The sequence below is a fragment of the Vibrio mimicus CAIM 602 genome (genome assembly GCF_000338875.1).
In the GTDB taxonomy this organism is placed as follows: Bacteria; Pseudomonadota; Gammaproteobacteria; order Enterobacterales; family Vibrionaceae; genus Vibrio; species Vibrio mimicus.
In genome coordinates, this window is record NZ_AOMO01000016.1 from 57,672 (window position 1) to 115,342 (window position 57,671).

A 57,671-nucleotide genomic window follows, 5' to 3' on the forward strand; every position below is an offset into this window, starting at 1 on the left:
CGCTCTGATTTCTCAAGAAAATCGAGGAACACTTTCACACTTGGGAACTGTTCTGCTTCTTGAGCAATTTCTGCTTTCGCCGCTTCTAGCGTCAGGCCATTGCGGTACAGCGATTTGTAAGCACGGCGAATCGCATGGATTTCTGCCTTTTCAAAGCCGCGACGCTTTAAGCCTTCGACGTTGATACCGAAAGGTGCACAGTGGTTACCTTGCGCCATCACGTAAGGTGGCACATCTTGTACTACGATAGAACCGCCACCCAGCATACAGTGGTCGCCAATATGGCAGAACTGATGAATCGCTGACATGCCGCCGATAATCGCTTGATTGCCCACTTTTACGTGACCCGCCAAAGTGGCGTTATTGGCAAAAATACAGCGATCGCCAATCACACAGTCATGCGCAACGTGTGCGTTGATCATAAACAGGTTATCGCTACCAACCTGAGTGATGCCTTTGTCTTGTACCGTACCACGGTGCATAGTCACGCTTTCACGGATAGTATTGCGATCGCCAATGATCAATTGGGTATCTTCACCTGCGTATTTGAGGTCCTGACACGCTTCACCAATCGAAGCAAACTGGAAAATACGATTGAAACAACCAATTTTGGTTGGACCTTTTACTACGACATGAGACATAAGCTCGGTGCCTTCACCGATCTCAACCTTGCTGTCGACATAGCAAAAAGGACCAATTTTTACGTTAGCGCCAATAATGGCACCTTCTTCCACTACAGAAGTTGGGTGAATTTGTGCTGATTCGTGAATCATCTTAAAACTCTCGACGTGCGCATTTAAGTTGAGCAGAGCAAACGACATCGCCATCGACTTTGGCAACACCATTAAACAGTGCAATACCGCGACGCTCTTTTAGAAACTCAACTTCAATCATCAGTTGATCGCCTGGGGTAACTGGCTTACGGAACTTCGCTTCATCAATACTTGCAAAATAGTACAGTTCATTTTCTTTTGGCGCACCAAAGGTTTTAAACGCCAACAAGCCAGTAGCTTGCGCCATGGCTTCTAAAATCAGTACGCCGGGAAAAACCGGCAGTTGTGGAAAATGACCGGTAAACTGAGGCTCGTTCACTGAAACATTTTTTAAACCAATCAGGTATTTGCCTTCTTCATAATCCGTGACGCGATCGATCAGCAAAAATGGGTAGCGATGCGGAAGAAGCGATTGAATTTCAGTGATGTTCATCGTTTTCTTGTCAGTAGTCAAAGTCATCATCCTGTTCGTGTAAAAATAAATAAAGGAATACCCAACAGCGAAAAGACTCGCAAGATGCGAGCCTTTGGTGTCAGCCAATTACGCTTGTGAATTATCAGGCTGCTCAGTGTCTGATTGCTCAAGCAGTTTTTCTAGAGCTTTCAGTCGCTTATGCATATCTTCAATGCGGTGCACTCGAGCAGCCGTTTTGCGCCACTCTTTGTTGGTTTGCAGAGGAATACCGGAAGAGTACATCCCCTTCTCCTCAATGCTACGCATCACCATACCCATACCTGTGATGGTCACACCATCAGCAATCTCGATATGGCCGTTAAGCACACTTGCACCACCAATGATGCAATACTTACCGATACGAGTGCTGCCGGCGATAATGGTACCACCCGCTAAGGCGCTACCATATCCGATGTGCACGTTATGCGCGATTTGCAGTTGGTTATCGATGATCACGTTATCTTCAATCACGGTATCGTCTAGCGCACCGCGATCGATGGTTGTGCAAGCGCCGATTTCTACGCGATCACCAATACGAACTGAACCAAGCTGAGGGATTTTGATCCACTCGCCACGTTCGTTGGCATAGCCAAAACCGTCAGCGCCAATCACAGTACCAGACTGAATTAAGCAGTCTGAGCCAATTTCCACCTTATGATAGATGGTGACATTCGCCCAGAGTTTGGTGTTATCACCCAAACGTGCTTGCTTACCAATGAAACAGCCGGCACCAATCACGACGTTATCACCAAGCTGCACGCCTGATTCAATCACCGCATTAGCACCAATCGAAACGTTACTACCTAACTTCGCATCTTCGGCAATCACAGCGCTGGGGGCGATACCGTACGCTGGAGCAGGAGTCGAATCTAACGCCTGTGTCACTTTGGCAAAAGCCACATAAGGATCTGCGACCACCAGAGCGTTACCAGGGCAGAGTTCACGCTCACTGGCTTTGACCATGATGACCGTCGCTTTGCAATCACTTAAGTGTTTACTGTATTTAGGATTGGACAAGAACGTCACATTCCCAAGCTGTGCCTTATCCATAGGCGCAACGGCACTGACTAGTGCTGCTGGATCACCGTACAACTCCCCTCCGGTGATGGTGGCCAATTCGGCTAAAGTTAGTGTGGTCATAGTTTTCGATTATTTAATGGCTTTAATAACTTTCTCAGATAGATTGTGCTCTGGCTTACCATATTGCATTGCACTGGTGTCTAGTACGATGTCGTAGCCTTCTTTCTCAGCCACTTTCTTCACCGCATCTTGGATCACTTTAAACAGTTTCTGCTTCTCTTCAGCTTCACGACGTGCTGAAGCTTGCTCTAGAGCCTGAGCTTTGATCTTGTATTTGCTATCCAACTGACCGATTTCGATACGGAGTTTTTCAACTTCGTCTTGACCCATCAATTGACCATCACGCTTTAACTTTTCAATCTTGGTTTTTGCATCCGCTTGGATTGCTTGTAGCTCAGCAGCTTTATCTTTGAACTCTTCCTGCATTTTTTGCAGAACAACTTCACGCTGCGGTAATGCCTGGAACACTTGCGCAGTATTGATATAACCAATTTTCTGCGCTGCTTCAGCCGCATTAGCCACTAAAGATGAGCTTAGGATAATCAGGCCAAGACCGGCTGCTTTGATCATGTTTTTCAAAATATGTTCCTCTCCTAGAAGGTTCTTCCAATAGTGAAGGTGAAGAACTCTTCGTCGTCACCCTCATAAATTTTAATCGGTTTAGCCAATGAGAAAACCAAAGGCCCCATTGGCGACATCCACTGCAAAGCGACGCCGTATGATGAACGATAATTGGTTGGATCTGAGTAATCGTAGTAATACTGGTTACCATAAGCAGCATTAGAACGGTAATCAAATTCGGTATCCCACACACTCGCCATATCATAGAAGATACTGGTACGGATTTGGCTACGCGCTTCATCCGAGGCAAACGGTGTTGGTACAATCAGCTCAACACTGGCTAAAGCAATCGCGTTACCGCCGACTGAATCATCAGTTGCCGTATCCGAGCCATTGTTTGAGCCGGAGAAATCACGATACACCGCTTTAGGACCTGCAGAGTTTGACCCAAAACCACGTAATGAGGTAAAGCCGCCCGCATAGAAGTTCTCATAAAACGGGAACAGGTTATCTTTTCCATCCGTTTGACCGTAGCCATTACCGTAACCCAATCGTCCGCGTAATAACAAGGTGAACTCGTGTTTCTTGGTCAGCGGGAAGTATTGACGTACATCGTATTGCAACTTGAAGTACTGGGCATCAGAGCCTGGAACCGTCATTTTATAGAAGGCGCGCTGATGGTTACCTGCCGTCGGGAAATAACTGTTATTCAGGTTGTTACGTGTCCATGCCAAGTTAATATCGAAATCGTCAGTCAATAAGTTACCGCCGGAATCAATATTACTCGCTTGCGCTGTCAGGAAGTTTTCTACTTGTAAATATGGTGTCAAATTACCGATCTTGTTATGGGTATAACCAACACCAAACTCGAAGCGGTTTAACTCATCGTATGGGAAACCCCAAGTCAGATTCGTACCGTAACTTTCGTTGGTATAGTCAACAATACCCGCTTCAGAGGCTTCAAACTGGTTATAGAAAACTTTACCACCAAGGCTAACACCATCAAGGTTCCAGTATGGATCGCGATATTCCAGAGTCAGGTTTTTCTGGTAATCGTTGATCATGGCATTGACGCCAACGCGATTACCGCTACCCAAGAAGTTGTCTTGTTGCAAACCAATCTGGAAACTCACTCCGGACTCAGTACCGTAGCCAACACCGAAGTTAATACTGCCTGAGTTGGCTTCTTTGACACTATAAACAAGGTCAACTTGGTCTTCACTGCCAGGAACACGTACCGTCTGCACTTCTACCGTTTCAAAGAAACCCAAACGATTCAGACGTGTTTTACCAGTATCAATGTCTTTGGAGTTAAGCCAACTGCCTTCCATTTGACGCATTTCACGACGCAGCACTTCATCACGCGTGCTGTTGTTGCCCACAAAACGGATATCACGCACATAGATGCGCTTGCCCGCTTCTACGTGGACAACTAAGGAAACTTGCTGTTTTTCGTCATCAAATTCAGGAAGAGTACGAACTTGAGGGTAGGCATATCCTGACTCACCTAAAACTTTCTTCACACTTTCTTCAAGTCGAGTGACCGAAGAACCGTTATAGGTATCGCCGATAGCAAACGGGATCAAAGAAGTGAATTCAGCTTCTTTACCCATCAAATCACCACGGAACTGAACTTTGCTCACCGTGTACGGCTCGCCTTCATTCAGATTGAGGGTAATGTACACACCTTTCTTATCCGGAGAGATAGCCACTTGAGTGCTGTCTACCTGAAACTTCAGGTAACCACGGTCAAGATAGTAAGTGCGCAGTGCTTCAATATCACCAGCCAGCACTTGTTTCTTGTACTTGTCATCAGCTAAGAAGTTCCACCAAGAAACATCAACATTGAGGTTAAAGCGTGACAACAACTCCTCATCGCTGAACACTTCATTGCCAATAAAATTGATTTGCTGGATCTTGGCAGAAACGCCTTCAGTAAAGACAAACTTAAGGTCAGCACGATTACGTGGCAATGGGGTGACTACCGCTTTCACGGTCGCGTTATATTTACCCACGCTGTAATAAAAATCTTCCAGACCTTTTTCGATATTGCTCAGCGTGGTGCGATCCAAAGCCTCACCAACTCGAATATTGGAAGCTTCCAAATTTTGCTTGAGCTGCTCTTCTTTGATCGCCTTATTGCCAGAAAATGACACGCTAGCAATGGTTGGACGCTCTTTAACTTGCACCACCAAGGTATTGCCATCTCGCAGGACTTTGACATCCTCAAAGTTACCAGAGGTATACAGCGCCTTGATTATGTTAGCCACATCTTGTGAATCAACACTATCGCCGACTCGCACTGGCATTTTCAGCAAAGCAGCACCCAAAGCGACACGCTGTAGGCCATTAATCTGAATATCCTGTACCACAAAATTTTCGGCACCATTCGCCGACACGCTAGTGGCGAGCAGTGTCGCGAGCAGAATCTGTTTCATCGCCATATTGTTTTGAGTTCTTCCTTACTGCAACTCTTGCCTAATGTTTATCAATCACAGGCGAGTAAAATCGTTAAAGATTGCGATGGCCATTAAAGAGAAAATGATGGCTCCACCAATCCGATAACCCATCTCTTGTACCTTTTCTGGTACAGGGCGACGAATTACCGCTTCAATCATGAAAAACAGTAGATGACCACCATCCAACATCGGTAGTGGCACCAAATTGATAATGCCTAGGTTGATACTGATCAGAGCCAAAAAGCCTAAAAAGTAGACAAAACCATAATCCGCTGTCGTTCCCGCGCCTTTCGCGATGGAAATAGGACCGCTGAGATTATTCAACCCAACATCACCCACCAGCAGCTTTTTCAACATACTGATAGTCAGGTCAATCACTTGTCCGCTTTTCTCAACTGCTTTGCCAAGCGACTCAAATACACCAAATTGCAATTCAAATCGATAGCTTTGCGGCCATTCTGCGACTTTTGGTGCGATTCCCGCAAAACCAATCACTTTTCCTTGCGAAAGCTCACGGCTATCTGGCGTCAAAGTCAGCTCAACTTGTTCACCCGCTCTCTCAACCAGCACTGTGATTGGCACATTGGGATTACTTTGAATCGCATTGACTACGTGCTGCCAACCTTCAATCGCTTGCCCATTAATTTTCAGTAATGTATCACCGACTTGCAGGCCAGCGAGCTCACCGGCACCTTGCGGAGTCACATTGACCAGCTCAGTCGAGATCGTCGGTGTAAATGGCTTAAAACCAAGTGCCCCCATAGCAGACTCTGTTTCTGGGTCAAAGTTCCAATCACGCAGATTTATTGTCTTGATTTCGTCGAGTCCGACACCTTCCGTAGAAGAGACTGTCAGTGTAAGACTGTCATCGCCGATATGGCCGATTAAACCCATATTGACGGACTCCCAATCAGGGGTATTAACACCAGATACGGCCTTAATCTCCATCCCAGGCTCAATTCCGGCTTGGGCGGCAATTGAATATGGGGTCACTTCACCAACCACAGGCTTGACCGCCGGAACACCGATCATAAATACCAGCCAGTAGGCAAAAACAGCAAAGAGGAAATTGAAGAGAGGGCCTGCACTGACAATCGCTGAGCGTTTCCACAGCGACTGCTTATCAAACGCCATCGCTTGTTGCTCGGCCGGAACATCATCCACTCGGCCATCAAGCATCTTCACGTAGCCACCGAGCGGGATCATCGAAATACTGTATTCTGTACCATCACGGCCAATACGTTTCCAGATGGATTTACCAAAACCGATCGAGAATTTTTCGACTTTGACGCCACAGCGTCTCGCAACCCAGAAGTGCCCAAACTCATGCACGGCGACTAAAATTCCCAGCGCAATGATAAAGGCGATGAAGTTCCATAATATGTCGTTCATTGTTGACGCTCTTTTAAAACTTGGTGGGCAAAATGTCGGGCCATTGTATCTAGCTCAAGTAGGCTTTCCAAGTCACGGCAATGTAACTGATTGTTGGTCGCACAGACCTTAGACAATACCTGATCATTGATCAACGCGATGTCAGTAAAACGTATTTTACGTTTTAAAAAGGCGTCAACCGCCACTTCATTTGCGGCATTAAGTGAGGTGGTCGCATGCTGTCCAAGAAAACAAGCATCCATCGCAAGCTGTAAACAGGGGTAACGAGCGAAATCTACATCCATGAACGTCAGTTGCTGAAGACGAGTAAAATCAAGCGCTGGCACTCCTGCTGCAACACGCTCCGGGTAAGCCATTGCGTAAGAGATCGGTGTCGCCATATCCGGTTCCCCCAACTGAGCAATCACCGAACCATCTTTGTATTGCACCATAGAATGGATCACAGACTGAGGATGGATAAGCACCTTTAGCTGATCACGCGAGGTGTTAAACAACCACTTAGCCTCAATATATTCGAGACCTTTGTTCATCATGGTCGCCGAATCAACGGATATCTTAGGTCCCATAGACCAATTCGGATGAGCGATGGCTTGCTCTGGCGTTACGGCATCCAATGTTGCGAGATCACTGTAGCGGAATGGGCCGCCAGATCCCGTCAGCAAAATATGATCGATACCGTGTTGCTGTAGATCACAACGGCCAAGCTGAGTTTGAATCTCACTCGGTAGACATTGGAAAATCGCGTTATGCTCGCTATCCACGGGCATCAATTCTGCGCCCGATTGTGCCACCGCATCAATAAACAGTTGGCCAGACATCACCAGTGCTTCTTTATTGGCAAGCAATACTCGTTTACCAGCTTTGACCGCAGCCATCGTAGGAAGCAAGCCTGCAGCACCAACAATTGCCGCCATCACAGTATCAACTTCATCCAATGCGGCAACTTGGCACATCGCCTCTTCACCGTACAAAACTTCCGTTGTTTGATTTTGGCCTTTAAGCAACTGCTGTAATTCTGTAGCAGCCTGCGCTGTCGACATGACAGCAAACTTTGGCTGCCACTGCAGGCAAAGCTGGTGCATTTTGGCTACATTGCCCCCAGCAACTAAAGCAACAATCGAAAACTGCTGTGGATTTTGGGCAATAACCTTGAGGGTACTGGCTCCAATCGAACCAGTGGCACCTAAAATGGTTAATTTACGCATAGTGAAAACCGCTGTTATTCACATCAGGCTGCCTAGGCAGCCTGATGATTAGAACAAGAAATAGAGAAATGCGAACACAGGAAAAGCGGCCGTTAGGCTATCAATCCGATCCAAAATGCCGCCATGTCCCGGAATAATATTACTGCTGTCCTTGATGCCAGAGACGCGCTTAAACATGCTCTCAACCAGATCACCTAGAACTGAAATCACTACAGTGATCAAAATAATCAGCAGCATTACAGGCATAGAACTAAATTGAATACCAAACCACTCTGCTACCCAGTAACCAACCAACATGGCAGTGGCGATACCACCAACAAGACCTTCAATGGTTTTATTTGGGCTGACCGCTGGTGCCATTTTGTGCTTGCCTAAACTTTTTCCCACAAAATAGGCACCGCTGTCTGCGGCCCAAACCAGAAAACAGACGAATAACACGAGTTTCGCACCATAAAAAGGGTCAGAAAGATAAGTATTGGCACGTAAAAATAGCACACTCCAGAAAAATGGCAGTAACGTCAGCAGCCCAAACAGGTGGCGAACAGCACTTGAGTGCTCCCAAAGCGGGCGAGAACGCGGATACGTAATCGCCAATGCACTAGAAACAAGCCACCATAGGCTACCGATTCCAAGCACAATAAAATGAGTTGCATCAACATTGCCGATTGCTGGAAATTCGAAATCGATCAGTGCGATACTGAGCCCGCCGAACAATAAGGCGGGAATCATGGCCAAAATGCGTGATGGTTGGTTAACGAACTGAGTCCATTCCCAGAATCCTAGTAAGGTCACTATCGCAAGTGCCAGCATAAACCAAGCAAAAGGCAAATAAAGGATGCCAAGGATCACCAAAGGCGCTAGAACAAGCGCTGTAATGATTCGCTGCTTCAAATTGAGAAGTCCTATATTCAGTTTTCCATCAATGCCTTGATTTGTTCACCAGTACAGCCAAAACGGCGCTCTCGATTAACAAACCAAGTCACTGCTTCAATCAGGCAGTTTTCATCGAACTCAGGCCAGAAGACTGGAGTAAAATACATTTCTGCGTAGGCAAGTTGCCATAGCATAAAGTTACTAATGCGGCACTCTCCGCTAGTACGGATCAACAAATCAACCTCTGGCAAATCAGCCATAGTCAAATGCTGTTTGATCATCGCTTCATCGATTTCAGCAGGGAGAAGATCACCTTGCGCCACTTTCTCAGCCAAAGCCTGAGTCGCTTGCAAAATGTCCCACTTACCACCGTAATTCGCAGCAATGTTCACTACCATTCCCGTATTACTTGCCGTGAGCGCTTCCGCTTGAGCAATTTTGGATTGTAAGCGCTCACTAAAGCGGCTTTTATCCCCAATCACTCGAAGACGCAGATTATTCTTATGCAATTTTTTAATTTCGGTTGAAAGAACTGTGATGAAAAGTTCCATCAACACGCCCACTTCTTCCTCAGGACGACGCCAGTTTTCGCTACTAAAAGCAAACAGGGTAACGGCTTTAATACCAAGACGAGCGGAAGTTGAGATGGTTTTTCGAACCGCAGCAACACCATTTTTATGGCCGAATACACGCGGTTTTCCCTGTGCTTTCGCCCAACGACCATTACCATCCATAATGACGGCAATATGCTTAGGCAATACATCTTGGGAAATGGATAGATTCTGCATAAGAAACACAACGAATAAATAAAGAGGCGCAAGAGTAGCATAAAAAAACGCTGTGCTGCGAGCACAGCGTTTTATTCACTAAGCCAGTGGATTAAACTTCCATCAGCTCTTTTTCTTTTGCTGCTAGAACATCATCGATCTTCTTCACTGCAGCATCAGTCAGTTTTTGAATGTCTTCTTGTGCGCGACGCTCATCATCTTCTGAAATCTCTTTGTCTTTCAGTAGACCTTTCAGATCGTTGTTCGCATCACGACGAATGTTACGTACTGCAACACGGCCGCCTTCAGCTTCACCACGTACGATCTTCACCAGATCACGGCGACGCTCTTCTGTAAGCGGTGGTAGTGGAACACGAATGATAGTACCCGCTGACATTGGGTTCAGACCTAGGTCAGACATCAGGATCGCTTTCTCAACTTTTTGAGTTAAATCGCGATCGAACACGGTGATCGCTAAAGTACGCGCATCTTCCGCAACAACGTTAGCAACCTGATTAAGTGGAGTTGGAGCGCCGTAGTAGTCAACTGAAATGCCTGTCAGCAGACTTGGGTGAGCACGGCCAGTACGAATCTTAGACAAGCCATTTTTCAGTGCTTCAACACTTTTCTCCATACGCTCTTGCGCATCTTTTTTGATCTCATTAATCACAATATCACCTTAATTCTTATTTTCGTTTCGAGAGCATTTGGTTTTGAGGCTGATCACAGCGCGTCGCTGATCAGTGTACCTTCCGCTTCACCCATAACGACACGACGAAGCGCGCCAGGCTTGTTCATGTTAAATACACGAATCGGCATTTTATGGTCACGAGCCAGAGTAAACGCTGCCAAATCCATCACTTTAAGTTCTTTCTCAAGCACATCGTTGTAAGCAAGCTTATCATACAGTTGTGCATCTGGGTTGGCTACCGGGTCAGCGCTGTAAACACCATCTACTTTCGTCGCTTTGAGAACCACGTCAGCTTCAATCTCAATACCGCGCAGACACGCTGCAGAATCGGTAGTAAAGAAAGGATTACCAGTACCCGCAGCGAAAATTACCACACGGCCTTGGCGCAATTCACGAATCGCATCGGACCAGCTGTAATCGTCACACACACCATTCAGAGGAATAGCAGACATTAGACGTGCGTTAACATAAGCACGGTGCAATGCATCACGCATCGCCAATCCGTTCATCACGGTTGCCAGCATACCCATATGGTCACCCACAACGCGGTTCATGCCTGCTTTTGCAAGGCCTGCACCACGGAACAGGTTACCCCCACCAATCACAACACCCACTTGTACGCCCAGTTCAACCAGTTCTTTTACTTCCTGAGCCATACGGTCAAGTACCGTTGGATCAATACCAAAACCTTCAGTGCCTTGTAGCGCTTCACCACTCAGTTTTAACAGAATACGTTGATAAGCGGGTTTAGGGTTCGTTGTCATGGGAGTTACCTTCCAAAGAGAGTTGAGGATTAACAGTCATGGATAGATTTGAGCGTGGGCTTAAATCCATTCATCACGGCTAATCGACGCTTTTGCGAGCTACATTTAACTAATCAAGGCATTAATCGTGAAAAGACCGCAGCTATGGCCACGGTCTTTTTTGAGCAATCGCGCTAGGATTAACCCTTTTGCACCAGTGCTACTTCTTCAGCAAAGCTCAGGCCTTCTTGTTTCTCGATGCCTTCACCTACTTCTAGACGAACGAACGCAGTTACAGCTACGCCTTTCTCAGCAAGAATTTCGCCAACAGTTTTCTTTGGTTCCATTACGAATGGCTGACCAGTCAGAGAAACTTCGCCAGTGAATTTCTTCATACGGCCTTCGACCATTTTCTCTGCGATTTCTTTTGACTTGCCTTCGTTCATTGCGATACCAACTTGAACTTCACGCTCTTTGGCAACAACTTCAGCTGGAACGTCGTCTGGAGTCAGGAATTCTGGGCGAGAAGCAGCAACGTGCATTGCAACGTGCTTCAGAGTTTCTGCGTCAGTAGAACCTGCAACCACTACACCGATACGATCGCCGTGACGGTAAGTAGCCAGAGTTGCGCCTTCAACGTACTGAACGCGACGGATGTTGATGTTCTCACCAATTTTCGCAACTAGAGCAACACGAACTTCTTCGAATTGCGCTTGTAGTTCTTCTACAGAGGCTTTAGAAGTAACAGCAGCGTCAGCAACTTGGTTAGCAAATGCTACGAAGCTACCGTCTTTTGCTACGAAGTCAGTTTGGCAGTTTACTTCAACCAGAGCCGCAACGCCTTCGCCTTCTTTAATAATGATGGTGCCTTCAGCAGCGATGTTGCCAGCTTTTTTAGCAGCTTTAGCAGCACCACTCTTACGCATGTTTTCGATCGCCAGCTCGATGTCACCGTTAGTTTCAACAAGGGCTTTCTTACATTCCATCATACCTGCGCCAGTACGCTCGCGCAGTTCTTTTACTAGAGCAGCAGTAACAGCCATTCTCTATTCCTCAGTTAATTCTGGATTGGGTAAAAATTGAGGGCCTACATTATCGGCCCCCAATGCTAACTATAACTTGGTCTTTGCTGCACAATTATGGCAGACAGCACCTAAGTTTCACTCAGAGCCGAGATTATTCCGCTTCTACGAAACCGTCTTTTTCAGCTACAACAGCTACGTCTTTGTTACGACCTTCGTTGATCGCTTCAGCAACAGCATTCAGGTACAGTTGAACAGCGCGGATCGCGTCGTCGTTACCTGGGATGATGTAGTCAACGCCGTCTGGGCTAGAGTTAGTATCAACAACAGCAAATACTGGAATACCTAGGTTGTTCGCTTCTTTGATAGCGATGTGCTCGTGATCAGCGTCGATAACGAACAGAGCGTCAGGCAGACCGCCCATATCTTTGATACCGCCAAGAGACTTTTCCAGTTTCTCCATTTCGCGAGTGCGCATCAGAGCTTCTTTCTTAGTCAGCTTGTCAAAAGTACCGTCAGTAGATTGAACTTCCAGCTCTTTCAGACGCTTGATTGACTGACGAACAGTTTTCCAGTTAGTCAGCATACCGCCCAACCAGCGGTTGTTAACGTAGTATTGGTTGCTTGCTAGAGCTGCTTCTTTAACAGACTCAGATGCAGCGCGCTTAGTACCAACGAACAGAACTTTACCTTTCTTCTCGCCAACTTTTGCCAGCTCAGCTAGAGCTTCGTTGAACATAGGTACAGTTTTTTCTAGGTTGATGATGTGAACGCGGTTACGAGCGCCGAAAATGAATTGCTTCATTTTTGGGTTCCAGTAACGAGTTTGGTGACCGAAGTGTACGCCCGCCTTCAGCATATCGCGCATTGATACAGATGCCATTTTAAAATCCTCTATGGGGTTAGGCCTCCACATTCCCCGCATATCCGACTCCACATCAAATTGGAGCACCCCGGAACACGTGTCGGAATGTGTGTGATTTAAACAATTAGGTTTGCGGTTCCCAATCCTTTTCGCCGACATGGAGAACAAGGACCCGGATTCCGGCGCGCTTTATACCATATTTTGCCCTTGTGTGGCTAGCAAAAATTCGTCTATGGTCAATGAATGACCGCACAGCAATCGATGGATTCGGGCTTAGAACTGAGTGTTTCCTTGCGCTTCATCTGTCCATTGTTACAATAGCGCCACTAGCACCTTGAGTGCTCACAAGTGAGTAGAGAAAGCCGATGTCTATAAAAATCAAGAATGCCGTAGAAATTGAAAAAATGCGCGTAGCGGGCCGCTTAGCTGCTGAAGTTCTGGAAATGATTGAACCTCATGTCAAAGCGGGTGTGACCACTGAAGAGCTGGATCAGATATGTCATAAGTACATTACTGAAGTTCAAGGCGCAATTCCGGCACCATTGAATTACCACGGTTTTCCAAAATCTATCTGTACTTCAATCAACCATATTGTCTGTCATGGCATTCCTGCAACCGAAGATACCTACTTTGGCCAACTGCAACGCCCTGCGGTACTCCGCGATGGTGACATCCTTAATATCGACATTACCGTGATTAAAGATGGCTACCATGGTGACACTTCAAAAATGTTCCTGATTGGTGATGTGTCGATTGAAGACAAACGTCTATGTCATGTCGCTCAAGAGTGTCTGTATATTGCCTTAAAACAAGTCAAACCAGGCGTACAGTTGGGTGAAATTGGTACTGCGATTGAAAAACACATCAAGACCAACAACAAAAATAACCCGCGCTTTAAGTTTTCTATCGTCCGTGATTACTGTGGTCACGGTATTGGTGCAGAATTCCATGAAGAGCCACAAGTGGTTCACTACAAAAACAGTGACCGCACTGTGCTGCGCGAAGGCATGATTTTCACCATTGAACCAATGATCAACGCGGGTAAATTTGGTTGCCGCCTTGATGATGAAGACAATTGGACAGTGTATACCGCTGATGGTAAACGCTCTGCGCAGTGGGAACACACTATTCTAGTAACAGCCAATGGCTGCGAGATTCTGACTCTTCGCAACGAAGAAACGTTGCCGCGCTTGTTAAATAACGCTTAAGCGCTCCAACCATTAAAAATATCCCTGCAGGTCAGGGATATTTTTTTTATCTGCTGCCATCTGCTAGATTGGCCTTATTCGAGTTAACGCTTGCATGGACGCGCTATGCCATATCAATCGCCCCTCACATTCCAAGATCAACAGCTAACCGTAGAAAGCTTAAAGCAACAGCTTGAAAGCTTTACCGAATACCAAAAGCAGGAGTTTTTCAAACATCACCCAGTGACAGATTTGGTCTTAGGTCGCTCTGAATACATGGATTTGCTGTTGTATAGATTGTGGCAATTTTTTGGTTTTGATGAACTGCTCGAAGTAAGCTTAGTCGCCGTCGGCGGTTATGGTCGCGGTGAACTGCACCCACTGTCTGACATTGACTTACTGGTGCTGTCCCAACAGCCATTGAGTGAACAAGTCGCCAATAAAATCAGCCAATTCCTTACCCTGCTATGGGATCTGAAATTAGAAATCGGCCATGCCGTTCGCACGGTTGAACAATGTGCGGAAATCGGTAAAGCTGATTTAACCGTCGCAACCAACCTGCAAGAAGCTCGTCTACTGTGTGGCTGTGAAGATACTTTTCATCGCCTGAAAATGGTGATTCATTCTGAATCGTTTTGGCCTAGTGACATTTTCTATCAAGCCAAAGTGCAAGAGCAGAAAGAGCGCCATGCTCGCTATCACGACACCACATACAACTTAGAACCAGACATTAAATCAACTCCCGGTGGATTGCGCGATATTCACACCCTAAGCTGGGTCGCTCGTCGTCATTTTGGGGCAACATCGTTGTATGAAATGAGCCGTTTTGGCTTCCTGACCGATGCCGAATATCGCGAATTAGTCGAGTGCCAAGACTTTCTATGGCGAGTGCGTTTTGCTCTGCATATCGAACTAAAACGTTACGACAACCGCCTCACCTTTGCCCATCAAGTACAAGTCGCTCGTCATCTTGGCTACTTTGGTGAAGGTAATCGTGGCGTAGAAATGATGATGAAAGAGTTCTTTCGCACTCTGCGTCGAGTGGCTGAACTGAACAAAATGTTGCTGAAAATCTTCGATAAAGCGATTCTCAATAATGGTGAGGAAGCCGAAGCCATCATCATTGATGAAGATTTCCAGCGTCGAGGCAACATGATTGAGGCGCGTAAGCCCGCCCTATTCCAAGCTCGCCCAGAAACCATTCTGGATATGTTTTTGCACATGGCGAACGATTCAACCATCGAATCGGTTGCTCCGGCCACCATGCGCCAATTGCGCACTGCTCGTCGCCGTCTAAATAAATTCCTGCATACTATTCCAGCAGCGCGTGAGAAATTCATTGAGCTAGTACGCCATCCCAACGCGCTACATAAAGCGTTTAGCCAAATGCATAAACTTGGAGTCCTGTCGGCTTACTTGCCACAGTGGAACCAAATTGTTGGCCAAATGCAGTTCGATCTATTCCATGTTTACACCGTGGATGAACACAGCATTCGCCTACTCAAACATATCCATTTATTCAGTGACCCACAAAATCACGAACGCCACCCTATTTGCTGTGAAATTTACCCAAAAATTCAGAAAAAAAGAGCTACTGATTCTAGCGGCTATTTTTCATGACATTGGCAAAGGTCGTGGTGGCGATCACTCGGAAATTGGGGCTGACGAAGCATTTGATTTCTGTATTGAACACGGCTTATCCAAACCAGAAGCGAAGCTGGTTGCTTGGCTGGTGAAAAATCACCTGTTGATGTCAGTAACGGCACAACGCCGCGATATTTATGACCCTGATGTCATCATTGAATTTGCCAAGAAAGTGCGGGATGAAGAGCGCCTCGAGTATTTGGTATGCCTCACGGTTGCGGATATCTGCGCAACTAACCCTGAACTTTGGAACAGTTGGAAACGAACCCTGCTCGCAGAGCTGTTCTATTCAACCCAACGTGCTTTACGCCGCGGTTTGGAAAACCCGGTTGATGTACGTGAGCGTATTCGTCACAACCAACAAATGGCTTCTGCGCTATTGCGCAAAGAAGGCTTCACCAGCCGTGAAATTGAAGTGCTTTGGCAACGTTTTAAAGCAGACTACTTCCTGCGTCATACTCATAAACAGATTGCTTGGCACTGTACCCACTTACTGCGTCATACCGACAGCAGTAAGCCGCTGGTTTTGCTCAGCAAGAAAGCAACTCGTGGCGGTACCGAGGTTTTCGTGTACACCAAAGATCAAGCGGCATTGTTTGCCACCGTGGTAGCCGAACTCGACCGACGCAATCTCAACGTACATGACGCTCAAATCATGGCGAGTAAAGATGGTTACGTTCTCGATACTTTTATGGTGTTGGATCAAAACGGACAGGCGATTGAAGAAGATCGCCATCAAGCTTTAATTCGCCATCTGGTACACGTATTGGAAGATGGCAGACCAACGACGCAAAAAGCACGGCGCATTCCACGCAATTTGCATCACTTTAAGGTTAAAACTCAGGTCGATTTCCTGCCAACAAAGAGTAAAAAACGTACTTTGATGGAGTTTGTTGCACTGGATACACCAGGTTTACTTGCTACGGTTGGTGCGACGTTTGCTGAATTGAATCTCGATCTGCATGCAGCAAAAATCACCACTATTGGGGAAAGAGCAGAAGACTTATTCATTCTCACCAATTCACAAGGTGCGCGCCTCAATGAAGAGGAAGAACAATTACTGCGTGAGAAATTGATTGAGAATGTCGCTCATCTGGCACCAAGCGCTCAGTAGAAAACAGTAATATTGCCAATAAACTTGGTGTTTCAGCTAAGTAGAAAAGAATATCGGGTGGGATCTTGAGCACAACTTAACCTATTGAACGGTCAGGCACATCAACCTACTGCTACAGTCAATGGAGTGGTATCACTAAACTTATTCAACAGGCATGGTTTGGTGATAGTGAAGGTTAGTTTGACTAAGAGGTTGCTTATGTTTCCCCATCTCCTCGGCTTGGGTATTAATGAACCTACGCAAATTGAACGCTATTCGTTGCGTCAAGAAGCGCATAAAGACGTGTTAAAAATCTACTTCAAAAAGCAAAAAGGCGAACTGTTTGCCAAGAGCGTCAAATTTAAATACCCACGACAAATCAAAAATGTATTGGTGGATAGCGGCAGTCACCAATATAAAGAAATCACTGAAATTAATCGCAATTTGACTCTCGTGATTGATGAACTGAACAAGATCACCAAGCCCGACCTGATGGGTGAAGTGGATGTAAAACAGAAAATCCTCAATGACTTACGTCATTTAGAAAAAGTCGTTGCCAGTAAAATTGCGGAAATTGAAGCCGATTTAGAAAAGTTAAACTAGTTTAAACAGGTTCCCGAAAGGGAACCTGAATTTTAATTTAACCACCCTGCCCAGTGACCGATTGCTGCTAAGCTGATCGCAGCCATCACACCGGCCACTAAATCATCAATCATGATGCCGAAACCGCCGTGCACACGTTTATCCAACCAGCTGATTGGCCAAGGTTTAAGCATGTCGAAAAAGCGAAACAGCACAAAACCAGTGACTAACCATTTCCAGTCAAAAACGGGCAATTGGCATAAAGGCACAATCAACATGGTGATCCAGAATCCGGCAAATTCATCCCAGACAATCGAACCGTGATCATGCACCTGCATATCATCCGAGGTCACTTGGCAGATTTTAATCCCGATGAGGCTGGCTACCACAATCACCACCAAATACAGAGTGAACGGTAGTTGCGCCAACACAAGATAAAACGGCACAGAAGCTAAGGTACCCATAGTGCCAGGAACCACAGGAGATAAGCCACTACCAAAGCCCGTTGCGAGCAAATGCCAAGGGTTGCGTAATGAAATTTTACTGCGCGGATCACTCATGATTTCACCTTAAAATGATCATACCCTGCCAATTGCCAGTTGAGCTTTTTACCCTGATTGTGCAGCTCAAAAGTGCCGGCAGGACGAATCTGACCGATACAAGTCACTTTAGTACCACAGTGAGCCAAGGCATTTTCCAATGATCCGCGATTCTCTTCCGGTACGGTAAAACAGAGCTCGTACTCTTCGCCACTGGTCAATGCATATTGCTGGGCGCTGGTTACATCATCTATGAACTGCACTAGCTCTTTAGAGAGTGGCAGTAAGCTCACGTCAATACTCGCTCCAACATTGGAGCGGCGCAAAATGTGCTGCAAATCCGCGATCAAACCATCTGAAATATCGATCGCAGAAGAAGCCAAATGCACCAAGGCTTGTCCTGCAACGATACGCGGTGTCGAGAGATAATGGCGCTGTTCCAGAATGTCCGCAAACGGCAATTGACGCTTTTCAGGGTGTAAAATCACATCCAGCCCCGCTTGGCTATCACCAAGATCGCCTGTGACATACAACCAATCCCCTACTTTTGCCCCACTGCGCAACATGGCTTGCTCTTTAGGCAAAAAACCCTGCACTGTCAGAGTGATACTGAGTGGACCTTTGGTGGTATCACCGCCAATAAGCTGCACATTGTAGTAATTGGCCAATTCAAAGAAGGCATCACAAAAGGGCTTTAACCATTCTTCATCAATTTCAGGCAAAGTCAGAGCAAGGGAAACCCAAGCCGGAGTCGCCCCCATCGCCGCCAGATCACTGATGTTAGACGCCAAAGCTTTATGCGCAAGCCAAGCCGGATTTGCCTCGGCAAGAAAATGGGTTCCCGCCACTAAGGTATCGGTGCTGATCGCAACGCGTGAATTTTCAGGTACTTTGACAATCGCACAGTCATCACCCAGCGCCAAATGCACGTCTTTGCGTTGTGGTTGTCGGTTAGAAAAGTATTTATCGATTAAATTAAATTCACCAAACATCATCCAGACTCTTTGGTTTATAACGCTGAAAGGCAGCAGCTTATCAAGAAAAAAGGTCAGCAACTGCTGACCTTCTAGTGGAAAACGAATTACGCTTTCTTACGTACGTGCGGTGCGGCTTTATCCAGCACACCGTTAACGAATTTATGGCTATCTTCTGCGGCAAACACTTTTGCCAGTTCAATCGCCTCGTTAATCACGACTTTGTATGGTACGTCTTCACGACGTGTCATTTCATACATGGCCAAACGCAGCAGCGCCAGTTCCATCATGTCCAAATCTTGCATCGGACGAGAAACAAAAGGACGCAGTTTGCTGTCAAGTTCAGTATGGTTCAGAACCACACCGGCCAACAGGTCACGGAAATAAGAAACATCGGTTTCAGGAGCAGCAAGAGCTGGCTCAGCGGCACGATGTTCTTCTTCATCGTACTTACCGCTGGTTAGAAATTGCTCTTCAATAGTCGCAACATTCTCTTTAGTAATTTGCCATGAATAAATTGCTTGTAGCGCAAATTGACGTGCATTACGACGTGCGGCTGGTTTCACACTGGCCCCCATTAGGAATCAATTTCAGAAAGAACGTTAATCATCTCAAGTGCGCTCAGTGCTGCTTCAGCACCCTTATTACCAGCCTTGGTTCCTGCGCGTTCAATAGCTTGATCGATAGTATCAACAGTCAGCACACCGAATGCGACTGGAATGCTAAATTCCAGAGACACTTGTGCCAGACCTTTATTCATTTCACTGCAAACGTAGTCAAAGTGAGGCGTACCACCACGGATTACACAACCGAGTGAGACAATCGCATCGTAGTCGCCAGTTTTTGCAACGCGTTGTGCTACCAATGGCAACTCAACCGCACCTGGGCAACGAACGACAGTAATGTTGTCATCACTGATCTGACCGTGACGCTTAAGAGTATCGATGGCACCAGACAGTAAACTTTCATTGATAAAACTGTTGAAACGAGAAATCACAATCGCAATTTTCGCATTTGGTGCTGGGAAACCACCCTCGATCACTTTCATAGCTTTCCTTTAACTCTGTTCATCAAGTGAGAATCGCCGGATTCTAGCACAATTTTGTGAGCAATATCTAACAGAAATTTGGGCTAAAAGCCGCGCCCCACCTTCAAGGTAACACGCGGCAAACAGGCAATTTGCTGTGATTATTCACAGACGTATTCGACCACATTGAGGCCAAAACCGCCCAATGCGTGGTACTTTTTGTTCGGAGAAGAGAGCAGACGCATCTCTTTAACCCCAAGATCGGCAAGGATTTGTGAACCCACGCCTACACGGCGAGAGGTACCTTGTTTTTTCGCCATCGCCGGTGCTTCACCTTTATCTTGCAGCTCAAACATTTTCACGCGGTGCAGTAGCAGATCGCTTGACTCTTCATTGCCAAGAATCACCAACACCCCACCTTCTTGACCAATACGCTGCATGGCAGTAGCCAGCGTCCAACTACGCTCGGCAGCACGATCACTGTGCAACAAGTCGGTAAAGGTATCTTGCAGATGCACTCGCACCAAAGTGGGTGATGTGGTGACATCCCCTTTGCGCAGTGCGAAGTGGATTTGCTTATCGATGATGTCGCGGTAAGTCACCAGTTCAAACTCGCCATATTCAGTTGGCAGTTTGCATTGCGCTACACGCTCAATGGTAGTTTCGGTGTGGTTACGATACTCAATCAAGTCAGCAATCGTACCGAGCTTCAAACCGTGTTTTTCGGCAAACACTTCCAAATCCGGACGACGTGCCATGGTGCCGTCATCGTTCAGAATTTCCACAATCACCGAAGCTGGCTCAAACCCTGCCAGTCGTGCTAAATCACAGCCCGCTTCTGTGTGGCCAGCGCGCGTCAGCACCCCACCTTCTTGCGCAGCGAGAGGGAAAATATGCCCCGGCTGAACCAAGTCTGCCGCTTTAGCCTCTTTCGCTACCGCTGCTTGCACGGTACGCGCGCGATCCGCTGCCGAAATGCCCGTAGTCACCCCTTCCGCAGCTTCAATCGAGACGGTGAAGTTGGTGGTGTACTGCGCATTATTGTCTTGCACCATAGGGTTTAAGCCCAAACGGCGGCAACGCTCTTTGGTCATGGTTAAACAGATAAGACCGCGACCATGAGTCGCCATGAAGTTGATTGCTGCTGGCGTGATATGCTCCGCCGCCATGATCAAATCACCTTCATTCTCACGATCTTCATCGTCCATCAGGATGACCATTTTACCCTGACGGATGTCTTCGATAATTTCTTGTGGGGTACTAATTGGCATGATGTCAGTCCTATCGTTATTGGTCTTTATGGCAAATGATTAAGCGAAGCCGTTTTGCTGCAGAAAATCCATCGTCAGTCGTGATTGTGGTTCGCTCTCTTTGCTTCCTTGGAGCAAGCGCTCCATGTAACGCGCTAACACATCCACTTCCAGATTCACTCGGCGACCCACTTGGAATTCATCGATGGTGGTTTCTGCACTGGTGTGGGGAACAATCGTCAGTTTGAAGGCGTTCTTGCGTAAATCATTCACCGTCAAACTAATTCCATCGACCGTAATCGAGCCTTTTTCCGCGACGTATTTGTTCAGTTCCGCAGGCATATTGACCCACAATTCTACCGCACGGCCAACAGGAATACGCTCAACGATTTCGCCTACACCATCCACATGTCCAGAAACGATGTGGCCACCAAAGCGAGTAGTCGGCAGCATCGCTTTCTCAAGGTTGACGCGATCTCCTACTTGATACTGAGCAAAGCCAGACTTCTTCAAGGTTTCCATCGACAGATCTGCGCTGAAACTGCGCGAATCAAAGGCCACGACAGTTAAACACACGCCATTGGTAGCGATACTGTCACCGAGTTTGACATCGGCCATATCCAACTTGCCCACCTCAACAGTGATGGTGACATCGCTGCCTTTGGGGATGATTGCTGTCAGCTTGCCGACCGCTTCAATAATTCCAGTAAACATAGTGTTAATCTTTTGATTTTGGGGTGGCGATGATCCGCAGATCCGCCCCCACCATTCGACAATCTTCAATTTTGAGTTCAATGGCCTCAGCCATCTCTGTCAAACCGAGCGCGCCAAATAAACCACGGCCATCGCTGCCCATCAATTTTGGCGCTAAATAGAGAATAATTTCATCCACCAACTTTTGCTCAATCAATGATTGAGCCAGTTGGCTCCCCGCTTCTACCCACACTTGATTCACATTGTGTTGCTGAGCCAGTAGTGCCAAAAGCTCACGCAAATCAAGCTTTCCATTCTCAGCAGAAATGCAGAGATCGGCATTCTCGCTGGCAACTTGCAGCACCGGTGAAGGTGTTTGGTATAGCGCTAACTCTGGATGCAATTGATGTTGACGATCCAAAATGACGCGAAGAGGCTGACGCAAATCTGTTTCAGCGTATTGCGCTTGTACCGATTGCGGTAAATCGTGCCAACGCACTGCCAGTGAAGCGTTATCCGCAAGCACCGTTTGGCTTGTAGAAAGAATCGCGCTGGCTTGAGCACGAAAACGTTGCACATCTTTACGCGCAGCGGGAGAGGTGATCCACTGACTTTTACCGTTAGCGAGCGCAGTTTGGCCATCGAGACTCGCAGCCATTTTAAGCTGCACATAAGGCATGCCGGTTTCCATACGTTTCAGGAAACCGCGGTTCAGCGCTCGAGCATCCGCTTCGAGCAAACCCACCTCAACCTCTATGCCTGCATCACGCAACATTTGCACGCCACGACCAGCCACTTGCGGATTGGGATCTTGCATCGCGCAAATGACTTTCGCCACTCCGGCTTTGATAAGGCCTTCGGCACATGGTGGAGTGCGGCCGTAATGAGAACAAGGCTCTAAAGTGACGTAAGCAGTAGCACCGCGAGTCAGCTCGCCAGCTTGACGCATAGCATGCACTTCGGCATGTGGCTCGCCAGCGCGGAAATGGAAACCTTCACCAACAATTTGCTCGCCGCGCGTAATCACGCAGCCAACATTAGGATTTGGGGAAGTGGTAAAACGTCCACGCCACGCTAATTTAATCGCACGGGACATCATTTGATGATCAAAAGAGGTAAACATAGGCATAGTCGCTGTACATTAATCCTGTAGCTTGGCGATCTCTTCGCCAAACTCACGTACATCTTCAAAACTACGATATACGGAAGCAAAGCGGATATAGGCCACTTTATCCAGTTCTTTCAGTTGCTCCATGACCAAGTTACCAATCAGTTTACTTGGTACTTCACGTTCGCCAGTGGCGCGCAACTTGGATTTGATGGTGCTGATCGCCAGCTCAATCGCATCAGCACTGACAGGACGCTTTTCCAATGCGCGCTGCATGCCGCCAACCATTTTCTCTTCATCAAAAGGCTCGCGATTACCATTCGATTTGATCACACGCGGCATCACTAACTCCGCGCTTTCAAAGGTAGTAAAGCGTTCATTACAAGCCAGACACTGACGACGACGACGCACTTGATGTCCGTCGGCCACCAGACGTGAATCGATCACTTTGGTATCGTTTTCAGAACAGAAAGGACAATGCATATTACCTCCATAACAAGGCAACCAGTGTAGCCGATGTGCTCTAGAGAGCCAAAGAAAAAGGGGCACTAAGCCCCTTAACATCACATCTTTACTTGGATTTTTTAGCTGCGTGACAGGTAATTAGCCTTACCTACCATTTGTAGCTGGTGAGTTCTTCCAGCCCCATTGGGCCTCGAGCATGCAGTTTTTGAGTTGAAACCGCTACTTCTGCGCCCAAACCAAACTGCGCACCGTCGGTAAAACGAGTTGAAGCGTTCACATACACTGCCGCTGAACCAGCCGTATTAACAAACAGTTCTGCGTTGTAGAGATCATTCGTCATGATCGCATCAGAGTGGCTCGCATTGTGTTCACGCATGTGATCGATAGCTTCTTGTACGTCTTGCACCACTTTCACCCCTAAGGTGTAGCTTAGCCATTCGGTATCAAAATCTCCGTCTTGCGCATCGCGCAGATCGGTAGCTGAACTCATCAATGCCCTCGCTTTTGGCTCAGCGACAAACGCCACTTTGCCATTCAGTTTGGCGACCAATTTTTCCAGTAACGGTTTCGCAATCGCTTGATGCACCAATAAGGTGTCTAGCGCATTACACGCTGAAGGGCGTTGCACTTTGGCGTTTTCAATAACGGCGACCGATTTATCCAGATCTGCACTTTCATCAACGAAAATATGGCTGATACCAAATCCACCAATGATCACTGGTACTGTACTGTTTTCTTTGCACATTCTATGCAGACCTGCACCACCACGTGGAATGATCATATCCACATAATCATCCATTTTCAGCAGTTGGGTGACCAGTTCACGATCTGGCTTTTCAATGTACTGCACGGAGGCTGCAGGCAAACCCGCTTTGTCGAGTGCTGACTGAATAACTTTGACCAGTTCCATGTTAGAGAAAAATGTCTCTTTGCCACCACGCAGAATCGCTGCGTTCCCTGTTTTCAAACAGAGTGCAGCAATATCAATCGTCACGTTTGGTCGTGCTTCATAAATCACGCCAACTACGCCAAGGGGCACACGGCGACGCGCCAGTGACATGCCGTTTTCCAGCACACGACTATCGATTTCGCTGCCCACTGGATCGTTCAACTTAATCACGTTACGCACATCGTTGGCGATCGCTTGCAAGCGAGACTCATTAAGCAGCAAACGATCCAGCATGGCATCAGACAAACCAGCTTCGCGCCCTAATGCAATATCTTTGGCATTCGCTGCGAGAATGCTCGCACTTTGTGCTTCCAGCTGATCGGCCATGATGGCGAGAGCCTGATTTTTTTGCGCGGTACTGGCCGTTGCCAATTGGAAAGAGGCCGCTTTGGCCGCTTTACCGAGTACGGTTAAATCCATCATTCTCTCCTCTATTCTTGAATCACGACCATGTCGTCGCGATGAATCACTTCTGAGCCGTGATCGTAGCCTAAAATATCGATGATCTCTTTACTGTGCTTACCCGCGATTTCCGCTAAAGCATCATGTGCATAGGCTGAAATGCCACGCGCGACCAGATGGTTTTGTTTATCCAATACACGCACTACTTCTCCACGATTGAAGTGGCCTTGCACACGAACTACCCCTTTAGCCAGCAAACTGCTGCCTTTGTTGAGTACCGCTTTCACCGCGCCATCATCAATCACAATGTCACCAGAAGCGGCGGGCCCCGCCAAAATCCAGCGTTTACGGTTTTCTAAGGCTTCTTCTAAAGCCAAGAAACGCGTGCCTTGTGGCTCATCGCTCAACGAATCAAAAATCACATTGGGTGCGCGACCTGCAGCAATGATCACTTCAATGCCTGCACGGCGGGCAATGTCAGCCGCTTGCAACTTAGTTGCCATGCCACCAGTACCAAGTGTTGTACCACTGCCACCAGCAATTTTGCGCAGCGTATCATCAATGGTGGTCACTTCTTTGATCAGTTGTGCATTAGGATCTTTGCGAGGATCGGCGGTGAACAAACCTTTTTGATCGGTCAGCAGCAGCAATTTGTCTGCGCCACACAAAATACCTACCAGCGCCGATAAGTTATCGTTGTCACCGACTTTGATTTCATTGGTCGCCACCGCATCGTTTTCGTTGACCACTGGCACAATGCCGTTTTCAACTAAGGCATTGATGGTGTCACGCGCATTGAGGAAACGTTCGCGATCATCAAGATCAGCGCGTGTCAGCAGCATCTGACCAATTTTGATGCCGTAAATCGCAAACAGCGATTCCCATACTTGAATCAAACGACTTTGCCCAACCGCCGCCAGCAGTTGCTTGCTGGAGATCGCGTTGGGCAGCGCAGGGTAACCTAAGTGCTCACGGCCTGCCGCAATGGCACCCGAGGTCACGATCACTACCGAGTGACCTTGTTTTTTCAGTTCTGCACACTGGCGTGCCAGCTCAACCATATGAGCTCGATCCAGCGCGAGAGTACCACCGGTCAGAACACTGGTTCCCAGCTTCACAACAACCGTTTGTGGAGCCTTTACGCTTCGTTGATTTGTAGTCATGATTGCTTCTGTCGAGAAAAACTTTAAGAGACGATGTTTTAGCAATCCGCACTGCATTGCACAAGCAGAAAAAGGTGCAAAAGCACCTTTTTCTTCTGGTTATCGATTCAACAGGGTCAATTAAGCAAAATCCGCAGACTCGCTAGCAACACTCACGGTAATTTCGAAACGTTCGCGTAACGTTTTGACTAACTTTTTGTGAAATTCAACCTGAGTGTGATTAACTTCAGTTTGTGCCGCTTCAGGGATCGCTTCCGCAATCCAATCTCCCGATACACTATAACGGCCGATATGATAACAAGCGGACATCTCTTGTTCGTTTTGGGTCAATTCCATCCACCAGCCCCAAAACTCACGCTTCTCAGGGGATTTTTTATCGTTAACACAAAAGGCGAGACAATCAAATAGGTAGAATCGCTCACTACACTGCCCTTCACGTAAATAAGGGCCAATGGCTTTCAGGGTCGAAAGCAGACGGTAGTGGGTAGGGTTTTTGGTCATCTCTGACATAGTTCATCTCCATAAGCAGCAATAAGCATCTTTTCATGTTGTTATTGGGCGAATAATTTACGCCTCTTAATACTTACTCTTGATGACTTTTATGGAAATGTCACTTGCAAAGTTCATCTTCTAACCAGTTTATTGCCAAATCGAGGGATTGCTCATATCCCTGTGAAATGGTTTTACTTTTTACTTTCTTTGCTTGCCCACCTTGGCTAAAGAGTGCCACGAGTTGGTTGTCTGAATAAGGCGAAACAGGATCACCTTCTAACCCAAGCGCCAAAATTGGTGTTTTCGTTCTTCGGCCAGACATAAAACCTTGTACTTTCAGTGACCACGCCATCAATTGCCCAGCTAAACTGCGTACATCCACCACATTTTTGCCTAAGCGTGACGCCAGAACATCGAGATACATTTTAGGCATTGCTGCCAATTTATTCGGAGATGTGAAAATATCATGGATTGGAGCACCCAACGCGACACACGCTTTGACTTTGTCAGACTCTAAAAATGCAAGACGCGCCATTGCATTGCCGCCAAATCGGAAACCAATCAATCCCACACGGAAATGATCCACCCAAGGCAGATCCGCCAATTGATTCAATACGGCCTGATGTAAACAGGATGAATCCTCTGTCAGTGGCCATTGTGAACTGGCACCCAGCGATGGCATATCAATCGTGAGCATGGCAATATCTCGCTTCGATAAATAATCACGAAACAGACGCCACATATCGGTTTGCAGACTATCCAAACCAGCACTGACTAACACCACAGGCTTAGGTGAGTCGGTATTGCACAGGTGTAAATAACCCGCGATTTTTTTGTTTTGGTAGGAAAACTCTAAACGCTTAACCACAAACCCCGTAAGCTTAGCCCCCTCTTGATAAGCATTGTTCGCCAGCACTTGAGCTTGAAGAGCCAAGTTATCGTTTTTGAGATGAGGGTAACCTGCGATGCTATAGCAAAGTGCTGCGGTGAACATTTCGTCAGCGGCATCTTCCCCTTGTTGCTCTGCGGCCTGCTTTTGATGCTGCATGCCGATACGAGTCCACTCATAAGTCCAGTTACCGCTGCGGTAGCCCATTACGGTATCTAGCCATTCATCATGAGTTCGAGAATGTTTTGAAGAGGCAATCCGCGCGAGAACCTCTTCCTGTTCCACAGGATCAAGCCCCTGCCACACCCATTGCAAACGGCGTAAGTTGCGATACCAAGCAGAAGAGGATTGCTCACGACGCGTTTCCAATAGCTCCAAACTGCTTGGCATATATTGGGTAAGCGAAGAAGTCTCTTTAGCTTGTTTGTGATTTTGAAACAGGGTCTCAGACAGGTTTTTGCTGATCGCTTCGGACATGACAAGTCTCTATGCTGGCGTTGCGCTAAGTTTGGCTAACAGTAGTAAAAAAAAATGACCCTTGAAAGGGTCATTTTCAAATTCTAAGCAAAAAGACTACTTTTGCTTACGATTAACTGGTTCAACGTAGGACAACACCATGTCCCATGGTTGCTCAATCCAAGTGTCTTGAGGAATATCAACCACATATTCGTCAACCAAGTCTTTACCTGCTGGTTTAGCACAAACAGTAACAAATTTAGCTTTTGGATACATTTCACGGATTTTACGTGCTGTATCACCGCTATCCACGAGATCATCAATGATCAGGAAACCTTCCCCGTCATGCTCAGGCGCTTTCAGTACTGTCATATCACGCTGGTGATCATGGTCATAGCTAGAGATACATACGGTATCTACATAGCGAATACCCAATTCACGAGCGAGAATTGCAGCAGGAACTAAGCCACCACGGCTGACACCCAAGATACCCTTCCATTGTTCTGCTGGCATCTGACGTTGTGCAAGTTCACGGCAGTAATGCTGCATATTGTCCCAGGTGATAACGAATTTTTTGCTCATGTGATAAACCTAAATTGAATTTTTATAACTTCTTCTATTACGCAGCCGCAATGTACTTGATGACAAAAATCGCCGCCATGACCCAAACACTGAGAGAGACGCTGCGTCCTTTACCACTGAAGAGTTTGATCGCTGCATAAGCAATGAAACCCAGTGAGATACCTTCGGCAATCGAGAATGTCAGAGGCATCATCAAACAGGTGACAACAGTGGGTGCCGCTTCAGTCAGATCACGCCAATCAATGCTCACTAAACCAGACAACATCAGAATAGCGACATAGAAAAGTGCGCCGGCCGTCGCATAAGCTGGGATCATACCCGCTAATGGCGAGAAGAATAATGCAAGAAGGAACAAAATGCCAACAACCACAGCCGTTAACCCAGTACGGCCACCCACAGCGACACCAGAGACACTTTCAATATAAGAAGTGGTGTTAGAAGTACCCAACAAAGCGCCTACAGAAGTTGCCGTAGAGTCAGCTAAAAGAGCGCGGTTCAGGCGTGGAATTTTGCCATCTTTTTCAATCAAGTCCGCTTTAGTCGCTACGCCAACTAAAGTGCCTGCTGTATCAAACAGGTCAACAAACAGGAAAGCAAAAACAACAGAAATCATGCCGATTTCAAATACAGCCGAGAAATCCAATTGCATGAAGGTTGGCGCAATGCTTGGTGGCGCAGAAACAATGCCGCCCCACTGCACATCACCAAACGCTAAACCCAGAGCTGTGACCGCTAAGATAGCGATCATCACCGCACCTTTCACACCACGATACACCAAACCGATCGTCAGGAAGAAACCCACAGCAGCCAACACAGCGTGCAGTGAAGTAATAGCGCCTAGAGAAACCAGCGTCGCCGGATTATCAACAACAATGCCTGCATTTTTTAATGCGATGAAAGCCAAGAATAGACCAATACCCGCCGAGATACCGGTGCGTAAAGAATGTGGAATTGAGTTGATGATCCACTCACGGATTTTGAACAAACTGAGTAGGATAAACAGCACACCAGAGCAGAACACCGCTGCCAGTGCAACCTGCCATGTATGTCCCATGCCCAGAACAACACCATAAGTAAAGAAGGCGTTAAGCCCCATACCTGGTGCTTGTGCAATCGGATAGTTCGCGACAAAACCCATGATGAAACAGCCAATCGCCGCAGCCAAACAGGTCGCAACGAAAACTGCGCCACGATCCATCCCAGCATCCGACAAAATCGCTGGGTTAACAAAAATGATGTAAGCCATGGTCAAGAAAGTAGTGACCCCAGCAAGAATCTCAGTGCGCACGTTCGTGCGATATTCACTGAGTTTAAAAAGCTTTTCCAGCATGTTCGAATCCTTTAGTGGTAAAAAGTAAACGGTTGCGTAAACGATTGGCGGCGATTATAGAGTTATCAAAAAACAAATTCCAGACACAATTCTGACTGTGCGCTGGTTTTCTAAGCAAAAGGGAAAAAGGTCGATGTGTGGATACGTAAATAGATCAATGCCAACAAAATGTTGCGATCGGTATCGAATGAGCGGGATTTTTTGAACATAAAAAAACGCCACCTCAATTGAGATGGCGGTGAATCATATCAACCAATTGGTTGTCAATAAATTCCAATTTAGGGGTGAACAAAACTTGTTCGAGACGCGAAATCGCGTATCAGTAGCCGAAGCTACGAGGGTATGCAAAGTTACCGGTATACACAGCGTATTGGTTCCAGAACATTACAGACGATAAACCTTTATTCATAACTATCACCATTAAAATCAAACCCGTTTACTTGATTTCTCGGTTCCATGGAGGCGATAAATCGGACTCATCCTTTGAGCATTTTCTCTTCGCTAGCGAAGTTGTGTATAAATATACCACCAAGAAAATTAATTACAATATGAAAGGTGATTAAAGTCACAAAAATCATTCAAATCGATCTTAATCAGCATAAATAGGTAATTTAATTACAATTAAATAAAGCTTAATTACACATCAAATGCATAGAGATGCATTTAACTTCATCATTAAAATGACTTCTGAATTCTAGTGAAAGCAATAATCGATTAGCAAAACAGGTTTTCCCAGCACTTTTGACCTACTCCACTTCTCTGCACAGTGATATGCTGTGCAGCGAAAGTACCTACCTGTTACAGGCTAATTCTCTACCATGACATTGCTCTGGAGAGATGATACACGGGAAAATATACAGTAAGGAGTCATCTGTGTCTGAGTTCCAAAACGAAATCAGTAAGTTATCGTCAAATCCTATTTGGCCATTTTTCGCCACTATCTGTTCAATTCCACACCCTTCAAAACATGAAGAAGCATTAGCTCAATACATTATTGATTGGGCCAAAGGGCAAGGGTTAGCTGTACGCCGCGATGAGACGGGCAACGTCTTTATTAAAAAGCCAGCAACCCCAGGCATGGAAAACCGTAAAGGTGTGGTACTTCAAGCACACATTGATATGGTGCCGCAGAAGAACGAAGACACAGTACATGACTTCACTAAAGATCCTATCCAACCTTATATTGATGGCGAATGGGTCACTGCGAAAGGAACGACTTTAGGATCAGACAACGGTATTGGCATGGCATCTTGCCTTGCGGTTCTGGCATCTAAAGATATCCAACACGGTCCTCTAGAAGTCCTGCTCACGATTGATGAAGAAGCTGGTATGACTGGCGCATTTGGCCTAAAAGCAGGTTGGTTAGAAGGTGATATTCTGCTCAATACCGACTCTGAGCAAGAAGGCGAAGTCTACATGGGCTGCGCTGGTGGCGTGAACGCCGAATTTGCTTTCGCGATTGAACGTGAAGCTATTCCAGCAGGTTATGTTGGCCGTCAGTTGACCTTAAAAGGTTTGAAAGGCGGTCACTCAGGTTGTGATATTCACACTGGTCGCGGCAACGCCAACAAACTGATGGCGCGCTTTTTAGCTGGGCATGCCAAAGAATTAGATCTGCGCCTAGTAGAATTCCGTGGTGGCAGCCTACGTAACGCGATTCCTCGCGAAGCGTTTGTCACTGTGGCATTACCAGAAAATCGAGTTGCGGAATTAGAAACGCTGTTCAACTACTACACTGAGTTACTCAAAGCAGAACTAGGCAAAGTAGAAACCAACTTGGTGACTTTCCTTGAAGCCAAAGAACTTCACGCTGAAGTGCTCACCGCACAGACTCAACAGCGCTTTATTGCCGCTTTAAACGCCTGCCCGAACGGTGTTATTCGTATGAGTGATGACATCGCAGGAGTGGTAGAAACCTCTCTGAACGTAGGTGTGATCACAACCGAAGCGGCGCAAATCAAAGTACTGTGCCTAATCCGCTCATTGATTGATTCAGGTCGTCACCAAGTGGAAGGCATGTTGAAGTCAGTGGCTGAACTTGCTGGTGCGGAGCTGGAACTTTCTGGTGCTTACCCAGGCTGGAAACCAGATGCTGATTCAGAAATCATGCATATTTTCCGTGACATGTATGAAGGTATTTACGGTCACAAACCAAACATTATGGTGATCCACGCTGGTCTTGAGTGTGGACTATTCAAAAAACCTTATCCAAACATGGATATGGTGTCGTTCGGCCCAACCATCAAATTCCCGCATTCACCAGATGAAAAAGTGAAGATCGACACGGTTGATCTGTTCTGGCAACAGATGGTGGCATTGTTAGCTAACATTCCTGTTAAAGCCTAAATTTAAGAAGCCGAGCACGATAGCTCGGCTTTTTTATCCCTTCAGCTATGTATAAGTACATGAGCAATTCCGCCTTGCGCAATAACACACATAAGATAAGTAAGAACAAAAGCGACTAACGGCTCAATAACCTTAAACAAAGCATGTGTATCAAAGTTTTTTGTCGAAAAGGAAAATTTTATTCATTAGATTGTGTTTAAGGTTGGCTGCTAGAGTTCGCCCCCTTGAAGTTCCCAGAGTTATTCACCAAACTCTCTTCAAGCGACAACTTGCAAAATGCAGGTTGTTTCGAGGGTGCTGCTTGTCCTTAGCGGTATCTGAAATTCTCAAACTAATGAAATTGCGATGAAAGAAAAAATGATTGTCGGATGGCGTGAGAATCTCAGCCTTCCAGGGTTAGGTATTGAACGCATTAAAGCGAAAATCGATACTGGAGCCCGAACGTCTTGCTTGCACGCGTTCAAGGTAGAGAGCTTCACTAAGGAAGGAGCTCCGTGGGTTCGTTTTTGGATCCACCCGATGCAAAAGAATGATGAGCTAGTAAAAATGTGTGAAGCAGCAGTAATTGACGAACGAGTTGTTCGCGATTCTGGTGGCCATGAAGAAACACGCTACGTCATTCGGTCGGATCTTAGCTTTGGCGGCCAAACATGGCCGATTGAAATCACCTTGACCAATCGAGAGAACATGGCGTTTCGTATGTTATTGGGCCGTACTGCCATGCATCACCGAATCATAGTTGATCCTACAAAATCGTTTTTAATCCCTTTCGAGGAGCCGAATAAATGAAAATTGGTATTCTGTCGCGTAACGCTTCGCTGTATTCAACCAAGCGTTTGATAGAAGCGTGCAAACAGCGAGGCCATGAGGTTCGTGTCATTGATGCCTTGCGCTGCTACATGAATATCAACTCCGATAAACCGGAAATTCATTACAAAGGTGAAGAGTTAGCGGGTTTTGATGCGGTGATTCCACGTATTGGTGCTTCTGTGACTTTCTACGGCACCGCAGTATTACGCCAATTTGAAATGATGGGCGTTTACCCAGCCAATGAGTCGGTCGCGATTACTCGTTCGCGTGACAAACTGCGCTCTATGCAGCTGTTATCTCGCCGCGGCATTGGTATGCCGATCACGGGTTTTGCAAGCAAGCCTGATGATGTCAAAGACCTACTCGATATGGTGGGCGGTGCTCCTGTTGTCATCAAACTACTGGAAGGGACTCAAGGTATCGGTGTTGTGCTAGCCGAAACGCGTACCGCTGCAGAAAGTGTGATTGAAGCCTTCATGGGACTGAAAGCCAACATCATGGTGCAAGAGTACATCAAAGAAGCTGGCGGTGCGGATATTCGCTGCTTCGTGATTGGCGATAAAGTGATTGCAGCGATGAAGCGTCAAGGTGCTGATGGTGAGTTCCGCTCTAACCTGCATCGTGGTGGTACTGCATCGTTAGTCAAAATCACTCCACAAGAGCGTAAAACCGCGATTGACGCCGCTAAAATCATGGGATTGAATGTGGCGGGTGTTGATCTACTTCGTTCCGCTCGCGGTCCACTGGTCATGGAAGTTAACTCATCTCCAGGCTTGGAAGGCATTGAAGCGGCAACAGGCAAGGACATCGCGGGAATGATTGTAGAATTCATTGAGAAAAATGCAGCCAGCAAAAGGACTAAAACACGTGGCAAAGGCTAAAAAGCACAGCGACTTTTTATTTTTGGGGGAAACCATTCCCCCATCCTCAAGGCGGGTCATCGAACTCGAAGCTGCCAAACTTTATACCGACTCCCCTCTTTCCATTCCGATAGAAGTTATCCATGGCTCAGCTCCTGGCCCAGTGTTGATGATCAACGCAGCCATTCATGGTGATGAACTCAACGGCGTAGAAATTATTCGCCAACTACTTAACACTCTCGACGAAAAAAAMCTCAAAGGCACACTGATTGCCGTTCCCATCGTCAACGTTTTCGGCTTTATTCATAAATCACGTTACTTACCTGATCGGCGCGACTTGAACCGTTGTTTTCCCGGTAGTGAAAGAGGCTCATTAGCTTCGCGCATGGCACACACCTTTTTCTCACAAGTTGCCCAGCGTTGTGACTACATTCTCGATCTGCATACAGGCGCGATTCATCGAACCAACTTGCCACAAATCCGTGCAGATTTAAGCGGCAAAGAAACCCTGCGCATTGCACAAGCGTTTGCGACGCCTGTGATCATAGATTCCCCACTAAGAGATGGTTCATTGCGCAGCGAAGCTGAAAAGCAACAGATTCCTGTATTAACTTATGAAGCGGGAGAAGCACTGCGTTTTGATCCTGTTGCAATTAATGCTGGGATTATCGGTATTAAGCGAGTCATGCAGGCGATTAAAATGCTCCGATCCAGTCGCAAAAAAACGCCAGCCTCAGTCATTGCGAAATCCACCAGTTGGCTACGTGCCGAAGCTGATGGCATTTTGCGTACACTCGTTTCCTTAGGGGATAAAGTTGAGAAGGGTCAAGTGTTGGCATATATCAACTCACCACTTGGAAAACTGGAAGTGGAAATTCGCGCTAACAAGAGTGGCATTGTCATTGGCCAACAAACACTTCCATTGGTTAACGAAGGTGATGCCGTATTCCACCTAGCCTATTTCCATCAAGATGATGAAATCATTGAGCAAGTGGTGGGAGAATTCATCGAAGAGTTAACCGAAGCGGATTTAGAACCGTTAACAACAGGTCATATTGTTACTTTCTAAACGCTGAATTTTCTGAATTGAAAAAGCCCTCATAACGAGGGCTTTTATTTATTCATTTATCTATATGAATATGGCTTAACCAAACGAAGCCCAGATAACCGTAGCCACCAAAATTGGGCAGACAAACTTCACATACCAAGGCCAGATTTTGCCAAATAGGCTCTGTTGCAGCTCAGGGAATCCCGCTTGTAGTTCTTTCATTTTGGCATCACGATGCCATACCCAACCACCAAACAGACAGAACATTAATGCTGCAGTAGGCTGCAAATACTGAGTCGCCAGCGTTGCTACCAAGCCAAATAAGGCTCCAAAGTTGTAAACAATCACCACGCTCACCAGCGCGATCAAGCCACCGAGTACCCAACTTGTTGGAGTACGACGAGTATTAAAACGCTCACCCACTAAAGCCACTGGACATTCAAGCATTGAGATAGAAGAAGTTAACGCGGCAATGGTCAGCAATAGGAAAAAGACCATCGCAAAGATCTGCCCCAGTATGCCTAAGCTATCAAACATCAGAGGTAAGACAGTAAACACTAAGGTATCCGAGCTCAATAAAGAGCCATCCTGAGCATAAATTTGTACCCCTTTGTTCATCGCCACAAACATGGCTGGCAACACCACCAAACCAGCAATGAAAGCCACTGCGGTATCAACCAAAGTCACACTCATCGCCATTTTAGGCAGGTTCTCTTTCTTACTCAGATAAGAGCCGTAAATCAGCATTGAACAACCACCAATGGTTAAAGAGAAGAATCCCTGCCCCATGGCCGCTAATATCAGTTTGCGATCCCACACTTTTTCAAAATCAGGGATTAGATAATGCTTTAATCCGTCCAGTGCGCCTTGCTGAGTCATGATGTAAATAAACAGCACCGCAAACAGCACAAACAGTGCAGGCATCAGTCTGGTTGACCAACGCTCAATCCCTTTTTTTACGCCACCCTGCACGATCAAAATTGTTAGCACATAAAAAATTACTGTACCGAACAGGTTACGTTCAACACTAAAACCTTTAAGCCAAGCACTGGCTGTTGCGAGACCAAACAGATCCGCCATCGCGCCTAACAGGAAACAGATAATCCAGCCACCGACAATGCTGTAAAAGGCCAGAACGGCACTCGGTACACTCAACCCAATCCAACCGACTAATCCGCCGATTTTCTTTGCAATTGGATTTGGTGTTAATGCACGCATACTATCGACAGGGTTTGCTTGCCCATAACGGCCGATCGCCATTTCAACCACCAACATGGGAAAAGCGACCACAAAAATTAATACCAGATATACCAACAGAAATGCGCCACCACCATTGCTAGCCGCTTGGGTGGGGAAACCCCAGATGTTACCTAAACCAACGGCTGCTCCAGCAGCAGCGAGGATAAAACCAAGACGAGAACTGAAAGTCTCACGAGAATTTGTTTGTGCCATTACGACGACTCATACGATACCAACACACTAGTTGACTAGTACATTAATACAAAGTGTCTAGCGACTCAATCATCAACAGAATCATTCGCTGAAAAATCGTACAAACACTGTGCTTTTATCGAGCCGAATCAAAATACCACTGGGGGAATGTTTAAATTTTAGGCAAAACTACGCACAACATATCGATTTCGACCACTTTCCTTCGCCTCATAAAGCGCCATATCCGCTTGATGGAATAGTGACAGATAAGCATCCATACGTGGTGATATGGCATAAACACCACCAATACTCACGGTAAGATATTGGAAGTCAGAATCCTGTGGATTGGCAATGGCTAACTCGGCAACTTTGGTATGTATCTGTTGGGCAAATTGTTCAGCATCCAATTCGCTATCTGAAGCAAGCACGACACAAAACTCTTCTCCACCAAATCGAGTGACAATTTTTTCCCCATCAAACTCTATTGCTTGCAAAGCTTGCGCAACCGAGCATAAGGCTTCATCCCCCGCCAGATGGCCAAAGTTATCATTGAAGGGTTTGAAGTAATCAATATCAATCAGGTACAACACCAAATAACGGCAAGGGCGATCACTCAAATAACCTTTAAGCTGCTTTTCTAAATAGCGGCGATTGGAAATCCGAGTCAGAGGATCATGTTCTGACTGCCAACGGAGCACCTGCTGACTTTCATCAAGTTGAGTAACAATATGATTAATGGTGCTCGCAAACTCTTTCATTTCGGCAGAGATAAAAGTACTCGCATCAGGCATTTTTCCGCCTGAAGTTTTGAACTGCTGCAACACTTGATTCGCTGCCGTGATGGGTTTAATCAAAGTCACTACAACCCATAAATTGACCACGTACATCACTGACGAAAAAAATAGCAGTGCTAGGATTTCATCACTGCGGATAAAAGGAGGATGCTTAACGTGATGATTAATCTTCAATAACACACTTGAGTTACCACTGTAATCTAGCTGTTTTAGGTAAGAAACATCCTGCTCATCTTTAGGTAGAGGTTCACTATTCGCACAAGTGAGTACATCAATATCAACCCCCGTCGCTTGCTCTACCACCTTGGCAAATTGGGAACGCACTTTTTTTATAAAGATCAGATAACCTTGGTTGCAAGATGTCCCTTCACTGTTACATACACGCGCAGTAGCTGCCAAATAGGGCTCCCCATCCACCACCATGTAGCGAACCGTAGTAGAAACCCCTTCAGTGCTTAAATGCTGTGCCTGATCCAAAATCCCAGCGAAATCGGCCAGCAAGTGATCATAACTGACGCTTTGATCTGTTTCCGAATCATACTTTTTGCCCCATACGAGTTTCTTCATCGGATCAAAAATAAAAATCCCATCAAGAAATTGAGAGGTAAATGACAGATCGCCAATATTATTCTCGATAAATGCGTTATTGGGACTGGCAATAAAAGCTGCCATTTCATCCCAAGCTGCGTAATCTGCTAATGAAGCACCCATGGCTTTACGTTCTAGCGACACCATGGTTTCAACACGCTTCACTTCAGCTTGTTGCAACTGAAGTGCTTGTTCAACCTCACGGTCATGCGACCAGAAATATTTAAATGTCAGGTAAAACATCAAAAAGCCTACCACCACTGCCAACGCATTGAGCGTCGTCAGCGAGCGCAGACTAAAATTATTTAAATTCATATCACCGTCGTCATAACAAACCTTACCCAAAACAGAAAGAGTGTGAGATTCACACTCTTATCAGTTAGATGGTGAAGACTTGATAGCTCTTTAATTGAGGGATTTTTTTATGCAATTGCTGCTCTTGTTGAGTCATTTCGTGTAAAGCATCACACCACTCTTTCCCTTGTTTCTCAAAAGTTGATGTGTGTTCTTTGAGTTTGGCATCCAACTTAGTTTTTAAATCCGCCATATTTTTGCCAAGCTGGGTAAGGTTTACTCCCCCCTCTTGTTGCATCTTAGTTGCCATTACATCAAACGCACTGGCGAAAAACTCTTGGGTCAACACTTCCTTGCCACGTGAAAACTCTTGTTGCCAACGATTTTGCATCGCTTCAAACGTCTCGGCAGGAACCACCAAATCACCATTTTTAAAATACTGTGCCTTGGCATTAGCAAAGAACGTCGCCATCGATTTTTTGACATTCTCAAAAGCTTGCGGAGCATCTAAAGAAACCGCTACATCATCGACCAATTGATTGGCTACCGTCAGGCTCTCATCTGCCCAACGCTGTGCTTTAGGCACCATATTCGTTAGCTGTTCACGATAACGACGTACAGCGGCTTGCTGGTCGGCCGTTAATGCTATTTTCTTTCCTTGGATATAAAGATTGTTTTGCTTATCAATCAACGCTTTGTCATTGCTCGCTCGCTGAATTTCAATACGTTGCGCATTAAGATGGACTTCATTTTGAATATCGACCTGACACTGTGCCGCCCAAGTCGATGAGCTCATCAAAACAGCTAAGGTTAAAACGGTCTTTTTCATGTGGTTCTCTGGCTGATTTTTTGCCAACTATAATTAATCCCGATGAATGATACGCCAATAAATCGTCAAAAATTACTCTTTAATGACGATTATTGTTCGAACTATCATCTAAACTATCTTCGTAATGGGCTAAGACCATGAATTTATAAAGCCTTTAGCTCAAAAGAGGAATTTGGCCGAAATCGACTTGCTGCTATTCATTCGGAAACATGCTGAGTTGCTTCATTTGCAATTCAGGTTTTAGCATGACACTTAAGCCAAGTAAGCGAATCTCTCGCCCATTTTGACGAGTCAACACTTGTTCTAATAGCTCATAAAAATAGTCCAATTCCAATGTAGGATGGACGTGCTCAATAGTGGTCAGCTGAAAGTCAGCAAACTTGACTTTAATGCCTTGTTTCGTGATGGCACGCTGTGGATGCGCTCGGCTCAAACGTGAATCCAGCTCTGGATAAAGTTTTTGCTTGATCACTTGCCAACACTCTTCAAACGTCGTGATGTTTTGACTAAAGGTGTACTCAACCCCAACGGATTTACGCTCACGCTCAGTCACCACTTCCCGCTCATCGACCCCGTGGCTCTTTTTCCATAGTGAAGCCCCTAAGCGACCAAATTGATGCAATATCTGGCGATAATCTGCGTTTTTCACATCAGCCCCGACATAGAGACCAGCTTGATGGAGTTTTTCTAACGCAACTTTGCCCACTCCGGGGATTTTTTCCAACGGTAAGCTATCAACCATCTCCTGAACTTGCTCAGGTGTCACCACATATAAGCCATCCGGCTTATTAATATCAGAGGCCACTTTGGCAAGAAACTTGATGGGTGCAACACCAGCAGAAGCGGTTAAATTCAGCTCTTGCCATATATCACGTCGAATCGCTTGAGCAATTAACGTGGCGCTACCTTGATAGGCGGTAGACTCCGTGACATCAAGATAAGCTTCATCTAGGGAAAGAGGCTCAATCACCGAGGTGTAGCGCTGGAAAATGGCTTGGATTTGTCGCGAGACACTTTTATAGACCTGCATTCGCCCCGGCACGACATGCAGTTGCGGGCAAAGTTTTAATGCTTGAGCCGTAGGCATAGCAGAGCGAACACCAAACTTTCGCGCTTGATAGTTGCATGTACTGATCACACCACGCTGCTTCTCATGTCCACCAACGGCGAGTGGAATATCACGATATGCAGGGTTATCCCGCATTTCGACTGCAGCAAAAAAGCAGTCCATATCGACATGGATGATTTTTCGAATTCTATCTTGCATAGCCCACCACACTGTATACTTAAACAGTATAGTAATAAGCCATCTGCAAGGAAAGCTGAAAAAACAAAAAGCCCGCCGTAGCGAGCTTTTAACTTGAGTTTGAGTTGATTACGCGATGCGATCTTTTTCCCAAGCCGCAAGGCGTTCTGCACGCGCTGCCGCCTTAGCTTCACGCTTTTTACGTGCATCGCAAGGCTCTGGGCAATTACAGACTTTTTCGATACCCACTGCACCTAAACCGCCACAGCTGCCTTTCACCACTTTACGTTGGAAAATATAACCGACAGCCATTGCTGCAATGACGGCAAGAAAGAAGCCAAAAGTAATCAAAAATGTGCTCATCGTTTTATGCTCACTGTTACTGATTCAAAAATGGTTTAAAGCTGCTTGATGCGTATTCTTTAAAACCATCATCGGTTTTAACAATCATCAGCACTGGAATGTGATTGGCTTCAGCCACTGCCATCCCACGTTCTTCACCCATCACCATTAAACCGGTCGCTAAACCATCAGCGGTCATACATGATTTATCCAGCACAGTCACGGAAACCACACGGTTGTTGATCGGACGTCCAGTGATCGGGTCAATGATATGCGAGTAACGTACGCCATCTTGCTCAAAGTAGTTACGGTAATCGCCGGATGTAGCAATAGCGTATTCACCCGGCTCAATGATCTCTTGGACGCTACGTTGATCGATACTCGGCTTCTCAATCGCAATTCGCCACGCGACTCCATCACGGTTCAAACCTTTTAAACGGATCTCACCGCCGATTTCAACCATATAGTTCTCAATGCCTTGTGACTGGATGTAATCCGCCACAACATCGACGCCCCAGCCCTTCGCAATGGTAGACAGGTCAACGTACAGCTCAGGAATATCTTTGCTTAGTGTATTACCTTCCACCGTAAGATGCTCAATGCCTGTAATTGCACGGCGAGTATTCAGCTCTTCATCCGTCGGTACGATATCAGGGCGCGCTTCTGGACCAAACCCCCAAAGATTCACTAAAGGACCCACTGTCACATCCAGCGCTCCCTCAGTAAGACCGTTTAAACGGATCGCTTCTTTCACAACCGTCGCGGTTTGAGTCGAAACCGTAAACGGCTCCGCACTAGCGTGCTGGTTAAAACGGCTTAATTCAGAGTTTTGGCGGTAAGTCGACATCTGATCGTTGACTTCTTCCAACAGACGGTCGATTTCAGTTTGCAGAGTTTTGGAATCTGCAATACCCGGTTGCTGAATATATTTAATGTTATAAGAGGTCCCCATCGTTGGACCACTAATATGTACCTGCTCAATCGGTTTTTCACAACCAGCTAGCAAGAGAAGAGAAGCTAATGCAACAAGCCAATGTCTCACTTGTTTACTCCTTTGAGTTAAAAATTGATATGGGAAATACCGATGTCACCGCACTCTATATGCAATGGGATCGACACTTTCGATATCCGATTTGCAAAAAACAATGGCTGACTCTAACGAGCCAGCCATCAGATGTAGTGAGTTATCGATTAACCACCGAAGTCATCCAGTAGGATGTTTTCCTCTTCTACACCAAGGTTTTTCAGCATGTTGATCACTGCCGCGTTCATCATCGGAGGTCCACACATGTAGTACTCACAATCTTCTGGTGCTTCATGGTCACGCAGATAATTTTCGTACAACACGTTATGGATGAAGCCGGTGTAACCCGTCCAGTTATCTTCTGGCTGAGGATCAGACAGTGCACAATGCCATACGAAGTTTTCATTCTCAGCCGCTAGGCCGTCGAAATCCTCAACGTAGAACATTTCACGCTTAGAACGCGCACCGTACCAGTAAGACATCTTACGCTTAGACTTCAGACGCTTCAGCTGGTCAAAGATATGCGAACGCATTGGCGCCATACCAGCACCACCACCGATAAATACCATTTCTGCATCGGTATCTTTCGCGAAGAACTCACCGAATGGACCAGAAATTGTACATTTATCACCGGCTTTCAGTGACCAGATGTAAGAAGACATTTGGCCTGGTGGTACGTTTGGATTATTTGGCGGCGGAGTCGCGATACGCACGTTCAGCATGATGATGCCAAACTCTTCTGGGTAGTTCGCCATAGAGTAAGCACGGATGATTGGCTCATCTACTTTAGACTCATAGCGGAACAGATTGAATTTGTCCCAGTCACCACGGTATTTCTCAGGTACATCGTAATCGGCGTACTTAACATGGTGCGCTGGCGCTTCAATCTGAATGTAACCACCCGCACGGAATGGTACTGACTCGCCGTCAGGAATCGCAAGTTTCAGCTCTTTGATGAAAGTAGCTTTGTTATCGTTAGAGATAACCGTACATTCCCACTTCTTCACACCAAAGATTTCTTCTGGCAGTTCCAGATCCATATCGGCTTTCACAGCCACCTGACACGCCAAACGCTCACCTTCACGGGCTTCGCCTTTGCTGATGTGATCAAGTTCTGTAGGCAGAATATCACCGCCACCCGATTTGATTTTTACGCGGCATTGGCCACATGAGCCACCACCACCACAGGCAGAAGATACGAATACACCAGCGCCTGCCAATGCACTCAGCAGTTTACCACCCGGTTGGGTTACGATCGCTTTCTCAGGATCGCCATTGATTGAGATTGTAATGTCACCTGTTGGTACCAGCTTGGATTTGGCGAACAGAATCACCAGAACCAATGCCAGTATAATCAAGGTAAACATCACTACACCAAAAATAATAGTAGACATTAACTATTCCTTTATTGCTGCGGTTTACCCGACTTACAGTTGAACACCAGAGAAAGACATGAAGCCCAACGCCATCAAACCAGCAGTGATAAAGGTAATACCTAAACCACGCAGACCTGGAGGAACGTCTGAATACTTCATTTTCTCACGGATACCTGCAAGAGCGACGATAGCCAGCATCCAACCCACACCTGAGCCAAAACCGTACACAACAGATTCAGCAAAGTTGTAGTCGCGCTGCACCATGAAAGACACACCACCAAAGATTGCACAGTTTACTGTGATCAACGGCAGGAAGATGCCCAGTGCGTTATACAGAGGCGGGAAGAAGCGATCGAGGATCATTTCCAGAATCTGTACTAATGCCGCAATAACACCGATAAAGGTAATAAAGTTCAGGAAGCTTAGGTCTACCCCTTCAACCAGTGCATCTGGCTTGAGCACTAGGTTGTACACCAGATTGTTGACTGGTACAGAGATAGTCAGTACCACGATAACCGCGATACCTAAGCCGAATGATGTCTTAACTTTCTTCGACACCGCCAAGAATGTACACATCCCTAAGAAGAAAGAGAGTGCCATGTTCTCGATGAAAATCGATTTCACCAGCAGACTAATATAATGTTCCATGACAACCTTACTCCTTCGCTTCTACTTGTTCTGGTTTGAACGTACGAATCGCCCAAATCATGAAGCCGATCAGGAAGAATGCTGAAGGCGCGAGTAGCATCAGACCGTTTGGCTGATACCAACCACCGTTACTGATAAGAGGCAGAATTTCCAAACCAAACAGTTTGCCAGAGCCCAGAAGCTCACGGAAGAAACCTACTGTCATCAGCACGAAACCGTATCCTAAACCGTTACCGATACCATCAATGAAAGAAGGGATCGGCGCTGACTTCATCGCAAACGCTTCTGCACGGCCCATTACGATACAGTTGGTGATAATCAGACCAACGAATACCGACAGCTGCTTAGAAATATCGTACAGATACGCTTTAAGAATCTGGTCTACCACGATAACTAAAGAAGCGATAATCGCCATCTGTACGATAATACGTACACTGTTAGGAATGTGGTTACGGATCAGAGAAACGAAGAAGTTAGACAATGCAGTAACAAACATTACCGCCAACGTCATAACAAATGCCGTTTCCAGCTTAGTGGTTACCGCCAGTGCAGAACACACACCCAGAACTTGCAATGCAATCGGGTTGTTGTCCAGAACTGGTGCTAACACACTCTTTTTCAGCTCTTTTGCGCTAGACATTAGTTAAGACCTCCGTCACGAACTTTTGTCAGGAATGGACCAAAGCCCATATCACCCAACCAGAAGTCGAAGGTGTGTTGTACACCGTTACTGGTCAGCGTTGCGCCAGACAGACCGTCTACGCCATGCTCAGAACCTTGTGGTGCACCACCTTTGACAATCTTGATCGCAGGTTTGTGGTTTTCATCAAACAGCTTTTTACCTACCCATTGAGCACGCCAAGCTGGATTTTCAACTTCGCCACCCAATCCAGGAGTTTCGCCTTGTTCATAGTAAGTCAAACCTGAAACGGTGTTACCGTCAGTTTCAACTGCTACAAACGCGTACATCATTGACCATAGGCCGTTACCATGTACAGGCAAAATCACCTTGCTGGTTTTGTCGCCGTCTTTCACGAGATAAACCACACCAACATTCGCACGACGTTGGATCTTCGCTTTATCTTGATCAGGAGTCAGTTTGATTGACTCAGAGGCTTCTTTCGCTGCTTTACGTTGATCGTAGTTTGCTGCATCACCTTCAACAAAGTTACCAGTGTTGAAGTCAACCAAACGTGGTTCGATGCTCTTGTTAAACAGTTCAACGATTTGTTTGCTGCCTTTAGCTTGAATGCCTGCAACTTGCAGAATTTTGCTCTGCTTATCCAGTGCCGCATTTTCTTTTTGCTTGTCACGCAGACCGACAGCCGCTGCCGATACGATGATTGAGCACACTAGGCTCAACGCGATAACAACAAACAGCGTCTTTTTAATGCTATCGTTATTGCTTGCCATAGCGCGCTAATCTCCGCTTGATATTTCTCTCTACAACCACGTGGTCAAACAGTGGTGCAAATAGGTTCGCGAATAGGATCGCCAGCATCATACCTTCTGGGTACGCTGGGTTCACGACACGGATCAGCACACACATTGCGCCAATCAAGATACCGTAAGCCCACTTACCACCATTGGTGAAGGAAGCTGAAACTGGGTCAGTCGCCATGAAGAACATACCGAATGCAAAACCACCCAGTACAAGGTGCCAATGCCAAGGCATGTTGAACATTGCGTTGGTATCAGAGCCAATCACGTTAAACAGTGTTGACAGCAGAATCATACCAATCATCACGCCGCCAATAATGCGCCATGAAGCAATGCCCATGTAAACAATGAACGCTGCACCAATCATGAGTGCCAAAGTTGAAACTTCACCGATTGAACCTGGGATGTTACCGATGAAAGCATCCATCCAAGTGATCGTTTGGCCAGTCGCATTGTTGATCAGTGCACCTGCGCCACCTTGTGCCCATTGGCTCAGTGCAGTTGCACCAGAGAAGCCATCAGCTGCAGTCCATACTAGGTCACCTGAAATCTGTGCTGGGTAAGCAAAGAACAGGAAAGCACGGCCAGCAAGAGCTGGGTTAAGGAAGTTACGACCTGTACCACCAAACACTTCTTTAGCAACAACAACACCGAAGGTAATACCCAGTGCGGCTTGCCACAGAGGCAGAGTTGGTGGAACGATGAGGGCAAACAGAATCGAAGTTACGAAGAAGCCTTCGTTGACTTCATGCTTACGCACCATACAGAACAACACTTCCCAGAAACCACCAACGATAAATACCGTGGCATAAATAGGTAGGAAGTAAGTTGCACCCAGTAGCATTTTACTGCCCCAACCTGCATCGCTTGACATTGTGCCGCCAAGCATTTCGGTTAGCCAGTAGTGCCAGTTGCCAGCAACAATCGCCGCTAGCTGATCACCTGAGTAAAGGTGATTAAGTGCAGTAATGGCTTGGCCACCTGCGTTGTACATACCCCAGAACATTGCTGGGAATACTGCAAGCCAAACCATGATCATGATGCGCTTTAGGTCAACGCTATCACGAACGTGCGAGCTTCTTTTGGTTACCAGACCTGGGGTATAGAACAGCGTTGCCGCCGCTTCATACAATGCAAACCACTTCTCGTGTTTGCCGCCTGGCTCAAAATGATGCTCGATGTCTTCAAGAAACTTTTTAAGGCCCATGGAAATTACCCTTCTTTCTCGATCTTGTCTAAGCACTCACGCAGGAGCTGACCGTACTCATATTTGCCTGGGCAAACGAAAGTACACAGTGCCAGATCTTCTTCATCTAGCTCCAAAGCACCTAAGCGAATCGCGTTGTCACTGTCACCAGCACACAGATCACGAAGCAACAAGGTTGGCTCCATATCCAATGGCATGACTTTCTCATAGTTACCGATTGGTACCATGGCACGATCACTACCGTTGGTCGTGGTGGTCATGTTGTACACTTGACCTTTGAAGATATGACCAAGGAAAGAGCGAGTAACGGAAAACTTGTTTTTACCTGGCATAGCCCAACCCAACAGCTCTTTATCACGTCCTTCACGTAGGACAGAGACTTGTAGGTGGTAACGGCCTAGATAAGCATGTGGTCCAGTCGCTTTTGTACCTGACAGCACAGAACCAGAGATAATACGCACTTCGCCTGGCATGATTTCGCTATCAACCAGTTGCTCTAGCGATGCGCCCATTACAGTGCGAACCAAACGAGGTTTGTTCACAACAGGGCCAGCGAGAGAAACAACACGTTGATTGAACAACTCACCAGTCAGGAACAGTTGACCGATCGCAATCACGTCCTGATAGTTAATGCTCCACGCAACATGGCTCGCACTTACTGGATAGAGGAAATGCATGTGGGTGCCAGCGAGGCCTGCAGGATGAGGGCCGTCAAAGACATGCTCTTCCACATTCGTCTGCTGAGAACGTGGCAGACTAGTACCTTTTTTACAAACGTACACTTTGCCAGTGGTCAGAGCCGAAAGCACATCGAGACCTGCTACGAAGGCTTGCGATTGTTCATTGATCACTACAGTCGGCTCAGCTGCCAATGGATTGGTATCCATAGCAGTAACAAAAATGGCTTCAGAAGTGGAATCAACGGCTGGAACCTTGCTGAACGGACGAGTACGGAAAGCGGTCCAAAGACCAGATTCAATGAGCTGAGTTTTGATCGCATCACGATCCAAACCTGCTAATTGATGGGCTTCAAACTTGTCGAATGTCACTTGGTCATCACCCGCTACTTCAATCACTACAGACTGAAGAACGCGCTTCGCACCACGATTGATTTCAACCACTTTACCGCTGACTGGTGAAGTAAATTTCACACCCGGATTCTTCTTATCTTCAAAAAGAATCTGAGCTTTTTTTACTTCATCACCTACGCGAACATGCATAGTAGGACGCATGCCAACGTACTCTTCGCCAAGCAAGGCGACTTTTTTGATGGCTTTACCATCACTAATCACCTGGGAAGGAGTTCCTGCAATAGGAAGGTCCAAACCCTTTTTTATTGTAATCATACGCACTTGCACTACTTTTATCGGGAAAAAGATTCTTTCATTGCGCAAATTCGAGGCGCACTCCATTCGCCTTGTTCTTACAACCGAACAACGCTAACGGAATCCTTACCTCGGTAGACACGACATTGTTAGTGTCCGTTTTAATGGCCTTAACCATTAAAATCGCAACATCCTTTTAAAAATCCCATCACAAATCATGTGGGGGATTTGTCAGGTGCTGTAGTCTAGCATCTTTTGGGAACTTGATGCCATGACGAATGCCCTGAATCACTGTTTAATTTCAAACGAATCCTGAGTGAAAGGCTAAGAAATCATCATAAATTTGAAGCATCGCACAAACTCTCTTAGACCTATTTTATGTAGGCTTATTTTCACTCTCGAAACGATAAACCCTTTATTAACTGAGTAAATCGCGATTCATTTGTTTAAATTGTGTTAATAATTTACTTAAAATCCAACCGGGAGTAATAAGTTTATTACGTATTATTGAGCACCTTTTCGAGAACCACCTAAGCACATTGGGCTCTCTGGAATCTCCTGGTTCTTCTGTTGCCACTCTTCACGAGTATAGGTATGAATTGCCAAAGCGTGGATATGGTTGGCCAATTCATCAGCCAAGGTTTGATTAACCAAACGATGACGTGCTACAAGGCGTAAACCATCAAAATGATCGCTCACAATCGTAACTTTAAAGTGGCTCTCAGAGCCTCTTGGTACGTTGTGCATATCACTTTCATTGATCACTTTTAGAAACTCGGGTTGTAGCTCGTCGCGCAGTTTCATTTCAATAACATCTTGAATCATATTGCTTTCCTTATTGAACACCTTGGTGTCGACAACATGACAAATTGAGAATAGACCATAGGGTGCTCTAGCGTGTGGTTAAAAATGCAAAAACCTAGGTTTTAGTTTGCTGTTTTATCGCCATCTGAGACAATGCGCCGTCAATTTACTAGAAACACGAGCAATATGAAAACTGAGCTTACCTTGCTTGAGCAAACGCTCACTCTTCATCGATTCCCCAAACGCAATAATGAAACCCTGCAAGCTTGGGATGCCGGCGATGAGTACCTCATCCAACATGTTGAAGAACTCGGTCTACCTCAAGATAGCCACATCGTAGTGATCAATGATCACTTTGGTGCATTGAGTTGTTGGTTTGCGAAACAACATCGAGTCAGCATGATGAGTGACTCTTATATTGCCCATCAAGCCACTCAAACCAATTTGCAGCACAATCAACTCCCGGCGGTGAATCTACTCACCACTCTGGATGAGATCCCTGCCGATGCCGATGTGGTGTTATTGCAGCTACCGAAAAGCAATCGCCATTTAATTTGGATCCTCAGCCAACTACGCAAAGCCCTTCCAGCTAGTACGCCGATTATTGCGGTAAACAAAGCGAAGGAGATCCACACTTCTACGCTGAATCTATTTGAAAAATACTTAGGCGCAACCACAACATCATTAGCTTGGAAAAAGCACCGTTTGGTGTTCAGTTCAGCCACTGCGAACCCAATTCCTGAAGTGAGCAAAGATTGTCACTGGAGCGTTGAGCCTCATGCTATCACTCTGACTAACTTAGCGAATGTCTATTCAGGCGAAAGTTTAGATCTGGGTGCCAGATTTATGTTAGAGCATTTGCCAGCTGATCCAGCTCTAGAGGATTTTATTGATTTGGGTTGTGGCAATGGCGTGCTATCCGTTCGACTCGGGCAATTGAACCCTCAGGCTAAGATCACTTGTGTTGACGAAAGCTTTATGGCGACAGCTTCTGCGCAGCAGAATCTCCTCGACAATCTTGGTGAACGAGACATACAGTGCATCACTAATAACTGTCTGGACGGTTTCCCAGCACAAAGCAGTTCCATGGTTGTGTGTAATCCCCCTTTCCATCAACAACAGACTATTACGGATCACATCGCTTGGCAGATGTTCTGTGACTCAAAGCATGTTCTGAGAAAAGGCGGGAAATTATGGGTGATCGGCAATCGCCACCTCGGCTACGATGTAAAACTGGCAAGATTGTTTGGCAAAAGCCAAGTTAGAGTGATCGCCAACAACAGTAAATTTGTTATCTTACAAGCTATTAAATCTTGAGCCTTGCGGCTGTGTGCACAATAAAACGAAAGGAATTAACCATGAAAAAACTGGTTCTTGCGGCTTCAATCGCTTTACTTACCGCTTGTTCTGCCCCTCAGCAGACCCAAATCAACGTTACACCTCAAGCAACGCTGAGCCAAAACGCGATTGTGAAAAACAGCAGCTTTTCTCTCGTGAGTAAAGATGTTCGCTCAGCTCAGTATGTCGCTTTGGTTGATAGCGGCCGCAACAACATTGAGCCTATTCATCCGCGCCAAAATGTACGTATCACCTTAGAGAATGCGTTGTCTGAGCAGTTAACCTCACAAGGTTTTCGTATCAGCGTGAACAGCGAAAACTCAGTCACGCTTGAAATCCAAGAGCTGTTGGTATCGGTTAAGCACTCTATGGTCGAGAACGAAATGGATGGCAGCGTAACACTGGAAGTCACAGCAGAAACGCCTAGAGGCAAGCTAGTTAAGAGCTATACTGGCACCGCAAAACGTACCGGTATGCTTAGCGCCTCCAATGATGAAATCGAAACTGTGCTCAATGACATGATCAACATGGTTTTGAAAGAGATTGCTAACGATAGCGAGCTACAAACTTATATGCAGGAGCGTTTTAATGGCTAAGTCATGGCTATGGGCTGCCACAGCACTGCTCAGCAGTTGTGTTTGGGCAGGGCCTAAATTAGCGGTAGAAACAACGCTCGGTAACTTCACCATTGAACTTAACCAAGAAAAAGCCCCCGTTTCTGTGGCTAATTTCTTACGTTATGTGGATGATGGTAGCTACGTGGGTAGCCAATTTCATCGGGTAATCCCGGGCTTTATGGCACAAGGCGGTGGTTTTGATACAAACCTCAACCAACTGCCAACCTACGCGCCAATTGAAAACGAAGCGAGTAATGGTCTTCGCAACAATACCGCGACGATTGCCATGGCACGTACTCAAAACCCGAACTCGGCGACTCGTCAGTTTTACATCAATCTGGTCGATAATGACTTCCTAGACTACGCAGCCAAGCCGCCGGGCTATGCGGTTTTCGGTCAGGTCGTAGAAGGATTTGATGTGATTGAGAAAATGGCTCTGCAACCGACCAAAACTCAAGGCCGGATGCAAAACGTGCCAGTCACTCCAATCGTGATCAATAAAGTCACTCGTCTACCTTAAAGTTCTTCTCCGCACTCCCACTTCAGGGAGTGCGGCAATCATTACAAACACAATCACAAAGGACTCGTTATGGTTCATGAACCCCGGTCCCATTCTTGGATAGAACTTATCCAAAGTTATTTTGATCGACGCTTGCTATGGGTATTCATGTTGGGATGTGCTAGTGGCTTCCCATGGGTACTGATTGGTTCCAATATGACTGGCTGGCTAAAAGATGCAGGGCTCAGTCGCGCAGCTATTGGCTATTTTGGTAGTGTGTTTGCGGTGTACGCTATTAACTTTCTGTGGGCTCCTCTTGTCGACAGGCTAAAGCTACCTATTTTGCATCGCCTTTTAGGGCAACGTCGAAGCTGGATCTTTTTCTGCCAGCTCATCGTTTTAGGATGTACCTTACTGATTGCGGGCGTTAACCCAGCGAACAACCTCATGCTGACTTCCATGTTAGCTCTGGGTATTGCTATTGCCTCCGCAACGCAAGATGTCGCGATTGATGCCTTCCGGATTGATACTTTTCCAAAAACCGAATCCACCAAATTGCCACAAGCATCTGCCATGGCCGTTGTAGGTTGGTGGACTGGGTATTCCCTCCCCGGCTATTTCGCTTTCGTGAATGCCGATAGCATGGGCTGGAACGGGGTTTACTACATTATGGCTGCCATTGTAGGCCTGCTAATGGTGTTTACCCTGCTAGTCGGTGAACCGCAGACACGCCGCGATCAATTACAACAACAGGCAGAAGCTCGCCACCAGCAAGTCGTGGGGAATAAGCTACTCAGTTGGCTCAGCGTAACGATACTGGAACCCTTTATCGACTTTTTCCGTCGCAATGGTTTCCGAGTCGCCCTTACGCTACTGCTATTCGTATTCCTGTTTAAAATTGGTGAAGCCTTCTTAGGACGCATGTCGATTGCGTTTTATAAGGAAGTCGGCTTTAGCAATGAACAGATTGGCTATTACTCCAAGCTACTCGGTTGGGGTATCACCATTCTGTTTACGCTGCTAGGCAGTCTGGTTAACGTGAAATTTGGCATTGTGCGAGGCCTGATGATTGGTGGTGTCTCTATGGCAGCCAGCAATTTGATGTTTGCATGGATAGCGAAAGTTGGCCCTAGCGAAACACTGTTTTTAGCCACACTCGTGGTGGATAACTTTACTTCGGCCTTTTCGACCGTCGCTTTTGTTTCCTTCTTAACATTGATGACTGGGCAGGCATTCTCTGCAACGCAATATGCCCTGCTCGCCTCCTTAGGTAACTTAGGCAGAACTACGATAGCCTCATTCAGTGGAGAGCTGGCGGATTACCTCAACGACTGGTCACTGTTCTTTATTCTGACAGCGGTAATGGTAGTGCCGAGTTTGTTGATGCTTTATTCACTGCGACATGACTTCACTAGGATGCTGGACAAAGCCAGAAATCATAAAGAAGATCTGCCGCAAGAGGATAAGATCGTCAGATAGGCGCACAGTAGCCACCAAAAACATCAAGGGAGCCTAATCGCTCCCTTGTTCATGTTCTGCATTCAACATGTTATGGATAAAGCCCTTTACCAAAGAGGTTAAAGATCCGCGCGACTCCTTGTGTAAAGAGCATGGGTTCAGTCAATACCGTTAGGCAAAGGCAATCTTGATCTTGAGGGGTACTCGGAGAGTGGCAAACCTTTCCATCGTGTTGAATAAAATCGCCTACATCATAATGACCATTTTCGTCAGTGAATCCACCATGCAGCACTAAAGTTGATTCAAAACCTTTGTGAGTGTGCTCTGGAATGGCGACTCCTTGGCAAATGTACATTAAATTCATCCGCACATTCTCTTCCGACTGCAAAGGTAAGCTGAACACTTTACCGCCATAGCTGCGCCATTGCTGTTCGGGTTTAACCAAACATGCCAACACTTTAGGAATCGCGATTTGCTTGCCATTAACGTTAACTTGCACCGCACTGCACTTCATTTTTGTCACGGTAGCGGGTTGCTGAGGTAACTCCACAATGGCATCAAACATGGTTTGCCAATCGGAATCTGCAGATAAAGAGAGTGCCGATGCTGCTTCTTGATGAAGCACCTCACCCAATTCAGCTTCAATTTCATGCACCGTATCACGACAATGCGGGCAAATTTCCAGATGAGCGGCAACAGCCAAACCATGCGAAGAATCAAGGCCGCCTTCTGCGTAAGCCGTAAGTAAAGCATAATCAGGGTGATAACTCATAAGGACTCCGCATCCATTGATAATCTTAACTTTTCGACCGCGAGTCGAAGGCGAGATTTGACCGTTCCAAGAGGAATATCCAGCATCTCAGCCACATCCTGCTGCGGTATATCTTCTAAGTACACAGCCTTAATAACTTGCTGCTGTGCTTTGGGCAGTTGGTCGAGAAACTTCATCACCTGCTCTTTAAGCAGATCTTGCTCTGGAGCGTACTGTTCCACCAGATCGGGAGGGCAAAAGTCTTCAGGCCAGATGTCATCCGCAAGCACGTAGGCATCACGACCTTTTTGGCGACGTAGCAAGTCATAACTCAGGTTACGCGCTATGGTATAAATCCATGTTGCTAACGAGCTTTTCTGACCATCAAACAAACTGGCTTTTTGCCAGACCGTCGCCATGGTTTCTTGTACCAACTCAAGCGCAACTTGTTCACTTCCCACATGCTTCATGACAAATTGCTTCAATTTCGGCGAGTAGTAGCTAAAAACCAGAGCAAACGCCTGTTTATCCTTACTTTTTACTTTTTCCATGCAATCCAGCCAATCTTGGCGGCCGAATGTATGAGGCGATGGATTAAACATATCAACTCATCCTTAATGACTTAGGTTGACACCCTCAACAAGTCAGTACGTCAGTGTTAGCACTTTGGATCAATGGCAACAAGCAAATTTACGTATCTAGCCGCGACTCAATAGTACGCAGCAAGAAAGAGAGTGCAGCATGATGATCTCGTTGCCCTACTAACACGTCAAACTGCGCATTAGTTAAGGGTAGCAGCTCAAGCCAGCGTTGACAGACCCAACTGGCATCATCAAAAAAGCACAAACTGTGTAACTCACCAATTTGCGGAAACTGTTGATACACTTCCTGTAATTGCTCACCCAAGAAGCGTTCCCGCTCCAGCAACTCATGACTTGGCCAATCGGGCAACCATTGCACTGTGGCAATACGTAATCCGTCATACTCAACCCGAACTTTGAGAATTTCAAAGCGGCGCATCCCAACCACGGTGATCCCCAACAAACCGTCACTTAAAGTTTCAAAATCAACGATTTTGACTAAAGTCCCAAATTCAGACAATTCACTTGCATTTTTATTCAACTCACTCTCAAACAAGCACAGACCAAATCCACGTCCCGTTTTACTGCATTGGGCCACCATACGCTGATAGCGCGGCTCAAAAATACGTAGCTTCATTTTCCCTTCTGGGAGCACGACGGAGCTAAGCGGAAACAGCATTATCTCTTCCATTACTCACTCCTTTTCATAGATTCACTTAGGTATACGAAAAGAGGGTATTCGCCGATCACTCACTAAATTTGTTGGTTTATCGATCTCTACATAAGTTTGTTGGAGGTATTAGATTAAGGATTAAGATCACAATAAAAATGCAATTTCATGAAATCAAAAATAAGTTCAAACATATTTAACAGAGATGTGATTTTAGTCACTCGACACTGCTAATTTTGCACTCCTTATCACTTTTAATTGCGATTTTTATCGCTATTATTCCCGCCAGTTGAACAAGCTGCAGTTAAGCGGCCGCCATACACAACACACTTAAAGAGAGTTCCCCTTATGCGTAAATCACTTCTTGCTTTGAGCCTATTAGCAGCAACTTCAGCCCCAGTTATGGCCGCTGACTACTCAGATGGCGATATCCATAAAAACGATTACAAGTGGATGCAATTTAACCTGATGGGTGCATTCGATGAACTTCCAGGCAAATCATCTCATGATTACCTAGAAATGGAATTTGGTGGTCGTTCTGGCATCTTTGATCTGTATGGCTACGTTGATGTATTCAACCTAGCAACTAACAAGAGCAGCGACAAAGTTGGCGATCCAAAAATCTTCATGAAGTTTGCTCCACGTATGTCTCTGGATGCACTGACTGGCGTTGATATGTCTTTCGGTCCAGTACAAGAAGTGTACGTTGCATCTCTATTCGAATGGGATGGTACAGATTTTGACACTAACGCATTTTCTGTAAACAACCAAAAAATCGGTCTAGGTTCTGATGTAATGGTTCCATGGTTAGGCAAAATTGGCCTGAACCTATACGGTACTTATGATGGCAACCGCAAAGATTGGAACGGTTTCCAAATCTCTACTAACTGGTTCAAACCTTTCTACTTCTTCGAGAACGGTTCATTCATCTCTTACCAAGGTTACATTGATTACCAATTTGGTATGAAAGATGAGTACTCAACAGCAAGCAACGGCGGCGCTATGTTTAACGGTATCTACTGGCACTCAGATCGCTTCGCTGTGGGTTACGGCCTGAAAGGCTACAAAGATGTTTACGGTATCAAAGATTCTGATGGCTTCAAGTCAACTGGCTTTGGTCATTACGTAGCAGTAACTTACAAGTTCTAATTGTAGAATACTGCACGCTCCTTCCTAAACAGGAAAAGAGCCTGAACAGCAAAAATGGCGCGACTTCGCGCCATTTTTTATTGCTTTCAAAGCTCTCGCCGCTATCCTTGGCGCATTACGTTTACTGCTGGGGAATAGAGATGAACATTGTTGTGCTTGGTCCGGGTGCGGTCGGTTCTCTGTGGGCATTGCATCTGCATCGTGCAGGTCATCAAGTGGCATTATGGAGCCGTCAATCTCAGCCCACGTTAGAGCTACAGCTAGACAATGGCGAGCAGGTGCTGTTCAGCAATCAAAGTGTAGAGACTCTAGCCAACGCCGATTTACTGCTGATCACTGTCAAAGCCTGGCAAGTGGAAGCGGCATTGTTGCCTCTGCTACCTCATCTGAATCGCGATACCATTTTGCTATTTATGCACAACGGTATGGGCGCAGTCGAAGCAATAAGCGAATCTTTGGCTGGCTTTCCTGTATTGCTTGCCACCACAACCCACGGCGCGCTAAAAACCACCGTCAACCAAGTTCGCCATACGGGATTCGGCCAAACCCAAGTGGGGCATTTTAATGCCCTCGGTGCACGTTGTGATTTTATCGCAGACGTTTTTAATCACGCACTCGCGCCAGTGACATGGAATCCAGACATCCAACACGCTCTGTGGCATAAACTGGCGGTGAATTGCGCGATTAATCCGCTCACGGCGATTCATCAATGCTCAAACGGTGCATTAGATGCACCTGAATTTGCGCCGATCATCACCGCTATTTTAGATGAGGTTACAGCCGTTATGCGGGCAGAAGCGGTGAACTGTGATGAAACCGCACTGCGTGATTTGGTTTATCAAGTTATCCGAGCGACTGCGGCTAATCGCTCCTCGATGCATCAAGATATTTTCCACCAACGGCCAACCGAGATAGACTTTATTACAGGTTATGTGGTGCGCAAGGGTGAACAACATGGTATTGCGACTCCGGCAAATAGCCAGTTATATCATCAAATCAAAACCTTAGAGCAGAGTTGGAGAAAGGCATGAGCAAACGAATTCTAGTCCCCGTTGCCAACGGCAGCGAGGAAATGGAGAGTGTCATTATTGTTGATACTTTGGTGCGGGCTGGCTTTCAAGTCACTATGGCGGCTGTCGGCGAAGATTTGCAAGTACAAGGCTCGCGCGGTGTATTGCTGACAGCACAGCAAACACTGGATGCCCTCTCTGCAGAAGATTTTGATGCGCTGGTTTTGCCCGGCGGAGTGGGTGGTGCACAAGCCTTTGCCAGTAGTGAATACCTACTCACTTTACTGGATGCCTTCCAGCAACAAGGCAAGTTGGTTGCGGCGATTTGCGCCACGCCAGCACTGGTTTTCGCCAAACAGCAGAAATTTGTCGGCGCACGCATGACTTGTCACCCCAACTTTTTTGACCATATTCCCTCAGAACGTCTGAGTCGTCAGCGCGTCTGTTACTATGCCACGCAACATTTGCTCACCAGCCAAGGGCCGGGCACAGCGCTGGAGTTTGCTCTGACTATCATTGCTCTGCTCGCTGGCGCAGAATTGGCTCAACAAGTCGCGGCTCCAATGGCGCTTCACCCTCAACAACTGACTGAACTTTCAGGTTTTATTGATGCTCAATCTTGATGCAATCCGTGCGCAATTTCCGGCGCTGCAACAAACCGTCAACGGCAACCCACTGATCTATCTCGACAGTGCTGCCACTACGCAAAAACCGCAATGTGTGATTGATGCCATCAGCCACTACTACAGCCAGCACAATGCCAATGTGCATCGCGGTAGCCACAGTTTGACGGCGCAAGCCACCAGCCAATTTGAAGCAGCGCGTGAACAAGTCGCGCAGTTTATAGGTGCGCCGAGCAGCAAAAACATTATCTGGACGCGTGGCGCCACCGAAGCACTCAACCTCATCGCGCAAAGTTATGCCCGCAGCACATTGCAAGCTGGCGATGAAATTTTGGTGAGTGAAACCGAACACCACGCCAACATAGTGCCGTGGCAAATGGTCGCTGAGCAAACGGGCGCGAAAGTGGTCAAAATCCCGATGACAGCAACGGGTGAATTTGGTCTTGAAGCCTTTCAGAAAATGCTGTCACCGCGCTGCAAGATCGTGGCTCTAGCTCACGTCACTAATGTCACGGGAACTCGTCAGCCGATTGAAACGGTGATCCAAGCCGCGCATCAACAAGGTGCGATTGTGGTGGTGGATGGTGCACAAGGCGTAGTCCATGAAACCGTGGATGTTCGCACTCTGGATGCAGATTTCTATGTTTTTTCCGGCCATAAGCTGTATGCGCCAGCGGGCATTGGTGTGCTGTATGGCAAAACGGAGCTTTTAGAAACCATGCCACCTTGGCATGGCGGCGGCAAGATGGTCGAAAAAGTCTCGTTTGATGGTACTACGTTTGCTGGCCTACCTGGCAAATTTGAAGCTGGCACACCAAATGTGGCAGGTGCTGTTGCCCTTGCTACAGCGATT

56 protein-coding genes and 2 pseudogenes (2 of these 58 cut by a window edge) are annotated in these 57,671 nt (G+C 46.5%); 15 read left to right on the plus strand and 43 right to left on the minus strand.

The window, feature by feature from the left end; genetic code table 11:
* The 13 genes from lpxA to rpsB all read right to left on the minus strand — a co-directional run.
* Positions 1-773, minus strand: partial view of an acyl-ACP--UDP-N-acetylglucosamine O-acyltransferase gene (gene lpxA / locus D908_RS17250; protein ID WP_000581096.1) — the 5' portion only. Its footprint begins 16 nt before the window's first position; only the first 773 of its 789 coding nucleotides appear in the window; the start codon lies at positions 771-773; its stop codon lies beyond the left edge, outside the window.
* A 1-nt stretch (position 774) separates the two neighbouring features.
* A complete protein-coding gene (gene fabZ / locus D908_RS17245; RefSeq protein ID WP_001027757.1) occupies positions 775-1,206 on the minus strand; it encodes a 3-hydroxyacyl-ACP dehydratase FabZ in 432 nt (143 codons plus the stop codon).
* A gap of 108 nt (positions 1,207-1,314) precedes the next feature.
* Positions 1,315-2,367, minus strand: coding sequence for a UDP-3-O-(3-hydroxymyristoyl)glucosamine N-acyltransferase (gene lpxD, locus D908_RS17240; protein ID WP_000210032.1), 1,053 nt, complete (start codon positions 2,365-2,367; stop codon positions 1,315-1,317).
* Between the two features lie 9 nt (positions 2,368-2,376).
* Positions 2,377-2,886 carry an OmpH family outer membrane protein gene (locus tag D908_RS17235; protein WP_005514875.1) on the minus strand — a complete coding sequence of 170 codons (510 nt, stop codon included), beginning with the start codon at positions 2,884-2,886 and terminating at the stop codon, positions 2,377-2,379.
* A 14-nt stretch (positions 2,887-2,900) separates the two neighbouring features.
* Positions 2,901-5,312: an outer membrane protein assembly factor BamA gene (gene bamA, locus D908_RS17230; protein ID WP_001240976.1), complete on the minus strand. Its 2,412-nt coding sequence runs from the start codon at positions 5,310-5,312 to the stop codon at positions 2,901-2,903.
* A 48-nt stretch (positions 5,313-5,360) separates the two neighbouring features.
* Entirely contained in the window at positions 5,361-6,719 is a 1,359-nt protein-coding gene (gene rseP / locus D908_RS17225) for a sigma E protease regulator RseP (protein ID WP_005522394.1), read from the minus strand.
* Positions 6,716-7,924, minus strand: coding sequence for a 1-deoxy-D-xylulose-5-phosphate reductoisomerase (gene ispC, locus D908_RS17220; protein ID WP_001229018.1), 1,209 nt, complete (start codon positions 7,922-7,924; stop codon positions 6,716-6,718). The genes rseP and ispC overlap by 4 nt, the downstream gene beginning before the upstream one ends.
* Positions 7,925-7,972: 48 nt before the next feature.
* Complete coding sequence (locus tag D908_RS17215; RefSeq protein ID WP_000813571.1) at positions 7,973-8,815, minus strand: phosphatidate cytidylyltransferase; 843 nt, start codon at positions 8,813-8,815, stop codon at positions 7,973-7,975.
* Between the two features lie 17 nt (positions 8,816-8,832).
* A complete protein-coding gene (uppS, locus tag D908_RS17210) occupies positions 8,833-9,585 on the minus strand; it encodes a polyprenyl diphosphate synthase (protein ID WP_001180535.1) in 753 nt (250 codons plus the stop codon).
* A 91-nt stretch (positions 9,586-9,676) separates the two neighbouring features.
* Positions 9,677-10,234, minus strand: coding sequence for a ribosome recycling factor (frr, locus tag D908_RS17205; RefSeq protein ID WP_000606622.1), 558 nt, complete (start codon positions 10,232-10,234; stop codon positions 9,677-9,679).
* Between the two features lie 53 nt (positions 10,235-10,287).
* Positions 10,288-11,019, minus strand: coding sequence for a UMP kinase (pyrH, locus tag D908_RS17200; protein WP_000210550.1), 732 nt, complete (start codon positions 11,017-11,019; stop codon positions 10,288-10,290).
* A gap of 179 nt (positions 11,020-11,198) precedes the next feature.
* The gene (gene tsf / locus D908_RS17195; RefSeq protein WP_005522399.1) at positions 11,199-12,041 is read right to left on the minus strand and encodes a translation elongation factor Ts; all 843 of its coding nucleotides are present in this window, start codon (positions 12,039-12,041) and stop codon (positions 11,199-11,201) included.
* Positions 12,042-12,174: 133 nt separating this feature from the next.
* The gene (gene rpsB, locus D908_RS17190) at positions 12,175-12,903 is read right to left on the minus strand and encodes a 30S ribosomal protein S2 (RefSeq protein WP_005514874.1); all 729 of its coding nucleotides are present in this window, start codon (positions 12,901-12,903) and stop codon (positions 12,175-12,177) included.
* A gap of 347 nt (positions 12,904-13,250) precedes the next feature.
* Between rpsB and map the strand changes: the two genes are divergently transcribed.
* From map to D908_RS17180, 3 genes and pseudogenes are all read left to right on the plus strand, one after another.
* On the plus strand, positions 13,251-14,093 hold the full coding sequence (gene map / locus D908_RS17185; RefSeq protein WP_000023308.1) for a type I methionyl aminopeptidase: 843 nt from the start codon (positions 13,251-13,253) through the stop codon (positions 14,091-14,093).
* A gap of 105 nt (positions 14,094-14,198) precedes the next feature.
* A pseudogene (glnD, locus tag D908_RS0118800) lies at positions 14,199-16,830 on the plus strand (bifunctional uridylyltransferase/uridylyl-removing protein GlnD).
* Positions 16,831-17,028: 198 nt separating this feature from the next.
* Complete coding sequence (locus D908_RS17180; protein WP_000483920.1) at positions 17,029-17,412, plus strand: DUF3461 family protein; 384 nt, start codon at positions 17,029-17,031, stop codon at positions 17,410-17,412.
* Between the two features lie 32 nt (positions 17,413-17,444).
* Here the strand turns inward: D908_RS17180 and pgpA are convergent, their stop codons facing one another.
* From pgpA to D908_RS17110, 14 genes and pseudogenes are all read right to left on the minus strand, one after another.
* On the minus strand, positions 17,445-17,951 hold the full coding sequence (pgpA, locus tag D908_RS17175) for a phosphatidylglycerophosphatase A (RefSeq protein WP_005522402.1): 507 nt from the start codon (positions 17,949-17,951) through the stop codon (positions 17,445-17,447).
* Positions 17,948-18,922 carry a thiamine-phosphate kinase gene (gene thiL, locus D908_RS17170; protein ID WP_005522404.1) on the minus strand — a complete coding sequence of 325 codons (975 nt, stop codon included), beginning with the start codon at positions 18,920-18,922 and terminating at the stop codon, positions 17,948-17,950. The genes pgpA and thiL overlap by 4 nt, the downstream gene beginning before the upstream one ends.
* An 89-nt stretch (positions 18,923-19,011) precedes the next feature.
* A complete protein-coding gene (gene nusB, locus D908_RS17165) occupies positions 19,012-19,482 on the minus strand; it encodes a transcription antitermination factor NusB (protein WP_000501297.1) in 471 nt (156 codons plus the stop codon).
* The gene (gene ribH, locus D908_RS17160) at positions 19,482-19,952 is read right to left on the minus strand and encodes a 6,7-dimethyl-8-ribityllumazine synthase (protein ID WP_000864130.1); all 471 of its coding nucleotides are present in this window, start codon (positions 19,950-19,952) and stop codon (positions 19,482-19,484) included. Before ribH ends, nusB begins: the two co-directional genes overlap by 1 nt.
* 140 nt (positions 19,953-20,092) lie before the next feature.
* Entirely contained in the window at positions 20,093-21,202 is a 1,110-nt protein-coding gene (gene ribBA / locus D908_RS17155; RefSeq protein WP_001122868.1) for a bifunctional 3,4-dihydroxy-2-butanone-4-phosphate synthase/GTP cyclohydrolase II, read from the minus strand.
* 39 nt (positions 21,203-21,241) lie between these two features.
* On the minus strand, positions 21,242-21,895 hold the full coding sequence (locus D908_RS17150; protein WP_005522408.1) for a riboflavin synthase: 654 nt from the start codon (positions 21,893-21,895) through the stop codon (positions 21,242-21,244).
* Between the two features lie 4 nt (positions 21,896-21,899).
* Positions 21,900-23,003: a bifunctional diaminohydroxyphosphoribosylaminopyrimidine deaminase/5-amino-6-(5-phosphoribosylamino)uracil reductase RibD gene (gene ribD, locus D908_RS17145; RefSeq protein ID WP_005522410.1), complete on the minus strand. Its 1,104-nt coding sequence runs from the start codon at positions 23,001-23,003 to the stop codon at positions 21,900-21,902.
* Between the two features lie 12 nt (positions 23,004-23,015).
* Positions 23,016-23,465, minus strand: coding sequence for a transcriptional regulator NrdR (nrdR, locus tag D908_RS17140; protein ID WP_000543542.1), 450 nt, complete (start codon positions 23,463-23,465; stop codon positions 23,016-23,018).
* 101 nt (positions 23,466-23,566) lie between these two features.
* Positions 23,567-24,816 (minus strand): annotated as a pseudogene (locus D908_RS17135) (glutamate-5-semialdehyde dehydrogenase).
* An 11-nt stretch (positions 24,817-24,827) separates the two neighbouring features.
* Positions 24,828-25,961 carry a glutamate 5-kinase gene (proB, locus tag D908_RS17130; RefSeq protein WP_000210577.1) on the minus strand — a complete coding sequence of 378 codons (1,134 nt, stop codon included), beginning with the start codon at positions 25,959-25,961 and terminating at the stop codon, positions 24,828-24,830.
* Between the two features lie 120 nt (positions 25,962-26,081).
* Positions 26,082-26,471 (minus strand): sigma factor-binding protein Crl, encoded by a 390-nt coding sequence (gene crl, locus D908_RS17125; RefSeq protein WP_001293325.1) that lies wholly within the window; start codon positions 26,469-26,471, stop codon positions 26,082-26,084.
* 100 nt (positions 26,472-26,571) lie between these two features.
* The gene (frsA, locus tag D908_RS17120; RefSeq protein WP_001287335.1) at positions 26,572-27,819 is read right to left on the minus strand and encodes an esterase FrsA; all 1,248 of its coding nucleotides are present in this window, start codon (positions 27,817-27,819) and stop codon (positions 26,572-26,574) included.
* A 96-nt stretch (positions 27,820-27,915) separates the two neighbouring features.
* Positions 27,916-28,380 (minus strand): xanthine phosphoribosyltransferase, encoded by a 465-nt coding sequence (gene gpt / locus D908_RS17115; RefSeq protein WP_000037415.1) that lies wholly within the window; start codon positions 28,378-28,380, stop codon positions 27,916-27,918.
* A gap of 37 nt (positions 28,381-28,417) precedes the next feature.
* Entirely contained in the window at positions 28,418-29,710 is a 1,293-nt protein-coding gene (locus D908_RS17110) for an NCS2 family permease (RefSeq protein WP_000890421.1), read from the minus strand.
* An 873-nt stretch (positions 29,711-30,583) separates the two neighbouring features.
* Between D908_RS17110 and D908_RS17105 the strand changes: the two genes are divergently transcribed.
* From D908_RS17105 to D908_RS17090, 4 genes are all read left to right on the plus strand, one after another.
* Positions 30,584-32,056, plus strand: a complete 1,473-nt coding sequence (locus D908_RS17105) for an aminoacyl-histidine dipeptidase (RefSeq protein ID WP_005522416.1) — start codon at positions 30,584-30,586, stop codon at positions 32,054-32,056.
* 345 nt (positions 32,057-32,401) lie between these two features.
* Positions 32,402-32,845 carry an ATP-dependent zinc protease family protein gene (locus D908_RS17100; protein WP_000660271.1) on the plus strand — a complete coding sequence of 148 codons (444 nt, stop codon included), beginning with the start codon at positions 32,402-32,404 and terminating at the stop codon, positions 32,843-32,845.
* On the plus strand, positions 32,842-33,747 hold the full coding sequence (gene rimK / locus D908_RS17095; protein WP_000689981.1) for a 30S ribosomal protein S6--L-glutamate ligase: 906 nt from the start codon (positions 32,842-32,844) through the stop codon (positions 33,745-33,747). The genes D908_RS17100 and rimK overlap by 4 nt, the downstream gene beginning before the upstream one ends.
* The gene (locus D908_RS17090) at positions 33,707-34,795 is read left to right on the plus strand and encodes a succinylglutamate desuccinylase/aspartoacylase family protein (protein ID WP_005522419.1); all 1,089 of its coding nucleotides are present in this window, start codon (positions 33,707-33,709) and stop codon (positions 34,793-34,795) included. Before rimK ends, D908_RS17090 begins: the two co-directional genes overlap by 41 nt.
* Positions 34,796-34,870: 75 nt before the next feature.
* Here D908_RS17090 and D908_RS17085 read toward each other — a convergent pair whose 3' ends face one another.
* The 13 genes from D908_RS17085 to D908_RS17025 form a co-directional block, all read right to left on the minus strand.
* Positions 34,871-36,226: a sodium-dependent transporter gene (locus D908_RS17085; RefSeq protein ID WP_000079475.1), complete on the minus strand. Its 1,356-nt coding sequence runs from the start codon at positions 36,224-36,226 to the stop codon at positions 34,871-34,873.
* 158 nt (positions 36,227-36,384) lie between these two features.
* Positions 36,385-37,902 (minus strand): diguanylate cyclase, encoded by a 1,518-nt coding sequence (locus tag D908_RS17080; protein WP_005522421.1) that lies wholly within the window; start codon positions 37,900-37,902, stop codon positions 36,385-36,387.
* Positions 37,903-37,966: 64 nt separating this feature from the next.
* Complete coding sequence (locus tag D908_RS17075) at positions 37,967-38,737, minus strand: YggN family protein (protein ID WP_005514854.1); 771 nt, start codon at positions 38,735-38,737, stop codon at positions 37,967-37,969.
* 166 nt (positions 38,738-38,903) lie between these two features.
* Positions 38,904-39,977 carry a DNA polymerase IV gene (gene dinB, locus D908_RS17070; RefSeq protein ID WP_005522423.1) on the minus strand — a complete coding sequence of 358 codons (1,074 nt, stop codon included), beginning with the start codon at positions 39,975-39,977 and terminating at the stop codon, positions 38,904-38,906.
* Positions 39,978-40,085: 108 nt separating this feature from the next.
* Positions 40,086-40,319, minus strand: a complete 234-nt coding sequence (gene nqrM, locus D908_RS17065) for a (Na+)-NQR maturation NqrM (protein ID WP_000102946.1) — start codon at positions 40,317-40,319, stop codon at positions 40,086-40,088.
* A gap of 16 nt (positions 40,320-40,335) precedes the next feature.
* Complete coding sequence (locus D908_RS17060) at positions 40,336-41,340, minus strand: FAD:protein FMN transferase (protein ID WP_005522425.1); 1,005 nt, start codon at positions 41,338-41,340, stop codon at positions 40,336-40,338.
* Positions 41,341-41,489: 149 nt separating this feature from the next.
* Positions 41,490-42,716, minus strand: coding sequence for an NADH:ubiquinone reductase (Na(+)-transporting) subunit F (gene nqrF, locus D908_RS17055; protein ID WP_000103961.1), 1,227 nt, complete (start codon positions 42,714-42,716; stop codon positions 41,490-41,492).
* 33 nt (positions 42,717-42,749) lie between these two features.
* Positions 42,750-43,346 carry an NADH:ubiquinone reductase (Na(+)-transporting) subunit E gene (gene nqrE / locus D908_RS17050; protein WP_000401431.1) on the minus strand — a complete coding sequence of 199 codons (597 nt, stop codon included), beginning with the start codon at positions 43,344-43,346 and terminating at the stop codon, positions 42,750-42,752.
* A gap of 7 nt (positions 43,347-43,353) precedes the next feature.
* Positions 43,354-43,986, minus strand: a complete 633-nt coding sequence (locus D908_RS17045) for an NADH:ubiquinone reductase (Na(+)-transporting) subunit D (protein WP_000092893.1) — start codon at positions 43,984-43,986, stop codon at positions 43,354-43,356.
* Positions 43,986-44,759 (minus strand): Na(+)-translocating NADH-quinone reductase subunit C, encoded by a 774-nt coding sequence (locus tag D908_RS17040; protein WP_005522428.1) that lies wholly within the window; start codon positions 44,757-44,759, stop codon positions 43,986-43,988. The genes D908_RS17045 and D908_RS17040 overlap by 1 nt, the downstream gene beginning before the upstream one ends.
* Positions 44,746-45,993 (minus strand): NADH:ubiquinone reductase (Na(+)-transporting) subunit B, encoded by a 1,248-nt coding sequence (locus D908_RS17035; RefSeq protein ID WP_000523296.1) that lies wholly within the window; start codon positions 45,991-45,993, stop codon positions 44,746-44,748. The genes D908_RS17040 and D908_RS17035 overlap by 14 nt, the downstream gene beginning before the upstream one ends.
* Before the next feature lie 5 nt (positions 45,994-45,998).
* Positions 45,999-47,339, minus strand: a complete 1,341-nt coding sequence (locus tag D908_RS17030) for a Na(+)-translocating NADH-quinone reductase subunit A (RefSeq protein WP_005522430.1) — start codon at positions 47,337-47,339, stop codon at positions 45,999-46,001.
* Between the two features lie 483 nt (positions 47,340-47,822).
* Entirely contained in the window at positions 47,823-48,143 is a 321-nt protein-coding gene (locus D908_RS17025; protein WP_000613861.1) for a BolA family protein, read from the minus strand.
* 165 nt (positions 48,144-48,308) lie between these two features.
* Here D908_RS17025 and D908_RS17020 point away from each other — a divergent pair, with 165 nt between their 5' ends.
* The 4 genes from D908_RS17020 to D908_RS17005 all read left to right on the plus strand — a co-directional run bounded on the left by D908_RS17020 (position 48,309) and on the right by D908_RS17005 (position 52,055).
* Entirely contained in the window at positions 48,309-49,439 is a 1,131-nt protein-coding gene (locus D908_RS17020; RefSeq protein ID WP_005522433.1) for a methyltransferase, read from the plus strand.
* 41 nt (positions 49,440-49,480) lie between these two features.
* Positions 49,481-50,056 (plus strand): YajG family lipoprotein, encoded by a 576-nt coding sequence (locus D908_RS17015; RefSeq protein ID WP_000737552.1) that lies wholly within the window; start codon positions 49,481-49,483, stop codon positions 50,054-50,056.
* Positions 50,049-50,597: a peptidylprolyl isomerase gene (locus D908_RS17010; RefSeq protein ID WP_005522436.1), complete on the plus strand. Its 549-nt coding sequence runs from the start codon at positions 50,049-50,051 to the stop codon at positions 50,595-50,597. Before D908_RS17015 ends, D908_RS17010 begins: the two co-directional genes overlap by 8 nt.
* Before the next feature lie 69 nt (positions 50,598-50,666).
* The gene (locus D908_RS17005) at positions 50,667-52,055 is read left to right on the plus strand and encodes an AmpG family muropeptide MFS transporter (RefSeq protein WP_005522439.1); all 1,389 of its coding nucleotides are present in this window, start codon (positions 50,667-50,669) and stop codon (positions 52,053-52,055) included.
* A 70-nt stretch (positions 52,056-52,125) separates the two neighbouring features.
* Here the strand turns inward: D908_RS17005 and D908_RS17000 are convergent, their stop codons facing one another.
* From D908_RS17000 to D908_RS16990, 3 genes are all read right to left on the minus strand, one after another.
* Complete coding sequence (locus tag D908_RS17000; RefSeq protein WP_000120271.1) at positions 52,126-52,806, minus strand: ChrR family anti-sigma-E factor; 681 nt, start codon at positions 52,804-52,806, stop codon at positions 52,126-52,128.
* A complete protein-coding gene (locus D908_RS16995) occupies positions 52,803-53,387 on the minus strand; it encodes an RNA polymerase sigma factor (RefSeq protein WP_000483031.1) in 585 nt (194 codons plus the stop codon). Before D908_RS16995 ends, D908_RS17000 begins: the two co-directional genes overlap by 4 nt.
* A gap of 88 nt (positions 53,388-53,475) precedes the next feature.
* Entirely contained in the window at positions 53,476-54,057 is a 582-nt protein-coding gene (locus tag D908_RS16990; protein ID WP_005522442.1) for an LON peptidase substrate-binding domain-containing protein, read from the minus strand.
* Between the two features lie 327 nt (positions 54,058-54,384).
* Between D908_RS16990 and D908_RS16985 the strand changes: the two genes are divergently transcribed.
* From D908_RS16985 to csdA, 4 genes are all read left to right on the plus strand, one after another.
* Complete coding sequence (locus tag D908_RS16985) at positions 54,385-55,185, plus strand: nucleoside-specific channel-forming Tsx family protein (protein WP_001232276.1); 801 nt, start codon at positions 54,385-54,387, stop codon at positions 55,183-55,185.
* Between the two features lie 140 nt (positions 55,186-55,325).
* On the plus strand, positions 55,326-56,216 hold the full coding sequence (panE, locus tag D908_RS16980) for a 2-dehydropantoate 2-reductase (protein ID WP_005522445.1): 891 nt from the start codon (positions 55,326-55,328) through the stop codon (positions 56,214-56,216).
* Complete coding sequence (locus D908_RS16975) at positions 56,213-56,818, plus strand: DJ-1 family glyoxalase III (RefSeq protein ID WP_005522447.1); 606 nt, start codon at positions 56,213-56,215, stop codon at positions 56,816-56,818. Before panE ends, D908_RS16975 begins: the two co-directional genes overlap by 4 nt.
* Positions 56,805-57,671 carry the 5' portion of a cysteine desulfurase CsdA gene (gene csdA / locus D908_RS16970; protein ID WP_005522449.1) on the plus strand. Its footprint extends 345 nt past the window's final position, so 867 of the gene's 1,212 nt are visible here — the first part of the coding sequence; its start codon is at positions 56,805-56,807; its stop codon lies beyond the right edge, outside the window. Before D908_RS16975 ends, csdA begins: the two co-directional genes overlap by 14 nt.

Coding starts and splice junctions, on each gene's coding strand:
- fabZ (WP_001027757.1), bottom strand. CDS start 1,206: ATGAACATCACTGAAATTCAATCGCTTCTTCCGCATCGCTACCCATTT.
- lpxD (WP_000210032.1), bottom strand. CDS start 2,367: ATGACCACACTAACTTTAGCCGAATTGGCCACCATCACCGGAGGGGAG.
- bamA (WP_001240976.1), bottom strand. CDS start 5,312: ATGGCGATGAAACAGATTCTGCTCGCGACACTGCTCGCCACTAGCGTG.
- rseP (WP_005522394.1), bottom strand. CDS start 6,719: ATGAACGACATATTATGGAACTTCATCGCCTTTATCATTGCGCTGGGA.
- ispC (WP_001229018.1), bottom strand. CDS start 7,924: ATGCGTAAATTAACCATTTTAGGTGCCACTGGTTCGATTGGAGCCAGT.
- uppS (WP_001180535.1), bottom strand. CDS start 9,585: ATGCAGAATCTATCCATTTCCCAAGATGTATTGCCTAAGCATATTGCC.
- pyrH (WP_000210550.1), bottom strand. CDS start 11,019: ATGACAACGAACCCTAAACCCGCTTATCAACGTATTCTGTTAAAACTG.
- tsf (WP_005522399.1), bottom strand. CDS start 12,041: ATGGCTGTTACTGCTGCTCTAGTAAAAGAACTGCGCGAGCGTACTGGC.
- rpsB (WP_005514874.1), bottom strand. CDS start 12,903: ATGGCATCTGTATCAATGCGCGATATGCTGAAGGCGGGCGTACACTTC.
- map (WP_000023308.1), top strand. CDS start 13,251: ATGTCTATAAAAATCAAGAATGCCGTAGAAATTGAAAAAATGCGCGTA.
- D908_RS17180 (WP_000483920.1), top strand. CDS start 17,029: ATGTTTCCCCATCTCCTCGGCTTGGGTATTAATGAACCTACGCAAATT.
- pgpA (WP_005522402.1), bottom strand. CDS start 17,951: ATGAGTGATCCGCGCAGTAAAATTTCATTACGCAACCCTTGGCATTTG.
- thiL (WP_005522404.1), bottom strand. CDS start 18,922: ATGTTTGGTGAATTTAATTTAATCGATAAATACTTTTCTAACCGACAA.
- nusB (WP_000501297.1), bottom strand. CDS start 19,482: ATGGGGGCCAGTGTGAAACCAGCCGCACGTCGTAATGCACGTCAATTT.
- ribH (WP_000864130.1), bottom strand. CDS start 19,952: ATGAAAGTGATCGAGGGTGGTTTCCCAGCACCAAATGCGAAAATTGCG.
- ribBA (WP_001122868.1), bottom strand. CDS start 21,202: ATGCCAATTAGTACCCCACAAGAAATTATCGAAGACATCCGTCAGGGT.
- D908_RS17150 (WP_005522408.1), bottom strand. CDS start 21,895: ATGTTTACTGGAATTATTGAAGCGGTCGGCAAGCTGACAGCAATCATC.
- ribD (WP_005522410.1), bottom strand. CDS start 23,003: ATGCCTATGTTTACCTCTTTTGATCATCAAATGATGTCCCGTGCGATT.
- nrdR (WP_000543542.1), bottom strand. CDS start 23,465: ATGCATTGTCCTTTCTGTTCTGAAAACGATACCAAAGTGATCGATTCA.
- proB (WP_000210577.1), bottom strand. CDS start 25,961: ATGACTACAAATCAACGAAGCGTAAAGGCTCCACAAACGGTTGTTGTG.
- crl (WP_001293325.1), bottom strand. CDS start 26,471: ATGTCAGAGATGACCAAAAACCCTACCCACTACCGTCTGCTTTCGACC.
- frsA (WP_001287335.1), bottom strand. CDS start 27,819: ATGTCCGAAGCGATCAGCAAAAACCTGTCTGAGACCCTGTTTCAAAAT.
- gpt (WP_000037415.1), bottom strand. CDS start 28,380: ATGAGCAAAAAATTCGTTATCACCTGGGACAATATGCAGCATTACTGC.
- D908_RS17110 (WP_000890421.1), bottom strand. CDS start 29,710: ATGCTGGAAAAGCTTTTTAAACTCAGTGAATATCGCACGAACGTGCGC.
- D908_RS17100 (WP_000660271.1), top strand. CDS start 32,402: ATGAAAGAAAAAATGATTGTCGGATGGCGTGAGAATCTCAGCCTTCCA.
- rimK (WP_000689981.1), top strand. CDS start 32,842: ATGAAAATTGGTATTCTGTCGCGTAACGCTTCGCTGTATTCAACCAAG.
- D908_RS17085 (WP_000079475.1), bottom strand. CDS start 36,226: ATGGCACAAACAAATTCTCGTGAGACTTTCAGTTCTCGTCTTGGTTTT.
- D908_RS17080 (WP_005522421.1), bottom strand. CDS start 37,902: ATGAATTTAAATAATTTTAGTCTGCGCTCGCTGACGACGCTCAATGCG.
- dinB (WP_005522423.1), bottom strand. CDS start 39,977: ATGCAAGATAGAATTCGAAAAATCATCCATGTCGATATGGACTGCTTT.
- nqrM (WP_000102946.1), bottom strand. CDS start 40,319: ATGAGCACATTTTTGATTACTTTTGGCTTCTTTCTTGCCGTCATTGCA.
- nqrF (WP_000103961.1), bottom strand. CDS start 42,716: ATGTCTACTATTATTTTTGGTGTAGTGATGTTTACCTTGATTATACTG.
- nqrE (WP_000401431.1), bottom strand. CDS start 43,346: ATGGAACATTATATTAGTCTGCTGGTGAAATCGATTTTCATCGAGAAC.
- D908_RS17045 (WP_000092893.1), bottom strand. CDS start 43,986: ATGTCTAGCGCAAAAGAGCTGAAAAAGAGTGTGTTAGCACCAGTTCTG.
- D908_RS17040 (WP_005522428.1), bottom strand. CDS start 44,759: ATGGCAAGCAATAACGATAGCATTAAAAAGACGCTGTTTGTTGTTATC.
- D908_RS17035 (WP_000523296.1), bottom strand. CDS start 45,993: ATGGGCCTTAAAAAGTTTCTTGAAGACATCGAGCATCATTTTGAGCCA.
- D908_RS17030 (WP_005522430.1), bottom strand. CDS start 47,339: ATGATTACAATAAAAAAGGGTTTGGACCTTCCTATTGCAGGAACTCCT.
- D908_RS17025 (WP_000613861.1), bottom strand. CDS start 48,143: ATGATTCAAGATGTTATTGAAATGAAACTGCGCGACGAGCTACAACCC.
- D908_RS17020 (WP_005522433.1), top strand. CDS start 48,309: ATGAAAACTGAGCTTACCTTGCTTGAGCAAACGCTCACTCTTCATCGA.
- D908_RS17015 (WP_000737552.1), top strand. CDS start 49,481: ATGAAAAAACTGGTTCTTGCGGCTTCAATCGCTTTACTTACCGCTTGT.
- D908_RS17010 (WP_005522436.1), top strand. CDS start 50,049: ATGGCTAAGTCATGGCTATGGGCTGCCACAGCACTGCTCAGCAGTTGT.
- D908_RS17005 (WP_005522439.1), top strand. CDS start 50,667: ATGGTTCATGAACCCCGGTCCCATTCTTGGATAGAACTTATCCAAAGT.
- D908_RS17000 (WP_000120271.1), bottom strand. CDS start 52,806: ATGAGTTATCACCCTGATTATGCTTTACTTACGGCTTACGCAGAAGGC.
- D908_RS16995 (WP_000483031.1), bottom strand. CDS start 53,387: ATGTTTAATCCATCGCCTCATACATTCGGCCGCCAAGATTGGCTGGAT.
- D908_RS16990 (WP_005522442.1), bottom strand. CDS start 54,057: ATGGAAGAGATAATGCTGTTTCCGCTTAGCTCCGTCGTGCTCCCAGAA.
- D908_RS16985 (WP_001232276.1), top strand. CDS start 54,385: ATGCGTAAATCACTTCTTGCTTTGAGCCTATTAGCAGCAACTTCAGCC.
- panE (WP_005522445.1), top strand. CDS start 55,326: ATGAACATTGTTGTGCTTGGTCCGGGTGCGGTCGGTTCTCTGTGGGCA.
- D908_RS16975 (WP_005522447.1), top strand. CDS start 56,213: ATGAGCAAACGAATTCTAGTCCCCGTTGCCAACGGCAGCGAGGAAATG.